Origin of the sequence: Celeribacter arenosi, from assembly GCF_039539485.1 — a bacterium.
Classification (GTDB): domain Bacteria; phylum Pseudomonadota; class Alphaproteobacteria; order Rhodobacterales; family Rhodobacteraceae; genus Celeribacter; species Celeribacter arenosi.
This window is the reverse complement of record NZ_BAABDF010000006.1, coordinates 239,750-295,416: the sequence shown is the minus strand read 5'-3', so window position 1 is coordinate 295,416 and position 55,667 is coordinate 239,750. Positions and strand designations below refer to the sequence as shown.

At 59.4% G+C, this 55,667-nt stretch carries 57 protein-coding genes and 2 tRNA genes (2 of these 59 running past the window's edge); 25 read left to right on the top strand and 34 right to left on the bottom strand.

The window, feature by feature from the left end; all coding sequences use genetic code 11:
* From hisD to murA, 5 genes are all read right to left on the bottom strand, one after another.
* A protein-coding gene (gene hisD, locus ABD815_RS07350; RefSeq protein WP_344845729.1) for a histidinol dehydrogenase crosses the window boundary here: on the bottom strand, window positions 1–171 show its start. Its footprint begins 1,143 nt before the window's first position; only the first 171 of its 1,314 coding nucleotides appear in the window; the start codon lies at window positions 169–171; its stop codon lies off the left edge, out of view.
* A 44-nt stretch (window positions 172–215) separates the two neighbouring features.
* Entirely contained in the window at window positions 216–722 is a 507-nt protein-coding gene (locus ABD815_RS07345) for a GNAT family N-acetyltransferase (RefSeq protein ID WP_344845726.1), read from the bottom strand.
* Between the two features lie 13 nt (window positions 723–735).
* Entirely contained in the window at window positions 736–1,191 is a 456-nt protein-coding gene (locus tag ABD815_RS07340) for a hypothetical protein (protein WP_344845723.1), read from the bottom strand.
* A gap of 98 nt (window positions 1,192–1,289) precedes the next feature.
* A complete protein-coding gene (locus tag ABD815_RS07335) occupies window positions 1,290–1,769 on the bottom strand; it encodes a DUF2948 family protein (RefSeq protein ID WP_344845722.1) in 480 nt (159 codons plus the stop codon).
* Window positions 1,769–3,034 (bottom strand): UDP-N-acetylglucosamine 1-carboxyvinyltransferase, encoded by a 1,266-nt coding sequence (gene murA / locus ABD815_RS07330; RefSeq protein ID WP_344845720.1) that lies wholly within the window; start codon window positions 3,032–3,034, stop codon window positions 1,769–1,771. The genes ABD815_RS07335 and murA overlap by 1 nt, the downstream gene beginning before the upstream one ends.
* A gap of 330 nt (window positions 3,035–3,364) precedes the next feature.
* Between murA and ABD815_RS07325 the strand changes: the two genes are divergently transcribed.
* Together ABD815_RS07325 and ABD815_RS07320 are read left to right on the top strand one after the other, a co-directional pair.
* Window positions 3,365–3,439 (top strand) — tRNA-Thr (locus ABD815_RS07325).
* A gap of 79 nt (window positions 3,440–3,518) precedes the next feature.
* Window positions 3,519–5,045, top strand: a complete 1,527-nt coding sequence (locus ABD815_RS07320; protein ID WP_344845718.1) for a DUF6538 domain-containing protein — start codon at window positions 3,519–3,521, stop codon at window positions 5,043–5,045.
* A gap of 234 nt (window positions 5,046–5,279) precedes the next feature.
* Here the strand turns inward: ABD815_RS07320 and ABD815_RS07315 are convergent, their stop codons facing one another.
* Complete coding sequence (locus ABD815_RS07315) at window positions 5,280–5,843, bottom strand: recombinase family protein (protein ID WP_344845831.1); 564 nt, start codon at window positions 5,841–5,843, stop codon at window positions 5,280–5,282.
* Window positions 5,844–6,505: 662 nt separating this feature from the next.
* Here ABD815_RS07315 and ABD815_RS07310 point away from each other — a divergent pair.
* Window positions 6,506–7,813 carry an AAA family ATPase gene (locus ABD815_RS07310; protein WP_344845714.1) on the top strand — a complete coding sequence of 436 codons (1,308 nt, stop codon included), beginning with the start codon at window positions 6,506–6,508 and terminating at the stop codon, window positions 7,811–7,813.
* Window positions 7,810–8,667, top strand: a complete 858-nt coding sequence (locus ABD815_RS07305) for a DUF4435 domain-containing protein (RefSeq protein WP_344845711.1) — start codon at window positions 7,810–7,812, stop codon at window positions 8,665–8,667. Before ABD815_RS07310 ends, ABD815_RS07305 begins: the two co-directional genes overlap by 4 nt.
* Window positions 8,668–8,906: 239 nt before the next feature.
* On the opposite strand, the gene ABD815_RS07300 is transcribed toward ABD815_RS07305, so the two are convergent.
* From ABD815_RS07300 to ABD815_RS07235, 14 genes are all read right to left on the bottom strand, one after another.
* Window positions 8,907–9,776 carry a hypothetical protein gene (locus ABD815_RS07300; protein ID WP_344845707.1) on the bottom strand — a complete coding sequence of 290 codons (870 nt, stop codon included), beginning with the start codon at window positions 9,774–9,776 and terminating at the stop codon, window positions 8,907–8,909.
* Between the two features lie 658 nt (window positions 9,777–10,434).
* Complete coding sequence (locus tag ABD815_RS07295; RefSeq protein ID WP_344845703.1) at window positions 10,435–11,262, bottom strand: ParB N-terminal domain-containing protein; 828 nt, start codon at window positions 11,260–11,262, stop codon at window positions 10,435–10,437.
* A gap of 726 nt (window positions 11,263–11,988) precedes the next feature.
* Window positions 11,989–12,639 (bottom strand): pyridoxamine 5'-phosphate oxidase family protein, encoded by a 651-nt coding sequence (locus ABD815_RS07290; RefSeq protein ID WP_344845700.1) that lies wholly within the window; start codon window positions 12,637–12,639, stop codon window positions 11,989–11,991.
* A gap of 108 nt (window positions 12,640–12,747) precedes the next feature.
* A complete protein-coding gene (locus ABD815_RS07285) occupies window positions 12,748–14,295 on the bottom strand; it encodes an acyl-CoA dehydrogenase family protein (protein ID WP_344845698.1) in 1,548 nt (515 codons plus the stop codon).
* Window positions 14,292–15,164, bottom strand: coding sequence for an amidohydrolase family protein (locus ABD815_RS07280; RefSeq protein WP_344845695.1), 873 nt, complete (start codon window positions 15,162–15,164; stop codon window positions 14,292–14,294). Before ABD815_RS07280 ends, ABD815_RS07285 begins: the two co-directional genes overlap by 4 nt.
* A 9-nt stretch (window positions 15,165–15,173) precedes the next feature.
* Window positions 15,174–16,988, bottom strand: a complete 1,815-nt coding sequence (locus ABD815_RS07275; protein WP_425549850.1) for a feruloyl-CoA synthase — start codon at window positions 16,986–16,988, stop codon at window positions 15,174–15,176.
* 2 nt (window positions 16,989–16,990) lie between these two features.
* Window positions 16,991–17,470: a MarR family winged helix-turn-helix transcriptional regulator gene (locus ABD815_RS07270; protein ID WP_344845690.1), complete on the bottom strand. Its 480-nt coding sequence runs from the start codon at window positions 17,468–17,470 to the stop codon at window positions 16,991–16,993.
* Window positions 17,467–18,789 carry a TRAP transporter large permease gene (locus ABD815_RS07265; RefSeq protein WP_344845689.1) on the bottom strand — a complete coding sequence of 441 codons (1,323 nt, stop codon included), beginning with the start codon at window positions 18,787–18,789 and terminating at the stop codon, window positions 17,467–17,469. The genes ABD815_RS07270 and ABD815_RS07265 overlap by 4 nt, the downstream gene beginning before the upstream one ends.
* A complete protein-coding gene (locus ABD815_RS07260) occupies window positions 18,786–19,328 on the bottom strand; it encodes a TRAP transporter small permease (protein WP_344845686.1) in 543 nt (180 codons plus the stop codon). The genes ABD815_RS07265 and ABD815_RS07260 overlap by 4 nt, the downstream gene beginning before the upstream one ends.
* A 3-nt stretch (window positions 19,329–19,331) precedes the next feature.
* Window positions 19,332–20,372 carry a TRAP transporter substrate-binding protein gene (locus ABD815_RS07255; RefSeq protein ID WP_344845683.1) on the bottom strand — a complete coding sequence of 347 codons (1,041 nt, stop codon included), beginning with the start codon at window positions 20,370–20,372 and terminating at the stop codon, window positions 19,332–19,334.
* A 67-nt stretch (window positions 20,373–20,439) separates the two neighbouring features.
* Window positions 20,440–21,204, bottom strand: a complete 765-nt coding sequence (locus ABD815_RS07250) for a crotonase/enoyl-CoA hydratase family protein (protein WP_344845680.1) — start codon at window positions 21,202–21,204, stop codon at window positions 20,440–20,442.
* Between the two features lie 14 nt (window positions 21,205–21,218).
* Window positions 21,219–21,983 carry an SDR family NAD(P)-dependent oxidoreductase gene (locus tag ABD815_RS07245; RefSeq protein WP_344845677.1) on the bottom strand — a complete coding sequence of 255 codons (765 nt, stop codon included), beginning with the start codon at window positions 21,981–21,983 and terminating at the stop codon, window positions 21,219–21,221.
* A 110-nt stretch (window positions 21,984–22,093) separates the two neighbouring features.
* Window positions 22,094–22,411 (bottom strand): 2Fe-2S iron-sulfur cluster-binding protein, encoded by a 318-nt coding sequence (locus ABD815_RS07240; RefSeq protein ID WP_344845674.1) that lies wholly within the window; start codon window positions 22,409–22,411, stop codon window positions 22,094–22,096.
* Window positions 22,412–22,422: 11 nt separating this feature from the next.
* Window positions 22,423–23,601 carry a cytochrome P450 gene (locus ABD815_RS07235; RefSeq protein ID WP_344845670.1) on the bottom strand — a complete coding sequence of 393 codons (1,179 nt, stop codon included), beginning with the start codon at window positions 23,599–23,601 and terminating at the stop codon, window positions 22,423–22,425.
* A 99-nt stretch (window positions 23,602–23,700) separates the two neighbouring features.
* On the opposite strand from ABD815_RS07235, the gene ABD815_RS07230 reads away from it, so the two are divergent.
* Window positions 23,701–24,606 carry a LysR family transcriptional regulator gene (locus tag ABD815_RS07230; RefSeq protein WP_344845666.1) on the top strand — a complete coding sequence of 302 codons (906 nt, stop codon included), beginning with the start codon at window positions 23,701–23,703 and terminating at the stop codon, window positions 24,604–24,606.
* 7 nt (window positions 24,607–24,613) lie between these two features.
* Here ABD815_RS07230 and ABD815_RS07225 read toward each other — a convergent pair whose 3' ends face one another.
* The gene (locus tag ABD815_RS07225) at window positions 24,614–25,798 is read right to left on the bottom strand and encodes an ROK family transcriptional regulator (RefSeq protein WP_344845662.1); all 1,185 of its coding nucleotides are present in this window, start codon (window positions 25,796–25,798) and stop codon (window positions 24,614–24,616) included.
* Between the two features lie 161 nt (window positions 25,799–25,959).
* Between ABD815_RS07225 and ABD815_RS07220 the strand changes: the two genes are divergently transcribed.
* From ABD815_RS07220 to ABD815_RS07205, 4 genes are all read left to right on the top strand, one after another.
* Window positions 25,960–26,973 (top strand): sugar ABC transporter substrate-binding protein, encoded by a 1,014-nt coding sequence (locus tag ABD815_RS07220; protein WP_344845658.1) that lies wholly within the window; start codon window positions 25,960–25,962, stop codon window positions 26,971–26,973.
* A 104-nt stretch (window positions 26,974–27,077) separates the two neighbouring features.
* A complete protein-coding gene (locus ABD815_RS07215) occupies window positions 27,078–28,142 on the top strand; it encodes an ABC transporter permease (RefSeq protein ID WP_344845655.1) in 1,065 nt (354 codons plus the stop codon).
* Window positions 28,142–28,921 carry an ATP-binding cassette domain-containing protein gene (locus ABD815_RS07210; RefSeq protein ID WP_344845652.1) on the top strand — a complete coding sequence of 260 codons (780 nt, stop codon included), beginning with the start codon at window positions 28,142–28,144 and terminating at the stop codon, window positions 28,919–28,921. Before ABD815_RS07215 ends, ABD815_RS07210 begins: the two co-directional genes overlap by 1 nt.
* A complete protein-coding gene (locus tag ABD815_RS07205; RefSeq protein ID WP_344845649.1) occupies window positions 28,918–29,520 on the top strand; it encodes a nucleoside triphosphate hydrolase in 603 nt (200 codons plus the stop codon). The genes ABD815_RS07210 and ABD815_RS07205 overlap by 4 nt, the downstream gene beginning before the upstream one ends.
* On the opposite strand, the gene fghA is transcribed toward ABD815_RS07205, so the two are convergent.
* Both fghA and ABD815_RS07195 read right to left on the bottom strand, forming a co-directional pair.
* A complete protein-coding gene (fghA, locus tag ABD815_RS07200; protein WP_344845646.1) occupies window positions 29,517–30,356 on the bottom strand; it encodes an S-formylglutathione hydrolase in 840 nt (279 codons plus the stop codon). The two genes, ABD815_RS07205 and fghA, sit on opposite strands and share 4 nt — an antisense overlap.
* Window positions 30,356–31,465 (bottom strand): S-(hydroxymethyl)glutathione dehydrogenase/class III alcohol dehydrogenase, encoded by a 1,110-nt coding sequence (locus tag ABD815_RS07195; RefSeq protein WP_344845643.1) that lies wholly within the window; start codon window positions 31,463–31,465, stop codon window positions 30,356–30,358. The genes fghA and ABD815_RS07195 overlap by 1 nt, the downstream gene beginning before the upstream one ends.
* A gap of 141 nt (window positions 31,466–31,606) precedes the next feature.
* Between ABD815_RS07195 and ABD815_RS07190 the strand changes: the two genes are divergently transcribed.
* The 5 genes from ABD815_RS07190 to ABD815_RS07170 are packed head-to-tail and all read left to right on the top strand — an operon-like array spanning window position 31,607 to window position 37,383.
* Window positions 31,607–32,077, top strand: coding sequence for a formate dehydrogenase subunit gamma (locus ABD815_RS07190; protein ID WP_344845640.1), 471 nt, complete (start codon window positions 31,607–31,609; stop codon window positions 32,075–32,077).
* On the top strand, window positions 32,077–33,594 hold the full coding sequence (locus ABD815_RS07185; RefSeq protein ID WP_344845638.1) for an NADH-ubiquinone oxidoreductase-F iron-sulfur binding region domain-containing protein: 1,518 nt from the start codon (window positions 32,077–32,079) through the stop codon (window positions 33,592–33,594). The genes ABD815_RS07190 and ABD815_RS07185 overlap by 1 nt, the downstream gene beginning before the upstream one ends.
* The gene (gene fdhF, locus ABD815_RS07180; RefSeq protein WP_344845635.1) at window positions 33,591–36,452 is read left to right on the top strand and encodes a formate dehydrogenase subunit alpha; all 2,862 of its coding nucleotides are present in this window, start codon (window positions 33,591–33,593) and stop codon (window positions 36,450–36,452) included. The genes ABD815_RS07185 and fdhF overlap by 4 nt, the downstream gene beginning before the upstream one ends.
* Entirely contained in the window at window positions 36,449–37,183 is a 735-nt protein-coding gene (gene fdhD / locus ABD815_RS07175; protein WP_344845632.1) for a formate dehydrogenase accessory sulfurtransferase FdhD, read from the top strand. Before fdhF ends, fdhD begins: the two co-directional genes overlap by 4 nt.
* Window positions 37,180–37,383: a formate dehydrogenase subunit delta gene (locus tag ABD815_RS07170; protein WP_344845630.1), complete on the top strand. Its 204-nt coding sequence runs from the start codon at window positions 37,180–37,182 to the stop codon at window positions 37,381–37,383. Before fdhD ends, ABD815_RS07170 begins: the two co-directional genes overlap by 4 nt.
* Window positions 37,384–37,438: 55 nt before the next feature.
* Here ABD815_RS07170 and ABD815_RS07165 read toward each other — a convergent pair.
* From ABD815_RS07165 to choX, 4 genes are all read right to left on the bottom strand, one after another.
* A tRNA-Gly gene (locus ABD815_RS07165) sits at window positions 37,439–37,512 on the bottom strand.
* A 126-nt stretch (window positions 37,513–37,638) separates the two neighbouring features.
* Window positions 37,639–38,658 carry a choline ABC transporter ATP-binding protein gene (gene choV, locus ABD815_RS07160; protein ID WP_344845626.1) on the bottom strand — a complete coding sequence of 340 codons (1,020 nt, stop codon included), beginning with the start codon at window positions 38,656–38,658 and terminating at the stop codon, window positions 37,639–37,641.
* A complete protein-coding gene (choW, locus tag ABD815_RS07155) occupies window positions 38,655–39,491 on the bottom strand; it encodes a choline ABC transporter permease subunit (RefSeq protein ID WP_344845623.1) in 837 nt (278 codons plus the stop codon). The genes choV and choW overlap by 4 nt, the downstream gene beginning before the upstream one ends.
* Before the next feature lie 86 nt (window positions 39,492–39,577).
* Window positions 39,578–40,498, bottom strand: a complete 921-nt coding sequence (gene choX / locus ABD815_RS07150; RefSeq protein ID WP_344845620.1) for a choline ABC transporter substrate-binding protein — start codon at window positions 40,496–40,498, stop codon at window positions 39,578–39,580.
* 109 nt (window positions 40,499–40,607) lie between these two features.
* Here choX and betI point away from each other — a divergent pair, with 109 nt between their 5' ends.
* The 3 genes from betI to betA are packed head-to-tail and all read left to right on the top strand — an operon-like array spanning window position 40,608 to window position 44,416.
* The gene (gene betI, locus ABD815_RS07145; RefSeq protein ID WP_344845619.1) at window positions 40,608–41,285 is read left to right on the top strand and encodes a transcriptional regulator BetI; all 678 of its coding nucleotides are present in this window, start codon (window positions 40,608–40,610) and stop codon (window positions 41,283–41,285) included.
* 2 nt (window positions 41,286–41,287) lie between these two features.
* Window positions 41,288–42,748: a betaine-aldehyde dehydrogenase gene (gene betB / locus ABD815_RS07140; protein ID WP_344845617.1), complete on the top strand. Its 1,461-nt coding sequence runs from the start codon at window positions 41,288–41,290 to the stop codon at window positions 42,746–42,748.
* 9 nt (window positions 42,749–42,757) lie between these two features.
* Window positions 42,758–44,416 (top strand): choline dehydrogenase, encoded by a 1,659-nt coding sequence (gene betA, locus ABD815_RS07135; protein WP_344845614.1) that lies wholly within the window; start codon window positions 42,758–42,760, stop codon window positions 44,414–44,416.
* A 28-nt stretch (window positions 44,417–44,444) separates the two neighbouring features.
* On the opposite strand, the gene ABD815_RS07130 is transcribed toward betA, so the two are convergent.
* The 4 genes from ABD815_RS07130 to ABD815_RS07115 all read right to left on the bottom strand — a co-directional run bounded on the left by ABD815_RS07130 (window position 44,445) and on the right by ABD815_RS07115 (window position 47,495).
* Entirely contained in the window at window positions 44,445–44,852 is a 408-nt protein-coding gene (locus ABD815_RS07130) for a PaaI family thioesterase (RefSeq protein WP_344845612.1), read from the bottom strand.
* Complete coding sequence (locus ABD815_RS07125; RefSeq protein WP_344845610.1) at window positions 44,845–45,510, bottom strand: SOS response-associated peptidase; 666 nt, start codon at window positions 45,508–45,510, stop codon at window positions 44,845–44,847. The genes ABD815_RS07130 and ABD815_RS07125 overlap by 8 nt, the downstream gene beginning before the upstream one ends.
* Window positions 45,511–45,819, bottom strand: coding sequence for a DnaJ family domain-containing protein (locus tag ABD815_RS07120; protein WP_344845607.1), 309 nt, complete (start codon window positions 45,817–45,819; stop codon window positions 45,511–45,513).
* Between the two features lie 116 nt (window positions 45,820–45,935).
* On the bottom strand, window positions 45,936–47,495 hold the full coding sequence (locus ABD815_RS07115; RefSeq protein WP_344845604.1) for a bifunctional metallophosphatase/5'-nucleotidase: 1,560 nt from the start codon (window positions 47,493–47,495) through the stop codon (window positions 45,936–45,938).
* A 185-nt stretch (window positions 47,496–47,680) separates the two neighbouring features.
* Between ABD815_RS07115 and ABD815_RS07110 the strand changes: the two genes are divergently transcribed.
* Both ABD815_RS07110 and ABD815_RS07105 read left to right on the top strand, forming a co-directional pair.
* Window positions 47,681–48,019, top strand: a complete 339-nt coding sequence (locus ABD815_RS07110; protein ID WP_344845601.1) for a DUF952 domain-containing protein — start codon at window positions 47,681–47,683, stop codon at window positions 48,017–48,019.
* A complete protein-coding gene (locus ABD815_RS07105) occupies window positions 48,016–49,089 on the top strand; it encodes a quinone-dependent dihydroorotate dehydrogenase (RefSeq protein WP_344845596.1) in 1,074 nt (357 codons plus the stop codon). Before ABD815_RS07110 ends, ABD815_RS07105 begins: the two co-directional genes overlap by 4 nt.
* Here ABD815_RS07105 and ABD815_RS07100 read toward each other — a convergent pair whose 3' ends face one another.
* The 3 genes from ABD815_RS07100 to ABD815_RS07090 are packed head-to-tail and all read right to left on the bottom strand — an operon-like array spanning window position 49,090 to window position 51,324.
* On the bottom strand, window positions 49,090–50,409 hold the full coding sequence (locus ABD815_RS07100) for an MATE family efflux transporter (protein ID WP_344845594.1): 1,320 nt from the start codon (window positions 50,407–50,409) through the stop codon (window positions 49,090–49,092).
* The gene (locus ABD815_RS07095) at window positions 50,402–50,896 is read right to left on the bottom strand and encodes a PaaI family thioesterase (RefSeq protein ID WP_344845590.1); all 495 of its coding nucleotides are present in this window, start codon (window positions 50,894–50,896) and stop codon (window positions 50,402–50,404) included. Before ABD815_RS07095 ends, ABD815_RS07100 begins: the two co-directional genes overlap by 8 nt.
* Window positions 50,893–51,324, bottom strand: coding sequence for a PaaI family thioesterase (locus ABD815_RS07090; RefSeq protein ID WP_344845587.1), 432 nt, complete (start codon window positions 51,322–51,324; stop codon window positions 50,893–50,895). Before ABD815_RS07090 ends, ABD815_RS07095 begins: the two co-directional genes overlap by 4 nt.
* 291 nt (window positions 51,325–51,615) lie before the next feature.
* Here ABD815_RS07090 and ABD815_RS07085 point away from each other — a divergent pair, with 291 nt between their 5' ends.
* The 6 genes from ABD815_RS07085 to ABD815_RS07060 form a co-directional block, all read left to right on the top strand.
* Window positions 51,616–51,987 carry a MerR family transcriptional regulator gene (locus ABD815_RS07085; protein WP_344845584.1) on the top strand — a complete coding sequence of 124 codons (372 nt, stop codon included), beginning with the start codon at window positions 51,616–51,618 and terminating at the stop codon, window positions 51,985–51,987.
* 404 nt (window positions 51,988–52,391) lie between these two features.
* Window positions 52,392–52,787, top strand: a complete 396-nt coding sequence (locus tag ABD815_RS07080) for a MerR family transcriptional regulator (protein WP_344845582.1) — start codon at window positions 52,392–52,394, stop codon at window positions 52,785–52,787.
* Window positions 52,788–52,823: 36 nt separating this feature from the next.
* A complete protein-coding gene (locus ABD815_RS07075; RefSeq protein WP_344845579.1) occupies window positions 52,824–54,596 on the top strand; it encodes an acyl-CoA dehydrogenase C-terminal domain-containing protein in 1,773 nt (590 codons plus the stop codon).
* A 78-nt stretch (window positions 54,597–54,674) separates the two neighbouring features.
* A complete protein-coding gene (locus ABD815_RS07070) occupies window positions 54,675–54,887 on the top strand; it encodes a hypothetical protein (RefSeq protein ID WP_344845575.1) in 213 nt (70 codons plus the stop codon).
* 67 nt (window positions 54,888–54,954) lie between these two features.
* On the top strand, window positions 54,955–55,593 hold the full coding sequence (locus ABD815_RS07065; protein ID WP_344845572.1) for a glutathione S-transferase family protein: 639 nt from the start codon (window positions 54,955–54,957) through the stop codon (window positions 55,591–55,593).
* Between the two features lie 10 nt (window positions 55,594–55,603).
* Window positions 55,604–55,667, top strand: partial view of an acetyl-CoA C-acetyltransferase gene (locus tag ABD815_RS07060; protein WP_344845570.1) — the beginning only. The gene runs 1,148 nt beyond the window's last position; only the first 64 of its 1,212 coding nucleotides appear in the window; it begins with the start codon at window positions 55,604–55,606; the stop codon falls past the right edge of the window.

The window sequence follows — 55,667 nt, the reverse complement described above, 5'->3', positions numbered from 1 at the left end:
GTCGAATTTTGCCGTGAGGTCGAGCACCGCCGCATCGCCGCGCGCGCGCACATCGGCGATGATCCCTGCGACGATATCGTCGACATCGGGGCTGTCTTCGCGTTTCGCGCTGAGAAGGGCGCTGAGTTTCGTCTCGAAATCAGCGTCTTGGGTGTCGATATACTGCGGCATCGCGATCTCCTGTTAGCCCGACATATCGCGCGCGCGCCGCAGCCTCAAGCGTCGGCGCGCCACCCGTCCAGAAAGCGCACCATGAAATAATCGCTTTCGCAGCGTCCATCGCGCACAACCTGTCGCGGGAAGGTGCCGAAGCGTTGGAAACCGGCCGCCTCGTAAAAGCGGATTGCCGATGTGTTTTCCACCGCCACCTGCAGTTCGAGTTGCACGACGCCCTGCCCCTCCATCCCTGTGCTGACGAACTCGAGCAGGCGACGCCCCTGCCCGCCGCCGCGGTGATCGGGGGCGACGTAAAAGGAGGTGATTTGCGCGCGATGCTCGGTTCCCGGTGTGCGCAGGCGGTCACAGGCGATCATACCCGTCAGGGTGTCACCGTCGAAAGCCCCCCAGATCGCCCCGCTTTGCAGGCGGGCGACATGTGCGCTTCGCGGGCGCGCGGATACCTCGGCGTGGCTGGTGAGGAAGTTTTCGGGGTGACGGAGCAACGCATCCAGTCGCAGCGACAGCCACGCGTCCAAATCGTCTTCGCCCAGAACACGGATCATTGCGGCGCCTGCATTATTTGGACACTGAATAGGCGCCGTCGCGGAATTTCAGCTGAAAGGCCACTTTTCCGGCGGGGTAGTCGGTTTTCGTGATCCGGCAATTCGCGGGCTCGCCGAACAGTTTATTGGCCAGGGCTTTGTTCGGGCGGCTTTTGAAAAAGGAGATGCCGCGCAGGACGGATTTCCCGTCGGCCATCAGGCGGGCCTCGGCCATGGCCGCTTTGGTGAATCTAAACCCCACCGAGGTGCCTTTGGTGGCAAAGGCGCCGCAGAGTTCGATTTTGCCGTTGTTGTTGAAAACTGCCCAGCGGAAGAAACCGTAATCGCCTCTTTCCCAGTTTAAGTAGGCATCGGCGAAGCCGTCGCTCACCGGGCGCGGGTCCGACTTCTGCTGGGCCTGCGCGGGCGCGATGGCGGTGAGAGAGAGGGTGATTGCAGCCAGAAGCGGGAGGGAAAGTCGCAATTTCATAAAATGGGCCTTGGGTAAAATGACATGGCAGTTTGTGGCCCCTAGCCTACCCGCAGAGCCTATCATTTCAACCCCGCCGCCCCGAAACGGGGCCCACATCACGCGTCGTGGTCGGGGGTGAGGCGCGAGGGGGCGAGATAGGGACGTGTGACGTCTTTGAGTGTCACGTCGAGCGCTTCGAGGTCGAGCGCGATGGCCCCGTCACCGGCCAGCGTGATCTCCACGCGGCCCATGCCGTCGGTTTTGGGAGTAAAGGTGATCGCGAGGATCGAGATGACGGTGTCTTTATCGCCCGCCTCCAGCCCTGCGGATTGCGCCGCGATCACATCATCAAACACCAGAACCGCCTGCACGCGTTCGACAGGGCGGGCGCGTTTTTCGGCCGCCACGAGGTCTTCCCAGCGGAAGCGGTTGAGCAGCATGGCAAAGCGGCGCGCGGTGGCATCAAAGGAGATTTCGCCCATCGGCACAATCGCATCCTGCACCAGCGCCGAGATCACCGTCAGATCATCGCTGTCGAGCGCCTTGAGGCGCAGGGGCTTTTCACCGCCGTCTTCGAAACGTGCATCCTCGACCATCAGGATTTGATCCTTTCGATATGCGCGCCGATGCCCGACAGTTTCTTTTCGACGAATTCATAGCCGCGATCGAGGTGGTAGACGCGCGAGACGACCGTTTCACCCTCTGCGGCGAGGCCTGCGAGGATGAGCGAGACGGAGGCGCGCAGGTCGGTGGCCATGACGCGCGCGCCTTTGAGGCGTTCGACACCGTGGACGGTTGCGTGGCCACCGTGGACCTCGATGTCCGCGCCCATGCGGGTGAGTTCGGGGGCGTGCATAAAGCGGTTTTCAAAGATGGTTTCTTCGAGAACCGAGGTGCCTTCGGCGGTGCACAGGAGCGCCATCATCTGCGCCTGCAGGTCGGTGGGGAAGCCCGGGAAGGGTTCGGTGACCACATCGACGGCCTGCACGCGGTTTTCGCCACGGCTCACGGTCAGGCCGCGGGCATTTTCAGTGACGCTGACGCCGGCACGTTCGAGTTTTTCCACGAAGGCCTCGACGAGGGAAAGTTTACCGCCAAGGCAGGTGACTTCGCCGCCACAGATCGCGGGCGCGAGCATGAAGGTGCCCAGTTCGATCCGGTCGGTGACAACCGGATGGGTCGCGCCGTGCAGGCGGTCGACGCCCTGAATTTCGATGCGCTCTGTACCTTCGCCTTCGATCTGGGCGCCCATCTTTTTGAGGCAGGAGACGAGATCGACGATTTCGGGTTCGCGCGCGGCATTTTCCAGAACCGAGGTGCCTTTCGCGAGGCTGGCGGCCATCAGGAAGTTTTCGGTCGCGCCCACCGAGGGGAAGCGCATTTTATGCACCGCACCTTTGAGGCCACCGGGGGCCTTGGCGTGCAGGTAACCGTCGCGCAATTCGATCTGCGCGCCGAGCGCCTCGAGAGCCGTGGTGTGAAGGTCCATCGGGCGCGCGCCGATCGCGCAGCCGCCGGGCAGAGAGACAACCGCATGGCCCAGACGCGCCAGAAGCGGGCCGAGCACGAGGTTGGAGGCGCGCATTTTGCGCACGATTTCATAATCGGCGACGGGATTGATGTCGCCGTGGCACGACATGGCCTGCACTTTGCCCTCTTGGAGGGCTGTGACCTCTGCGCCGAGCGAGGCGAGAAGTTCGGTCATGGTTTTGATGTCGCTGAGGCGCGGCGCGTTGGTCAATGTGAGCGGCTCGTCGGAGAGCAGCGTGGCGGGCATGAGCGTCAGACAGGCATTTTTCGCGCCCGCGATCTCAATGTCGCCTGAAACGGGGCCGTTCCCGCGTACCAAAATAGAATCCATTGTCCTGCCTCACTCGCTATCTTTTGGGCCGCGCGTCTCGGGTTTGCGCGCGCGTGCCTGTGCCTTACGTCGTGACAAATTCGCTTTGAGCGCCGCTTTGAGGCGTTCTTCGCGTGCGTTTGGCGCTTTGTTTGCGTCTTTGCCAGTCTTGCCGGTTTTTTCCATGCAGATGGATGTATCTAAAGCCGTCCTGCGCGTCCAGACTGCGTCTCACCCCGAGGTGTGGTAAAGGTGGCAAGCGGTCGGTCGTTTTTTGCCCGATAGCCCCTTGCGCCGCGTCCCGATTGCGTCTAATCAGCCGCCCACGACGCGGCGTTTGCGTCAACCGGCGCTGCTGTAGCTCAGAGGTAGAGCACTCCCTTGGTAAGGGAGAGGTCGAGAGTTCAATTCTCTCCAGCAGCACCATGAAAACTCTATTTTTAACAAATAGTTACATAAAATCAGTGTCTTGCATGCAGCGACTCCTACACAGGAGTCCTACACAGTGACCCTCAAAATGCCTAATCCCATAAAGAACAAAAAGAGCGGTATCTTCTCCATTCGCGTACGTGTCCCCGCGGATCTCGTAACTGCATTTGGGCGCTCTGAGTATGTAAAATCTCTGCGAACACGTGACCCCGCTGAAGCGAAGGTACGATTTGCAGCTGAATATGCGTCGTTTCAGAAACGATGCTCAGCCTTGCGCGCAAAGCCGCAAGTTTTGCCATTTAAGAAGATCATGATTTTGGCTGGTCGTGCGTATCATGAACTAATGGAGATTCTGGAAAACGAACCAGGTGAGCCCGAAATCTGGGAAGGCGTGAAGCGCTTGAATGCAAAGGCGAGGCTGAGCGATGCTCACCGCGACAAGTGGTATGGCCCATATGTAGATAAATTGCTGGAAGAGGAAGGTATTGCGGTAGATGCACGAAGCTGGGAACGTTTGATAGTTGAGGTGCAAAAGGCTCACGAGCAAGCCGCCGAACAGCAGCATAAGCGTTCTCTAGGGGATTTCTCACCCGACCCTAATGCGGACCGGTTTCCCAAAGACTTAGGTGAGACGGTGCCTGATGCCTCTGCTTCAGGTGTAACCTTAACAGCCGTTTTTGATCACTGGGCGAAAGACCATCTAGCAAACGGAAAGTCGCACAATACCGTCACTGACTTTGGACGCAAAATTGACGCGCTCAAAGCTTATGTGGGCCATGAAGATTTGGATAGGCTAACACCAAAAATCATTACTCAATGGTGTGATCATCTTCGTCTAGAAAAAGAGCTAACCTCGAAGACTGTTGCCGGGAAGTATCTTGCTGCTGTGCGCACTGTTTGCCGACATGCCAAGTCAAAGTTCTTGATAACCGAGGACCCAACTGAAGGGGTCAAGTACAAGATAAGCACTCGTGTTCAGACTCGCCCGAAAGGGTACACGGATGACGAAGCGGCGCGTATACTTCGCTGTGCAAGTCAGGTCACGCTGGGTGCCTCAAAGGCTTCATATCATAACACAATGGCTCGTCGATGGGTGCCTTGGATATGCGCATACACTGGTGCGCGTGTCGGGGAGATTACCCAGCTGAGGGCACAAGACCTCACCTTTGAAAATGACATTCCAAGACTGATGATCACGCCTGAAGCAGGCACTGTTAAGTCGGGGCGGTATCGTTTTGTGCCGGTGCACCCGCACTTGCAGGAGGTCGGCCTCCTCGAATTCATCCAATCCGCTGAGGACGATTATCTCTTTCATCCTGGCGCAAGGACAAAAGAAGAGGCCGTTAAACGCGCCGCGAATGCTCGGGACAAAGTCGGGGTATGGGTTCGAAATTCCGTGGGCATTGATGACAAACGAATTCAGCCGAACCATGCATGGCGTCACAGGTTCAAGACTGAGGGGAGGAACGCGGGCATATCCACGGAATATCTAGGCGCAATCCAAGGTCATGTTACCGCCAATGCTGCAGAATCCTATGGCGAGTATTCGACAGAAGCTCTGTATCGCGAAATATGTAAACTGCCTCGAATAGCTGTGGGCTAGTGTCGGAGGCAGCTGGTCACGGCGCTATATTTGGTCTCAGTGCTGTATCAACTAAGCCTCAGATAGTCGCTTGAATGGCCTGCGTAAGCCGACTTGCGCCAGCTGGTGCATGTGGCCCCGCGACGCAAGCAAGAATGTTGTTGTCGAAGTGCTGAAGCCCTGAGCGATGAAAAAACTGATACACACATCCCTACGCATCCGTGCAGATGAATTAATTGGGGTAGCGCTGCATTCTTACGCCGCTTTGCTTTCGTCAAGGATGCGATACACACTTGCCCGCCCGATACCCAAACGCTTGGCGATCTCTGTGGCCCCGACGCCCTCCTCATGAAGCTCTAGCACCTCGTTTGCTTTCGCCTTCGCGGTGGGCTTGCGGCCCTTATACTTTCCCGCCGCCTTGGCCTTGGCGATACCCTCGCGCTGGCGCTCAAGCATGATCTCGCGTTCGAACTGAGCGACACTCCCGAGAATGTTCAGCATCAGGCGGCCATTCGGGGTTCCCGTGTCGATGGACATATCGAGGATGCGAAGGGATGCGCCCTTGGCCTCTATCTCTTCCAATAACTCCACGAGGTGGGCCACAGAGCGCGCCAGACGGTCCAACTTGGTCACCACTAGGGTATCACCCTCGCGGATGTATTCGAGGGCCTCAGCGAGCCTCTCACGGGCCTTTACATCCACCGATGAGACTTGCTCCACAAAAACCTTCTCACACCCTGCTTTGGCAAGGTCACGCTCCTGCGCTTCCAGCCCTGCGGTTTGGTCCAATGTGGAAGTCCGAGCATATCCCACAATCATCGTCATTACTCCTCAAGTGTCTCAATGAAGTCTAAGAGGATGTAAGTCGAGTGTCTCAAATTGTCAATAGGCACTCTGTGAGACAGCTTGATAGGGTGATGTGAGACGTCTCATTAGAGCAAGGGCTAATGGGAAGTCGGCGTGTTGTGATGAGGTGTAGTGCGGGGCGCTTCGCTGGAAGGTATGGGCTCAGTTTAAGCTGCACCTTACGTGGACAAAAAGTCTAAGCGTGAGGGAGTTGCCCCCGGCATGGGGGGAATAGCGCAGCGCCGTTTATGATCTTTAGCTCTCAGATTTTTTTGATGGAATCTTTTGGGGGTACTCGCTCGTATTTCTTTGGAAACGCTATTGCCACATTGATCAATGCTCTGCGTAGTATTGGGCGGGAAGCGGAAGTTCGCTGCAGTTTCAAAGGACACTGCGCAAATCTCTCGAGCGGACATTCGTTTACACCGGGCGTTGGCAGCTGACAACGCACAGCGGCAAGGCTGCTGCGTTGGGAGCGAGCGTTGTCCTCCAATGGGTACCTAGCAGCAGTTTGGGGCGTAGTACTGGCGCTGGCATTCGTGCGTTTTGTCGGCTTGGGATTGAACACTGAAAGATCAAAGCGCTAACATGGCATAAGGCCCTGCAGGACAGCGCAAGACACTTTGAGAGAAGAAATGCACAAGATTAAATCTATTACAATTACTGGATTTCGCAGGCAGGAAACGCCGATCAAGTTGGACCTTGACGAAGAGGCAAATTTCCTAATCGGACGCAATGGCACCGGGAAAACCTCACTAATAAACTTGATAAATGCATGCCTAACTATTGATCAAGAAGTCCTGACCGACACTATCTTCCAGTCTGTGATTGTACGCTTCAAGATGGCAGGGAAGACTACGGTTCCAATTCTCGAAGTGGAAAAACTGGATTACAAGATAGCGGGAGCTTACGTTCGCTACTCTTACAAAGATAGTGCTTCGGCTAAACCTGAGGTGTTCGAGCTGAGCTTTGGCCGTCGTCGTATGCCAGTTAGAACTCCAGATGGGCAGAGACGGATTGTTACTCGTTCAGATGACATCAGAGCACTTAAGGCAAAACTTGAAGACACCTTCAGCCATACTTGGTTGTCACTTCATCGAGGGCACGAACTCTTTGAAGGCCCGCCGTTTGCCGAATATGAGTATGAGTATGAGTACGAAAGACCTGAAATTCTACCAGGCGTGGATAGAAAACTTGCCGATGTCTTACAGAATTTGAGGCAGTATTTTTTTGAATTGGACCGAAAAGTGTCTGATTTAACGAGTCAATTTCAGAAGGATTGGTTTCTGTCTTTTTTGGCAACGGAAGCTTCCGACGCAGATATCATTAGTACAGAAATTGACTTCGAAGAAGAAAAGAACGCGATCATCGCGATCTTTGAGCGTTTTGAGGTTCCTGCGGAGGCTTATGAAGAACAGCTTGAGAACCACGTGGAGTTGGGCGTGACTGCTCTTGAGACGTTCCGAAAGCGAGGAGGGTTTCCGATTTCAAAGTTCTTCAACCTTTATGACGTCGTAAGATTGCATCGCCTCGTGGAGCAATGGCAGCAGCTGCAGGAAAGACAAAAGGAAATATTGGAGCCAAAGATTGATTTCATCAATATTGCATCGGGAATGCTTTACAAGAAATCAATTGCGTTCAATCAAGCGAACGAGATAGCAATCAATGCCGATGATAGGCTAAAAATTCCCGTAGAAAAGCTTTCTTCCGGGGAAAAGCAGCTCATCATATTCTTGGCTGAAACGCTTCTCCAAGAGAAGCAACCTTTTATCTTCTTGGCGGACGAGCCAGAGTTGTCACTGCATGTTGAGTGGCAAGAACAGCTTGTATCGAACCTGCTCAAAGTAAATCCAAACGCTCAAGTCCTGTTTGCCACACATTCGCCTGATATCGTTGGCGAATATGGCGATCATATTTTCAGTATGGAAAGACTTGTTGAATGATTTTTGAAAGAACAAAAAGCGGCCAGCAAAATAGAGCTGCTTTTCTTGGTGTGGATTACGTCTGCTACGTCGAGGGCGGCGGTGGATCTAGTGACTTCTCTGATGATGTGGTATTTTGGCGGACGGTTCTTGAGGTCTTGCGTCCTGATCTAAAAATACATTTTCTTGCGCGAGGGGGTAAGCCCGAACTTGAGACTAGGGCAAGAGACATCATCGTAGGGGATATTGGTCACGCCCTAGTGGCGATGGACAGCGACTTTGACGAGCTTCTCGGCGAAAAGATTAATGATCGCAGAGTTCTTTATACGCACGGATACAGCTGGGAAAATGATATCTTTCCCAAGCCGATGCTGGCGATCTTGTACGCTCACAAAATTCGTGCGGCGTCACCTCCAGCTGCGGAGGCTTCCGAGCTGTCAAGCAAATACGATGAACTATCTGCTCGAATGCTGTGGCCTGTACGGGCGGACTATTATGCTTTGGTTGCAAAGAGCTCTGTGCTACCCCGAAATGCGCCCGGTAGGGTGATTTCGAGATGCCGAACAACTGGTTACCCAATGGTTCAGCGCGCGGAAGTTCGGAAACTATGTCGGCAAGCTAACTCTGATACAAAAGCCAGAACACTACCAAACTTAACAAAATTGGCTGAACCTATGCGATACTGCGCCGGCAAGGTTTACACACATATAATGCATTTGTTGGTGACCGGTGTCTTGAGGGCGTTTTCCAGAAATACATCCCTAACACCGGTGCACCTTATCGATATGGGTCTGCTAAAAATGCCAGAATACTTTAGAAGAAATGGCACCGATAGTGTCGCCGCATTCCACGCAAACCAAGCTGCGCGCATTTAGAGTCCTTAATATGGAGGTGCCGCGGTTTGGAGCTGTCGCGATTCAGCACCGCCCCGCATTGCCAATTATGCAGCCGGAGCTTCGAAGACAACGGGGCCACCCGAGTCGATGAACCTGCATTTTTCGCCACAGCGAAAGTCGGCTTTTGGGACTGCAGCCGCAGCATGCAGACAACCAACGCATGTCAGCTTTGGGCCGAAGCATCCAACTTCACTTCATTTTCGGATGACCTAGTCCCATCATTCCTCATAAGGAGAGATGTGCCGCTCTTGCTCAATAAGGGGGCCAGCACCTCGGATATGCGGATTTCTCCAACTAATGCCACCGGCCCGATTGCGCATAAAATGGCCCTGCACCCAGTGAGCTCTGCGTTTGGGCATGGCTTCTTCGTTCGCCTTGCTCTCTCTGCTAGTTGCTTCAAGCTGACGCATACCTAGCTCACCTAGTTTGACTTTGATTATGGATTTATTGGGCAGTGTCCGCCCAGATTTCTGAGCTCTTCGCCTTTCGGCTCGGGGGTAGCTAGACACTTCATCTCTTTCGAGCATGGCTTTATGTTCGAATAAAATCGACATCCCAACCGCTATTGCCAAGAATTCAAAACAAAGAGTTTTTTCCTGCTTGACGGCGGCATCTTCGGTAACACCATCTCCGAGTGCCTGAGTTAAACCGAACGTCGGTGAATGCAAAACATCTACCGATGCGCCTTGGGATTTGAAGATCAGTAGATTCGGGAATAAGCCACGCTTGTTCGCAAGATAGATCTGGGTATAGAGTGTATCGTCATCCTGGGTGATCAGCGCGGCAGGCCATTCGCCAACCTTTGGTTCTGGGATTGTCAGCAACATTGCCGGGAACGGCAAGCGAACGCTACTGAACATGCTATCTAATCCGTCCCTTTGCATTTGAGCAGAGAGCTTGCGAAGCATAATCTCCGCGCGCTCATCAATCTGATATACCTGTGCAACATCGAAAATTTCACGTTGTCTTTGCCCGTGAGAATCAAGAGACGTAATAAGATCCGGAGACAGTGAAGCTCGATCAATACCCTTCAAATGGAGCAAAATGTCTGGGTATTGCTTATAGAAGTCGAGCAGGTTGGCGAGCATTGACCGTCCCTCAGAATTTTAATCTAGCAACACTATGCCTCGATTGCTCACACCATCAAGTGCCTTCGGAAAACACGCCGGCCACGCTGAAGTTCGGGAGCCAAAAATTTGCTTTGATCCAATCTTTAGCAGAGGCAGCCTTACTTTCGCGGCAACTCCCCAAAGTCCAACTATTTCGCCATCGGCGAATGGCTGTAAAGCGGGCTGAGACTGCGGCATCAAGACGATGGGTTGGGTGTCGGCAATGGGCCGTCTTCATCCGACAGGATGAGCGCTCCAGGACCGTTCGGCCCTCTCCATCAATCACGCAAACAGCTGCAGAGCGCAGCGACACGTCCAAACCAACAAAGTAATCCATCTCGTTCTCCTCAGATTGCAGTAACCACTGCATTCTATCGAGAACCTGACTTCACCAACCGGCCAGCCCGATTACCCATGCTTTGTCTGCGGATTGTGAATTCGCCTGCTAACGAATTTTGCGCACGCAGCGAACGGCCGGTCTGGTGAAGCTGCGTTGCGGCGACGATCGACTTGATGAAAGGCCGGTTCGGGCCGAAAGGTACTCGGTCCTGAAGAACTTGCACTACAGGCTGCCAAGGCCCCCGCAAATCAATCTTCGCGATGACCTGGCAACCTGCAATCCACTCATTGGGGCCGATTAGAAGTCATCTTCGCCTGCCAAGCAGAACGCGCTTTCATTGCTGGCGATGGGACCAGTCTCCTCATCCCACTCGTCGTATTCGCTCTCGCTTAGGCCATGCAGGTGATCGACCACAAACGTGGTTTTAGGCTCCCCAAGAGCTTGTCGGAGCGCTTCTGCGAGGATTTCAACATCCCGACTACGGGTCGTTCTGATTGCGTCCTGGAACCCCTTTGCTAGCTCCTCGATTTCAGATTGTCGTTGTGCATCTGTGGGCCGCTCCCAATCATTGCTTTGGGGCCAGTTACGCGCCTCCTGCCATGCAGTGGGAAGCCGTTCACCGGCCTTGATGATTTCGTTTCGTTTGTTTCGCATGTTCAAAACTGTCCTTTCCGAGATTCCAGCTGCGCGGGCAATCGTAGGCTTCGTCGCCTCATCCCTTAGGTCGCGTGCGACAATGCTCCATGCGGCATCAAGTTTTTCTGTGGATGTAAGGGCGAGTTTGTCTTTGCTGTTCACGGCAAGCGCCTTCAGAGCTGCGGCGACTTCAGAGCCTTCAAAGATGTACACTGGGATGTTGAGGTAATGCTCTTCGCGGCGTTGGTTAAAGCACACCTCATAGGCTGCGAGGCGGTGCCGCCCGTCCATCAGCTCATAGGTGCCTTTAGCATTGCCGTTGTCATCAATTTCCCGCCAAACCCAGATCGGGTCCAGGCGCTTGTTGGCGCGCAATGTTCGGGCGAGCGTCTGAACATGGCTAGAGGATATTTGGCCCGCTCGATGCTCAAACAGGCCTTCGTCACTAATGTGGTTGGGGCGTAGAAAGACGCGTTTAGGTCTTGGCATGACAATTTCCTTTCATGCGTGAGTTTGGTGTTTCGGGTGAAGGAGAAAGGCCTCTTTCCTCCCAATTTGCTCATCGCATTGCATCGCACTAACCGCGCAAATGCGTGCTTTAAGGCATGCGTGGTGAGGAAGGATTGGTGCAGCGAACATCCCCTCTCAGGTGGCTGAAGGGGCAGCCCTAAGGACGCGTTCGATGCGTTGTGGAAGGATGCTTAAGGTGCACTGAAAGGGCCTGTCTGGGTGCGCGTTCAAGAGCGCGACAGGGACTAGGGCAAGCGCCTAGAATGGTAGTGATCTTCATCCACCTTACGCAGAAAGTGGATGTGACCAATAACCGAAACGATGAGCCTACAGGGCGCACCAAAGGTTTGAAAAAAGTGAACTGCCTTTGGCTTGTCCTTCCTAGGGGTGCCACTAATCAAGATCAGCGCTCATAGGTGACGCGAAACGCTCCAGAGTGTGGGATGTGGGAGCTAAGGTATGCATAAATACTTATACACACGGCTCATACACAAAGCTTGCGTAGTGGCATTTTTTATTGTTTAAGTACAGTATCTTAACAAACATGATCTAGAGTTCAATTCTCTCCAGCAGCACCATTTTTCCACTAAATTCACGTATTTTCTGGGCGCGCGGTGTTTGTGGCGGGCAAATCCGTCATTTGCACGTCTGAATTGGTGCGCAATCGGGTTGTCAGGGGATTCTGATGCGATCCGTCGCGGCGCGTCAGTAGAGCGTGGTTTTATACGCATCCTCTAGATCATCATCGAGTTTGCGCTGCTCGGCGGGGTCTTCGGGGGCACCGGTGGATTGGTCGAGGATGATTTTGACCAGTGACGGCATTTGCGAGCGGTCCTGAAAATAATCGCTGTCCCACAGGTGGGCGCGGCGAAATGCTTTGGCGCAATGCATGAAGACGCCAGTGACCTTAACCACGATGGCGAGTTTGGGCAGGCGGTCGTTGACGCGCATGGTTTCGAGCAGGTCGGGGTCGGTGGTCACGCAGGCGGTCCCGCTGACGCGCAGGGTGTCGTCAAATCCGGGCACGATGAACAGAAGGCCGACGTTCGGATTGGCGATGATATTGGCCAGACTGTCGAGACGGTTGTTGCCGGGGCGATCGGGGATCGCCAGCGTGTGTTCGTCGAGGATTTGCACGAATCCGACGGGATCGCCGCGCGGGCTGACGTCGGCTTTGCCGTCGGTATTCTGCGTGCCGATACACAGGAAGGGCGCGCGCGAGATGAACGCCATCGCGTGCTTGTCGAGCTTGTCCTGAAACTTCTGGATCGCCAGATCATGGGTCGCCCCGAAGAGGCTGCGCAGCGATTGCTCGTCCGTGATTGTGAACGCAGGATTAATTTTATAGTCCGTCACGTCGGTGGCCCTTCCCTGCGCGCGACTGCGCGATGTGCCGGTCCACCTGCGGGACCTGCGGCGAGTGTAAGGGTATTTTGGCGCGCTGGTCCACCGCGGTTATGGCGATCAGGTGAAGGCGGCGTCGCCGATCGGCAGGGGCGCATTCAGAACATGGTCGCGCAGCGGCGCGCGCGCGGGATCGGCGGCGGCGATTTTGCACCAGACCGCGCGGTAGAAGAGCGTGGATGTGAGCGCCATGAAGTCATGCGCATGGGCGGTGGGTGTGGCGGATTTGGTGAGCGTGGTGCGCGCGTCGTTCCAGCGCGCGAGCAGGGCCAGAACGCGTGGGTTATCGGTCAGTTCGCCGATCAGGGCGGCGAAGTGGTCGCCCCCCTCCCCTTTGAGGCCGCGCGTGGCGATGGCGGCGGCGTGGATGCCATTGGCGCCCTCGTAGATCGCGGTGATGCGCGCGTCGCGCCATGTTTGAGCGATGCGATATTCGGTGAGATAGCCGTAGCCGCCGAGGATCTGGATGCCCAGATCGGCGGCGCGGATGCCGGCCTCGGTGCAGAACACCTTGCACACCGGCGTGAGGAAATCGACCAACGCAGGACGCGCCCCGAGCGCCATTTCCACCAGCGCGATATGGGCCATTGCGCGCGCGCCAAGGCTCAGGCTTTCCTGATCGGCGAGCATGCGCGCGACATCGGCGTGATCGGCGAGCATGGCGTCGCGGCCGTCGGGTTTGCGGCCCTGTTGGCGCGTGGTCGCGTAGCTCTGAGCAATATGGTGGGCGCGGCTGGCGTGGGCGACACCTTGCAGAGCGACGTCGATGCGGGCGTGGTTCATCATCGTGAACATCGCCGCCAACCCCGCGCCTTCGTGACCCAAAAGTTCGGCGGGGGCGTCATCAAAGGCGATCTGGCAGGTCGGTGAGGCGTGAAGGCCGAGTTTTTCCTCGATCCGCGTGATGGAAATGGCCTCGCCTGCCCCCGATTTGGAGGTCAGGAAGAGCGACAGGCCTTTGATCCCGTCCCCGGGCGTGCCGGTGCGCGCCAGAACGAGGTGGAGGATGTCGTCGGACAGGTTCTGGTCGCCGCCGGAGATAAAGATTTTGTCGCCGGTGAGGGCCCAGTTTTCGCCATCACGCGTCGCGCGGGTTCGGATGCGCGACAGGTCGGATCCCGCGCCCGCCTCGGTGAGGCACATGGTCGACAGGACGGCACCGGAGGCGAGTTTGGGGAGCCATTCGCCCTGTTGATCGGGCGAGCCAAAGCGGCGCAGCGTGGCGGCGGCGCCGGGCACCAGATTGCAGATCATTTGCAGGGAGTGGCAGGCGCCCGAAAAGACCTCCGACACGGCAGCAGCGGTAAGCGGGTCGAGCGCCATGCCGCCGTGATCCTCGGGCAGGGTCAGCCCCTGCCAGCCGCCTTCGGCGAGTTGGCCGTAGGCCTCTTTGAAGCCGTCGGGCATGACCACCCGCCCCGCATCGAGACGGCAACCCTGCGCATCTCCACTCTCGTCGAGCGGGGCGATAATGTCCTCGGCGAAGCGGGCAAATTGCGCGATGATTTCACCCGTTAGGTCAGCATCCCAATCCGGCACCCGCGCCGCGCCCGCGACATCGCGCAGGCTGAAAAGAATGTCCTCGACGGGGGCCGAAAACGGCGTCACGCCACCCCCAGGAGCCGCATGGCGTTCTCTTTGAGGATCAGCGGGCGCACGTCGTCACGGAACTCGGCCGCATCAAACGCGTCGAGCCATTTTTCAGGCGCGATCATCGGCCAGTCGGAGCCGAAGAGCATCTTTTTCTTCAACAGCGTATTGGCGTAGCGCACGAGAATCGGCGGGAAGTATTTTGGCGACCAGCCCGACAGGTCGATGTAGACATTGGGTTTGTGGGTGGCGACGGCGAGCGCTTCTTCCTGCCACGGGAAGGAGGGGTGCGCGAGGATGATCGGCATGTCGGGGAAATCCACCGCCACGTCGTCGATATACATCGGGTTGGAGTATTTCAGGCGCATCCCGTTGCCCCCCGGCATGCCCGATCCGACGCCGGTCTGGCCGGTGTGGAAGAGTGCGGGTTTGCCGGTCTCTGCGATGGCTTCGTAGAGCGTGTAGGCGGCGCGGTCGTTGGGGTAGAACCCCTGCATCGTGGGGTGGAATTTGAAGCCCTGAATGCCGTGGTTTTCGACCAGATCGCGGGCCTCGCGCGCGCCCAGTTTGCCCTTTGCGGGGTCGATGGAGGCGAAGGGGATGAGGATGTCGCTCTCGGCGGCGCAGGCCTCGGCAACCTCGTAGTTGTTGTAGCGCCGGTAGCCGGTTTCGCGTTCTGCATCGACGGGGAAAATCACCGCCGCGATATTCATGGCGCGGTAATGGGCGGCGGTGTCGGCGATGGTGGGCGGGTGTTCCCACGGGGCGCCGAAATATTTGGCCATCGTGGTTTGCAGATCGTCGTAACCGTCATCGCTATGGCACCCGCAGGGTTCTTCTGCGTGGGTGTGGAAATCGATGGCGCGGACTTTTGAAAAATCAACCATATGAGCCTCTTAGACGCGGATGAGCGCGGGGTCTTCGTTATCGTAGAGCCGTTCGAGAAGGTCGGCGCGGCGGGTGATGATGCGGCGCACGTTGAGCGAGCCTTTGTCGGTGATCTCGTGGTCTTTCAGCGATGCGGGTTCGGCCAGAATGAGGGCGCGCGAGATGCGTTTGGCAGAGCCGGTTTTGGCGCGTGCGAGGTCGGTGAGGACGTGATGGATGTCGGCCATCAGATGTTCGTCGACACAGGCCCCGTTCGAGGTATTGGTATCATGCACGACGCCCGCCTTGGGGAAAATCAGCAGGCCGATTTCGCCGCGGTCATGGCCGCAGATGACGATATCCTGCACCAGACCGCGCAGCGCCTCCAGCGCATCGAGGCGCAGCCTGCCCGCCTGCACCCACGTGCCGGTCAGCAGTTTGAAGTCCTCCGACACGCGCCCGTCGAACACGAGGCCACGATCGGGGTCGTCGTCATTGACAAAGCGCACCGCGTCGCCGGTGATGAGAAAGCCGTCCCCATCGAAAGCTTCGGCGGTTTTTGCGGGATCGCCAAAGTAGCCCGGTGTGATGTTGGGGCCTTTGACGCGCAATTCGCAGCGCATTTCATCGTCGGGCATGAGTTTGATTTCCGTCCCCGGCAGCGGCACGCCAACGACGCCCGAGCGCCCGATCGGTTCGTGCAGCATGATGGTGGCGGGCGCGGTTTCGGTCATACCCCAAGAGGCGATCATCAACGGCAGGCGGCCACGGACCTCCATCGCCATTTCTTCGAGCCGCGTCCAGACCGGTTGGGGCAGCGAGGCACCCGCGTAGAAGATCATGTCGAGGTCTTCGAAGTAGGCCTGTCGCAGGGCGAGGTTTTCCTCCATCTCCTGCACCAGCAGCGCAAAGCCCACGGGCACGTTGAAGGACAGCGTGCCGGGGCGGTCGATGAGGGTGCGCACGGTTTCGCCGAAAAGAGCCTTGGTCGGTTTGCCGGCATCGATGGTGAGCGTGCCACCCGTCGAGAGCATCATGTTGACGTTATGGGAGCCGCCAAAGACGTGGTTCCACGGCAGCCAGTCGGTGATGCGATGGGCGCGTTCTTTGAGGAACGGCAGAACGGAGGCCATCTGTGCCTGATTGGCGCACATCATCCGCTGCGTGGTCAGCACCCCTTTGGGGTCCGAGGACGATCCCGAGGTGAAGAGGATTTTGGCCACCGTATCGGGGCCGACGGTGGCGTGCGCGGCGGCCAGATCGACGGACGTATCGCCTGCGAGCAGGGTGTCAAAACCGGTGACGGGGCGCGGGGCACCCTCTGTGCGGGAGGCAAAGACCTCCATCCCGTCGATATTGGGCAGGGCAAGCGCGGCGGCGTATTTGGCGGCATCGTCAACGAAAACGGCGGCGGGGCGCACCTTTTCGAGGACATAGTTCAGGCGGCCGTGGGCCTCTGTGATCAGGGAATACTGTTCGGCCAGAGGCACCGTGGGCACGCCGACATATTGCGCGCCGAGCGAGAGCAGCAGGTGGTCGATGCTATTGCCCGACAGGATCGCGATCGGGGACTGCGTGCCATAACCGCGCCCTGAGAGGGACGCGCCGATGGCCTGCACCATGGGGAGCAATTCGCCATATGTGATTTCGCGCCAACCCTCGCCTGCCCGCTCGGCGACGGCCACGGCATCGGGGGTTTGGCGCGCGTAACGGTCCAGCCAGACCGAGGTGTCGCTGACCACGGGGTCGAGCGGCACGCGGGTGGTGAGGTAGAGGTCGGATCCATCGCGGCGCGTGTTCACCGCATGGGGGGCAAGGGACAGGCCGGTGGTGGCATCTTTCACAATCACGTCTCCAAACTCCCGGTCCGTTCGATGGTGGTTAGAAGGGTGCTCAAGGTGGTGCGGTCCTGCGGGGTCAGCTTTGAGAACACACGATCCTCATGGGCGCTCACCGCCTCACTGGCCTCTTTTTGTTTGGCCTCGCCTTTGGGCGTGGCGCGTAGCGCATAGGCGCGCCGGTCGCCATCCACGCGCCCGCGTGTCACGAGGCCGCTCAGTTCCAGATCGTCTATGATGACCACCACGCCGGAGCGTTCGACGCGCAGCGCGTGGGCGAGTTGGGTCTGGGTGATGTCGGGATTTTCGACGATCACCGAAAGGGCGGAGAACGTGGTCACGCGTAGCCCCATCCGGTCGAGCGTTTTCATCAGGTCGTCGAGCACCACCATATAGGCTCGCTTCATCCGGTAGCCGATGAACCGGTTGAGCGTATCGGTGTTCGCCTTGGTGTCGGCAGTGCTCGCAGGGGAGGAAGTCTGGGTCATTGGGTCACCACCATGACGAGCCAGTAGCTCAGCATCGGGAAGGCCACGAGGATGCCGATACGCACCACTTCGGCCATGATGAAGGGCACCGTGCCGCGGAAGATTTGCGACGTCGGGATGTCTTTGGCCATCGAGGAGATGACGAAGAGGTTCATGCCGACGGGCGGCGTGATCAGCCCCATTTCCACCACCACAAGGGAGATGATGCCAAACCACATCGCCTGTGCTTCGGGCACCATGCCGAAATCGAGTGCCATGATGGTTGGAAAGAACACCGGCACGGTCAGCAGGATCATCGAGAGGCTGTCCATCAGGCAGCCCATGATCAGGTAGAACACGATGATGGCCAGCAGGACGGCGAGCGGGGGAATGCCGGAGCCGGAGATCGTGTCGGCCACCGCGGCGGGCATTTGCGACAGCGCGAGCGCGACGTTGAAGATATCGGCGCCAAAGACGATGGCAAAGATCATCGCGGTCGATCCGGCGGTGTCGATAAAGCAATCGAGGATGGCGCGCGCGTTGAGGCCACCGGTCAGCAGGCCTGCGAGCAGCATCATGACCACACCGACAGAGGCCCCTTCGGCGGGGGTAAAGAAGCCGCCGTAGATACCGCCGAGCACGACGACGAAGATCAGGACCACGTGCCAGATATCGGCCAGCGAGCGCAGGCGGGTTTTGAGGTCGGCGCGCGGTTGGGTCGGGCCCTCTTCGGGGAAGATGCGCACGTAAATGGCGATGGCGGTACAAAATCCGATGACCGCGAGGATGCCCGGGATGGTGGCCGCGAGGAAGAGTTTGACGATGTTCTGTTCGGTCAGCAGCGCGTAGATGATCAGCACGACCGAGGGCGGAATGAGGATGCCGAGCGTGCCACCCGCCGCCAGTGACCCCGACGCCAATGCGCCCGAGTAGCCGTGACGGCGCATTTCGGGAAGCGCCACACGGGCCATGGTCGATGCGGTCGCCAGAGACGAGCCGGAGATTGACCCGAAGAGGGCGCAGCCTGCGACCGAGGCCATGGCGAGCCCGCCGCGTAAGTGCCCGATCCACGACGCAGAGGCCGCGAAGATCGCACGCGATATGCCCGCACGGGTGGCCAGATGCCCCATCAGGATAAACAGCGGCACGATGGCCAGTTCGTAGGAAGAAAATTTCTCGACAAAGGCGGTGTTGAGATAGGCCAGCAGGCCCTGTGGCGAGGACAGGATCGAATACCCCGCCGCACCCACCGCGCCCATGCCCAGGGCGATGGGCATACGCACGAAGATAAGGGCCAGAAGGATGACCACCATTGCAGTCGCAACCAATGTCGGGGTCATCTTGCCATGCCTCGGAATGTTGTGGGGAACATGAGCGGGAAGCTCATCAGGAAGGCGACGATCGCGGAGAGGCCGGTTCCGATAATGGCGGGCACATAGATCAGCCAGATCGGAAAGCGCAGCAGCATCGATTTATCGCCGTAGGAATAGAAATCGCTCAGCCCGTGGGTCAGTCGCCACGCCAGAATGGCCCAGACGACGGCAAAGAGCAGCATCCAGAAGCCGTCGATGCGCCCTTGGGCACGCGGGGACATCCAGAGGGTAAAGATATCGACCAGCACATGCCCGCGGGTGAATTGGCACAGCGGCAAAAACAGCGATGCACAGGCCACGCAGACCAGTTCGACCAGTTCGAAATCACCGCGCACACCGCCGAGGCCGAGGTTTCGCGTGGTGATGGAATAGGTCACGACCAGTGCCGTGGCGAAAATGGCAAAGCCGCCCGCACTCGCACAGGCGATGCAGATGGCATGCAGAGCGCGGAACAGGAGGGATTGCCCCCCCTGTTCGTTGGTCTCGACTGAGAGACGTTCGGCCATGGATCAGCCTGCGTCGAGCAGTTCGTTGGCGCGCGCGAGGATCGCGTCGCCATCGTGACCGGATTTGTTGAGCTTTTCGACCCATGCCGCATGGATGGGTTCGGAACGCTCGCGCCACTCGGCGATAACCTCGGCAGAGATTTCGTGGATCTCGTTGCCCTGCTTTTCAACAACCGCTTTGCCGCCAGCTTCGAACACGTCGAACTGTTTGCCGATCCGCAGCGAAAGCTCGGGGCCGGAGTGGTCGTCGATCACTTTGCGCAGATCGTCGGACATGGCTTCGTAGGCTTTCTGGCCCATGACCAGCGAGAAGGTATTGGCATAGAGGCCACGCGCGCCTGCGACCGGTGCCGAGGAATGTTTGGTGAGTTCCTGAAGTTTGAACGCAGGCACCACCTCATAGGGCAGGCAGCAACCGTCGATCACGCCGTTGGACAGGCCGACGACCATATCCGTGACGGGGAAGAACACCACTTCGGCCCCCATCGAGGCGAGCATATCGCCCGTCGCCTGATTTGGCGCGCGCAGTTTCAGACCGTCGAGATCGGCGGATGTGAGAACCGGATTTTCGCGGGTGTGGAATTTGCCGCCATCATGGGTGTGGAAGGCGAGGTTTTTGATGCCCGGGTATTCGTCTTTGCCGAACTCATCCATCAGGGTGTGCATCACGACGGAGGTTTTTTCCGCGTTGGTGACCATGAAGGGCAGTGCCAGTGTTTCGGCAACCGGGAAGCGGTCGGGCGTGTAGACCGGCAGCGTCCACGAGATGTCGGCGATGCCTTGGCGCACCTGATCGACGAGCTGGGGTGGTTTGCCGCCGAGCTGCATCGCGGGGAAGAGTTGAACGTCGATTGCGCCGTTCGAGGCCTCGACGAGTTCCTTGATCCACGGCTCGAAGAACGCGGTGTTCATCGGTGCGGGGCCAGGCAGCATGGAGTGCAGACGCAGGGTTTGTTCTGCGGCATTGAGTTTTTTGATAAAGGCCGGCGTGGCAAGAGCCGCGCCCACTGACGCCAGCATTGTGCGGCGAGTGATAGAAGTCATATGTCGTCCTCCCTTGAATTGCGACATGGTTACGGATGCCCGCCTTTGTGGCAGGTCATTTTTGGACCTACCGGAAAATCGGCGGTCGTTTTTCAAGAAACGCGCGCAGGCCCTCCTCGGCATCTGCGCTGGTTTGTGAAACGGCTGCGGCGAGGCTTTCGGTGAAAAGCCCATCTGTGCGCGACATATCGGAGATGCGCGCAATCGCCTGAATCATCATGTAGTTGGACAGGGTCGCGTTCTTGGCAATTTTTGCGGCCAGTTCGCGCGCCAATGGCATGGCCTCGCCTTCGCCCACCGCGTAATGGGTGAGACCGAGACGCAGCCCCTCCTCGGCGCCGTATTTGCGCCCTGTGAGCATCATTTCGCACATCCGGTCGGGGCCGAGAATGCGGGCCACATGGGCAGTTGCGCCGCCGCCGACAAAGATGCCGCGCATCCCTTCGGGAAGCTGGAAGATGGTCGAGGGTTCGGCAATGCGCACATGGGTGACGGCGGCCATTTCGAGGCCCCCGCCGATCACCGCGCCGTAAAGGGCAGAGATCACTGGCACGCCGGAGAATTTGATCAGCTCCATCACGCGATGCCAGTTGCGCGAGTGGCGCATGGTGCCTTCGGCGTCACGGGCGACATGTTCGGACAGATCGAGACCGGAACAGAAATGCCCCGCAGCCCCGGTCAGGATCACAACGCGCACGCCCTCTGGGATTTTGGAAAAGAAGGCGTCGATCTCGTCGAGCAGACCATCGCACATCGCATTCCGCTTGCCCGGCCGATCCATGGTCAGGGCGGCGATTGGGCCGTCGATGTCGATCTTCAGGTGGTCACTCAAAACGATTTGTCCTGTTATTTTATCGGCATGCGAGCGGCGGCATCCAACCGGATCACCGTGCCGTTCAGCATGGAATTTTCTACAATTTGTTCAACAAGTTGCGCGTATTCCTCGGGCAGGCCCATCCGGCTCGGGAAGGGCACGTTTTTGAGGATATCGGCGCGCACGTCGTCAGGCAGGCCCGCGCTCATCGCGGTTTCAAACAGGCCCGGCGCGATGGTCATCACGCGGATGCCGACGCGGGCGAGTTCGCGCGCAGCCGGAAGTGTCATCGAGGCGACGCCACCCTTGGAGGCTGCGTAGGCCGCTTGCCCGATCTGGCCGTCCTCGTAGGCGACGGATGCGGTATTGATGATCACGCCGCGCGCGCCGTCGGGATCGACCGGCTCGGCCGCGGCCATGGCGCGGGCGGCAATGTTCATGACGGTGTAGGTGCCCAGAAGGTTGACCCGCAGCGTGTGTTCAAAGGCGTCGATTGTAAGGGCCCCGTCACGGGGCAGAATGCGCGACGCCGTTCCCACGCCTGCGCAGGAGACAACGATCCGCGGGACACCGTACTCGGCCTCGGCGCGTGAAAAGGCGGCTTCTACCGCCACGGGATCACTGACGTCGGCGGCGATGGCGATGCCGTTGATGTGGCGGGCGACCTCTTCGGCGGCTTCCACAGAGCGATCGAGACAGGCAACCTGTGCGCCCTGTGACGACAGATGGCGCGCGGTTGCGGCGCCAAGGCCACTGCCCGCGCCGGTCACTACCGCTGTCATCCCCGCTATACGCATCGATATATCTCCCCGGAACAATTAGTAGGACGACAAAACTGTTCTGTCTATAAACAATTAGTCATCGCTACATTTTTTTGGGATCACCGCGACGCCATGCGAGGACGCCTTCACACCTGCGGAACGCTCAGAACAAGACCTTCGAGGTCGGGCGTGACCTTGATCTGGCAGGTCAGACGCGAGGTGTCGCGCATCTCGGCCTCGGCGCAGTCGAGCATGTCTTCCTCGGATTCGGTGCGCTCGCCGGTTTTGTCGCTCCACGCCTCATCGACATAGCAGTGGCAGGTGGCGCACATCATCGCGCCGCCGCATTCGGCAAAGATGCCGGGCACTGAATTGTTCAGCGCGGTTTGCATCACGCTGTCGCCTTCGCGTGCATCAACGGTTTGCTGCGTGCCATCGGGGTGGATGAAGGTAATTGCGACCAAAACGGGTCTCCTCAGTTCAGTGTAACGGGCATGTTGAGCGGTCCGCGGAACCCGAAGCCCGACCAGATCACCGCATCGGGGTCGGGAAGGGTCATGTCGGGGAAGCGGTCAAATAGAAGCGGCAGCATGATCTCCCCTACCGTGCGGCGGGCGACATGGGCGCCTGCGCAATGATGCGGGCCGGAGCCGAAGGACTGATGCGGGTGCTTTTCGCGAAAGACATTAAAGTCCTCGCTGTCGTCGCCATAGACGGCTTCGTCGCGGTTGGCGGAGGCCTGAATGGTCATGACAGTGGTGTCTTTTGGCACATGGCAGCCGCCGATTTCGACGTCTTCTGTGGTGCGACGGCCGCTGACCTGAATCGGCGCGACCCAGCGCACGCCCTCCTCGAAGGCATCCCCCCATGCCGCCTGACGTTTCACTTCTTCGAGTTGGTCGGGATTGGTCAGCAGGCCATAGATGATCGTGGCGAGCGCATCGCGCGGCTCGTTGATCCCGCCGCCGATGGCGATTTTGATATTGGCGTACATCTGGCTCATCGGGATCGGTTTTTTCGCGTTCAGCATCACCGAAAAGGCGGAGTTATTCGGCGCGGCCACATGACGGTCGATCAGCCGATCAAAGAGCGCATTCATTTCGCCATTCGCGGTGTCGGAGATCGCGAAGAGGTCGGGAGCGCGCGCGAAGTTCCCTGCCCCGTCGATCAGCGCCTGCGACCAGCGGATCATCTCCTCATCGCTGGCTTCCTCCAGCCCGAGAATATGGGCCAGAATGCGGGCCGCGACGGGGGCGCAGAGGTCGGTGAAGAGGTCCACGGTTTCACCGCGCGGCAGGCGGGAGACGTAATCCTCGGCGATCTTCACATAGAGGTCGGCCCAGTCGGTGCGGATGGCTTTGGGGGAATAGGCGGGTTGCATCGCCATGCGTTCGGCGCGGTGTTCATCGCCGTCCTTGCGCATCAGGGTATGGGCCTGAAAGGCGGTGTGCATGGGGGTGATCGGATCGTTAGAGGAGAAGATTTCCGGCGTTTCCTTGATCCATTTCGTCAGCTCGAAACGGGTCACAAAGACACGGCCCGTCTGGGCCACGCGCACCACCGGCGTCCGGGCGCGCATCTGTTTGTAAATCGGGTATGGATCGCGTTGGAGATCGGCGAGCGTCACCGTCTCGTTCACGGGCAAATCGAGCATAGCCTTTCCTCCCTCAGGCGTGGACAGAGAAGAACAGGCGCGGACAAATCAATCAATGCGATTGATCTGATAGGTGCAATCTGATTTTTAGATGGGGATATGTCAAAGAACCCCGATCCCCTCTCGACCGATTTCCGCACGCTCGACGTTTTGGTGCAGGTGTACAAACTGCGCTCTTTCACCCGTGCGGCGGAGGCGATGTCGATGAACCAGTCGGCGGTGTCCTACGCCATCGCCAAGCTGCGCCGGATTCTCGGCGACCCCTTGTTTGTGCGCGAGGCCCGTCATCTGGTTGCCACGCAACGCTGTATCGATGCGGTGCGCGAGGCGGAGGATTTGATCGCGCGGTTTAAAAGCCTCTCCGACCCACAGGAATTCGACCCCGAAAGCAGCACCGAGACCTTCACGCTGGCCTGCAACTATTATGAACGCGTTCTGCTGGTGCCCAACATCGTGCATGCGATCAAACGCGAGGCGCCGCGGCTAAAGATCGAGATCGTGGATAGCGCCGATATCGGGCACGAAAGATTGCTGGGGATGGAGGCCGACCTGTTGATCGGGCCGTTCGAGCGCTCCGGCGAAGGGTTCTACACGCGCATGCTCTACGAGGAGAAATACGTCTGCCTGATGGACCCCGCGCATCCCTTTGCCAAGCCCGCGCTGAGCCTTGAGGAATACCTCGGGTTGGAGCACATCATGGTGACCTACGGGGGCCGGTGGAAGTCGCGTTATATCCTCGAACTGGAGCGGCAGGGGCATGATTTGCCCATCGCGCTGCGCACGCCCAGTCCGGCGGGGATGCAGGCGCTGATCACCGGCACGGACCTCGTGGCGACGGTGCCGGAGCGGCTGTCCAAACGCATTGGCGGGGCGCTGCACGAGGCGGAGTGTCCGGTTCCCTCACCGTTGGAAATCCGATTGGTGTGGACGGCGCGCAATCATGCAGCACCCATGCACCGATGGGTGCGCGACCTGATCATCCGCACGGTGACGCAGATCGCGTGAGGCGCGCCTAGTTCAGGAAGAACTGTGAAAACACCGGGATCGAGGCAGCACCGATGACGCGCGCATTATGCCCGACGGCGGCCTGTTCGATGCGGGGCGGCACGAGGCCGCGCATGTCGAGGCGTTCGAGTTCGGCGCGCACCCCGAACACCAGATCGCGACGCACGGAGGGGGGGAAAGCGCCATCGATCAGCACGGCTTCGAAATCGAAAACCGCGCAAATCTGGCGGCAGGCCTTGGCAATTTCGCGCGCAGATTTGGTGATCCACGGGTCGAGTTCTTGCGCGAAAGCGTTCCAGTCCTGTGGATGGTGCCACATCGCGCCGGGATCCTTGCCCGCACGTGCGATCTGCGCCTCCAGAAGGTAGAGAGACGCGGTATCCAGAAGCGGGCGTTCGACCCCATCGCGACCGGAGGTGCGCAGCGGGCCAATCGCGCCCGCATTGCCCAAGGGGCCGCGGCGCACGGCCCCGTCGATGACAACCCCGCCCCCGATGAACGAGCCCAGAAAGAGGTAGGCGTAGTCGTGGAATTCACGACCCCGCCCAAATGCATGTTCGGCGCGCACCGCGGCGGTCCCGTCGTTTTCGGTGAACAGGGGCAGGTCGCTGAACTTGCGCACTTCCTTGTCGAAATCGGTCACGGCCCAGATCGAAAAATCTTCCTCCGGCGCACCGATGGTATCGGACCATGACCACAACTCGGATGGCGCGGCGATGCCGATACCGCACAACCGCCCGCGCTGACGGTCCGACAGGTTTTCGATGAACCCCTCCATGCCGGTTTCCAGATAGCCGAAAATCTCGTCCGGCATCGGATAGGCATAGGTGATCTGACGTTGGTTGAGCACCTCTCCGTGCAGGTTCATCAGGGCCAGATCGGCGGAGCGGCGGCCGATTTTGAGCCCGATAGAGAGGGCGCCATCGGGATCGAGCGCCATCGGGACAGAGGGTTTTCCCACCCGCCCGCGCTGTGGTTGGCCGCGCAGCAAAAAGCCGTCTGTTTCCAGTCGGCGCAGAATATTTGACACGGTTTGCGCAGAGAGGCCGGAGTGACGCGCGAGATCGGTTGCGGGCATTTCGCCATGCCTTTGGATCAACGAAAGCACCAGTCTCTCGTTATGATCACGTACGCCCGTGTGATTTACACCGGGGCGTAAGCCTCTGATCTCAATGTTGTTTGCGTCATTCATATCCAACCTTGATACTAGAACCTGCCAAGGAGTCATAGAAGAAGTTAGATTAATAAATCAAGTGGATTTATTTATTGACCTGCGCAAGGGAATCGCATTTATAAAACCCACAAGCCCGCCAGGGAGGAAACCGGCGGGGCTGACATTTGGGAGGACTATCTATGAAATCACTACTCGCAGGCAGCGCCATTGCGTTGACAGCATTCACCGGTGCAGCGATGGCTCAGGACGTATCCGCATGCCTCATCACCAAGACCGACACAAACCCCTTCTTCGTGAAAATGAAGGAAGGCGCAGAGGCCAAAGCCGCAGAGTTGGGCATCGCGCTCAAATCCTTCGCAGGCAAGGTTGACGGGGACCACGAAACGCAGGTTGCCGCGATCGAAACCTGCATTGCAGACGGTGCAAAAGGGATCCTTTTGACCGCATCCGACACCTCGTCCATCACCACCGCCGTTCAGCAGGCCCGTGACGCAGGCATCCTCGTGATCGCCCTCGACACCCCGCTCGATCCGATCGACGCCGCCGATGCGACCTTTGCCACTGACAACTTCCTCGCAGGTGAGCTGATCGGCAAATGGGCTGCGGCCAAACTCGGCGATGACGCCGCGAACGCGAAAATCGCCATGCTCGATTTGGCTGTATCCCAGCCGACCGTCGGCGTTCTGCGCGATCAGGGCTTCCTTCAGGGCTTTGGCATCGACCTCGGCGACCCGAACAAATGGGGTGATGAAACCGATCCGCGCATCGTTGGCAACGACGTGACCGCCGGTAACGAAGAGGGTGGCCGCAAGGCGATGGAGAACCTTCTGGCAACCGATCCGATGATCAACGTGGTCTACACGATCAACGAACCCGCCGCTGCGGGTGCCTATGAGGCGTTGAAATCCATCGGTCGTGAAAACGACGTGCTGATCGTCTCTGTTGATGGTGGCTGCCCGGGTGTTCAGAACATCGCAGACGGTGTGATCGGCGCGACGTCGCAGCAATATCCGCTCCTGATGGCCTCCAAAGGCATCGAAGCGATTGCGGCGTGGGCTGCGGATGGCACAAAGCCTGAAAACACCCCCGGCAAGAACTTCTTTGACACCGGCGTGGCGCTCGTCACCGGTGAGCCCGCAGATGGCGTCGAGTCGATTTCGATCGAAGAAGGCATGAACCTCTGCTGGGGTTAAGTTGCCAAAACGTAACGACCTGACCTAAGGTCAAGAGTTACCGGAGGGCGGGCCTAGGTCCGCCCTCTGCACACCAGCCCATTGCTGGGGAAATGGGAGATATCATGCCTGCGCAAGACAACTACGAAGCCGCGGCAAGTGCCCGTGGCACCGAAAAATTCGCGGAATTTAGCGATGACCGTAAAGGCATCGTGTCACGGTTCCAAAACCAGTTACACGCGACGCCGGCCCTCGTGCCGTTGATCGTTCTGGTCGCCGCATTGGTCGTCTTCGGCCTCCTGTTGGGGTCCAAGTTTTTCTCACCTTTCGCGCTGACGCTGATCCTGCAGCAGGTTCAGATCGTCGGCATTGTCGCGGCGGCACAGTCGCTCGTGATCCTGACCGCAGGCATCGACCTGTCGGTGGGCGCGATCATGGTGCTCAGCTCGGTCGTGATGGGGACGTTTACGTTCCGCTACGGATTGCCCGCACCGGTGTCGATCGTCTGCGGGATCGGCGTTGGGGCCGCGATTGGCGCGCTCAACGGGTGGCTCGTCGCGCGCATGAAATTGCCGCCGTTCATTGTGACGCTCGGCATGTGGCAAATCGTTTTGGCCACCAACTTTCTCTACTCTGCCAACGAAACTATTCGCGCGCAGGATATCGAGGCCGAGGCCCCTCTCCTGCAATTCTTTGCCACCAAGATCAGCGTCGGCGGAGCGATTTTCACCTATGGCGTGATCTTTATGGTGCTGCTCGTGGTCGTGTTGGCCTATGTGCTGCGCCAGACCGCATGGGGTCGCCATGTCTATGCCGTGGGTGATGACCCTGAGGCAGCGGAACTGTCCGGCGTCAACGTGAAGGGCACATTGATCTCGGTCTATATGCTCGCCGGTATCATCTGTGCCTTTGCCGGTTGGGCCCTGATCGGGCGGATCGGATCGGTGTCACCGACCTCTGGCCAGTTGGCCAATATCGAAAGCATCACCGCCGTTGTGATCGGAGGCATCTCGCTGTTTGGCGGGCGTGGTTCGATCATGGGCACGCTCTTCGGGGCGCTTATCGTCGGGGTCTTTACCCTCGGACTGCGTCTGCTCGGCGCGGATGCACAATGGACCTATTTGCTCATCGGTGTGCTCATCATTGCCGCCGTTGCCGTAGACCAATGGATCAGAAAGGTAGCAGCCTGATGGAACCCATTCTCAAAGCCCGCAATCTCACGAAACGCTATGGTAAGGTGGTTGCGCTCGACCAATGCGACTTCGAACTTTACCCCGGTGAAATCTTGGCCGTGATTGGCGATAACGGGGCCGGCAAATCGACGTTGATCAAGGCGCTGTCAGGCGCGGTCAACGCCGATGCAGGCGAGGTCACATTGGAGGGGCAAAAAGTCAATTTTTCCTCGCCCAACGATGCGCGCAATGCCGGTATCGAAACCGTCTACCAGACCCTCGCCATGTCCCCTGCCCTGTCGATTGCCGACAATATGTTCATGGGCCGTGAAATCCGTAAGTCGGGGTTCATGGGTAAGTTCATGCGTCAGCTCGACCGCAAGAAGATGGAAGACTTCGCCCGCGACAAGCTCGCCGAATTGGGGTTGATGACCATTCAGAACATCAACCAGGCGGTCGAGACCCTGTCGGGCGGCCAACGCCAAGGTGTGGCGGTGGCGCGTGCGGCGGCCTTCGGGTCCAAGGTCATCATTCTCGATGAACCGACAGCGGCACTCGGGGTCAAGGAAAGCCGGCGTGTTCTGGAACTTATTCAGGACGTGCGATCGCGCGGGATTCCGATCATTCTGATCAGCCACAACATGCCGCATGTCTTTGAAGTTGCGGATCGAATCCATGTGCACCGGTTGGGCAAACGGCTCTGCGTGATCGATCCCAAAGCCTATAGCATGTCTGACGCGGTTGCCTTTATGACCGGTGCGAAAGAACCGTCGCAGAAGGAAATCGAAGCCGCATGATATCGGACGATCTCGTTTCACGGATCGCGGCCCTGCCTCATGGCGGGGCCGGTCGCGTATTGGTCGCGCTCGCCGGTGCGCCGGGGTCAGGCAAGTCCACGCTGGCCGATGAACTGGCGGCCAGAACCGGTGGCCGTGTGGTCCCGATGGACGGATTTCACCTCGATAACCGCATTCTGGACGCGCGGGGTTTGCGGGCCCGCAAAGGCGCGCCCGAGACCTTTGATGCCGCTGGTTTTACCGCCATGATCACTCGCCTGAAAGCCGGAGGTGAGGTTGCCATCCCGACCTTTGACCGCACGCGCGACATTGCCATTGCGGGGGCCGAGATGATCACGCCACAGGACCGGTTATTGATCGTGGAAGGCAACTATTTGCTCTTTGACCACCCCGACTGGCGTGGTCTGGCGGATCTATGGGATTTCTCCATCCGGTTGGACGTGCCGCGTGCGGTGCTGCGCGAACGCCTCGTCACGCGCTGGCGCACCTTCGGACTAGGCGAAGAGGCAGCAATCCAGCGCGCCGAGGGCAATGATTTGGCCAACGCCGACGCGATATCGGCCGCTACCCTGCCCGCCGATCTGGTCCTACGCGGCTAACCCAGCCGGACCGCGTGCCATTCCAGATGATCGGCCATGAAGGTCGAGATGAAGTAATAGGAATGGTCATAGCCGTCCTGCATGCGGAAGGTCAGAGGCTGCCCCTTTGCATCGCAAATATTGACCAGCAGTTCGGGGTCGAGCTGGCTTTCCAGAAATGTGTCTGCCGACCCCTGATCCACGAGGATATCGGGCACCCGTGCCCCGTCCGCGATCAGGGCGCAGGCGTCATAGGCGCGCCAGTCGGCCCGATCGGTTCCGATATATCCGCTCAGCGCCTTTTCCCCCCATGGACAATTCATCGGTGAGACGATCGGCGCGAAGGCGGAGACCGCTTTGAACCGGTCGGGGTTTCGAAGCGCGATTGTGAGTGCGCCATGCCCGCCCATGGAGTGGCCCATGATGGATTGACGCGACAGGTCGGCGGGAAAGAACTCTGCGATGAGGGCGGGGAATTCGTCCTCGATATAGCTGCGCATTTTGTAGTGCGTGTCGAAAGGTGGCTCGGTCGCATCGACATAGAAACCCGCGCCCAGACCAAAATCATAGGCGCCCTCCGCGTCGTCGGGCACATCGTCGCCGCGCGGCGAGGTATCGGGCGCAACGAAAATCAGCCCGAGTTCGGAACAGGCGCGCCGGAATTCGCCCTTTTCGGTCACATTCGCCTGCGTGCAGGTCAGACCGGAGAGGTAGAAAACGACGGGCAGTTTTTCGCCCTCCGCGTGGTCCGGCACAAAAATGGAAAATTCCATCGGCGTGCCGGTTGCGGTGGAACTATGACGATAGACACCCTGTGTGCCGCCAAAGGATCGGTTCTGCGTGATCAGTTCGAGCATCAAAATACCACAACAGAACGGATTGATTTACCCGCGTGCATCAAATCAAAACCTTTATTGATTTCATCCAGAGTAAGCACGTGGGTGATCATCGGATCGATTTCGATTTTGCCGTTCATGTACCAGTCCACGATTTTTGGCACGTCAGTGCGACCTTTCGCGCCGCCGAACGCTGTGCCTTTCCATACCCGTCCGGTGACGAGCTGGAAGGGGCGGGTGGAAATCTCCTTGCCCGATTCAGCCACGCCGATCACGGTCGAGACACCCCAGCCACGGTGACAGCATTCGAGCGCCTGACGCATGACCTCGGTATTGCCCGTACAGTCGAAGGAATAATCCGCGCCGCCATCCGTCAGCTCGACCAGATGGGCCACGATGTCACCGTCGACCTTTTTGGGATTGACGAAATGGGTCATGCCAAAGCGTTCGCCCCATTCCTTTTTGTCGTCATTGATGTCCACGCCGATGATTTTGTCCGCCCCGACCAAACGCGCGCCCTGAATGACGTTCAGACCAATGCCGCCGAGGCCAAAGACCACGACGTTCGAGCCCACGGTCACCTGAGCCGTGTTGGTCACCGCGCCCACGCCGGTGGTCACGCCACAGCCGATGTAGCAGGCCTTGTCGAACGGCGCGTCGGTGCGGATTTTCGCGAGAGCGATTTCGGGAACGACGATGAAATTGGAGAAGGTCGAGCAGCCCATGTAGTGGTAGACCGTTTCGCCCTTGTAGCTCATCCGCGAGGTGCCATCGGGCATCAGGCCCTGCCCCTGCGTCGAGCGGATCGAGGTACACAGGTTGGTTTTGCCCGAGAGGCAGGATTTACATTCGCGACATTCAGGCGTGTAGAGCGGAATGACGTGATCGTCGGGTTTGAGGGATTTCACGCCGGGGCCGACCTCGCGCACGATGCCCGCGCCTTCGTGGCCGAGAACGGAGGGGAAGATGCCTTCGCTGTCCAGACCGTCGAGTGTGTATGCGTCGGTATGGCAAATGCCCGTCGCCATGATTTCGACCAACACTTCGCCCTCTTTGGGGCCTTCGAGGTCAAGTTCGACGATTTCCAGTGGTTTTTTGGCCTCAAAGGCCACGGCGGCGCGCGTTTTCATAAATCTCTCTCCCTAATCGTCCGATCCGGTTCTCTCGACCCTATGGGGCCGTGACACGGTCTCACTTTATCAATTAGGCTAGTGGTAAAGCGGCCCACCGATCAATCCAACATTTTCCGGTGCAGCCGTGGGGGAGGAAAAATGCACAACGCTGACCATTCGGATGCTGCAGACCACGACGCGGCGGTTGACGCCGTCATCGAGGCGCATCGCGACATGGAAGGCCCGTTGTTGCCGATCCTGCACGGGGTGATGGCCCGGATCGGCTATATCCCTCAGGACGCATTGCCCCGCATTGCGAAAGCGCTCGGGATGACGGCAGCGGAAGTGCATGGGGTGGTTTCCTTTTACCATGATTTTCGCACCGCGCCGGTGGGTCAGAAGGTGATCAAGATCTGCCGTGCCGAGGCCTGTCAGGCGATGGGTGCGGCGGCGTTGGAGCAGCGTGTATTGGCGCAACTCGGCCTGCCGGATTTCGGCACCACCGCGGACGGTAAAGTCACGGTCGAGCCGGTCTATTGTCTGGGATTATGTGCCTGCGGGCCTGCGGCACTGGTTGACGGCGCGCCGCGCGGGCGGGTCACGGCAGAACTCCTGACCGGAGGCACATGATGCGGATATTCATTTCACTGGATAGCGCGGCTGTGGCATTGGGTGCGGACGATGTGGCCGAAGCGGTTGAACGCGAAGCGGCGGCGCGCGGGGTCGAGGCGACGATTGTGCGCACCGGATCGCGCGGCTTGGTCTGGCTGGAACCTTTGGTCGAGATCGAGGACGCTGAAGGGCGGCGCGCCTACGGGCCGCTCAGTTCGGGCGATGTTGCGGGGCTTTTTGACGGCACGCTTCCCTCGCTCGGCGCGGTTGAGGACATCGCGCAATTCGCAGCCCAAACACGTTTCACCTTCGCGCGCTGCGGGCGCATCGATCCGCTGTCGTTTTCGGACTATGTGGCGCACGGAGGCGTGACGGGGTTGCGTCGCGCGCTCGCGATGTCGGCATCTGAACGCGTCGAGGAGGTCAAGGCATCGGGCCTGCGCGGACGCGGGGGCGCGGGGTTTCCCACGGGGATCAAATGGGAGACCGTGCGCACCGCCGAGGCGGACCGGAAATACATCGTGTGTAACGCCGACGAGGGCGATAGTGGCACATTCGCGGACCGGATGTTGATGGAGGGCGACCCCTTCTCCCTCATCGAGGGCATGGTGATCGCGGGGCTGGCCGTGGGCGCCACGAAGGGGTTCGTTTACCTGCGCTCGGAATACCCCGTCGCCTTGCGGATCATGGCGCAGGCCATGGAAATCGCGCGCGCCGAAGGGTTGATCGGGGCGGATGTTTTGGGGTCCGGCATTGGTTTCGAGTTGGAAATCCGCGAGGGCGCGGGGGCCTATGTATGCGGCGAGGAAACGTCTCTCCTGAACTCTCTGGAGGGCAAGCGCGGCGTGGTGCGCGCCAAACCCCCGCTGCCCGCGATCGCGGGGCTATTTGGCAAGCCTACGGTGGTCAATAACGTCATCACCCTTGCGGCAGTGCCTGAAATTTTTGCCCGTGGCGCAGCGGCTTATGCGGATATCGGGATCGGACGGTCGCGGGGAACCGTGACGCTGCAACTGGCGGGAAACATCAAAAATGGCGGCATGTTCGAGATCGCTTTTGGTACTACGTTGCGCGAGGTGATCGACAATTTTGGCGGCGGAACAGCGTCCGGTCGGCCGGTCAAAGCGGCGCAGGTCGGCGGACCGCTCGGCGCTTTTTTGCGCCCTGATCAATTCGATGTGCCGCTCGGGTATGAAGAGTTCCACGAGATCGGCGGATTGATCGGGCACGCGGGCGTCGTGGTGTTTGACGACACGACGGACATGGGAGCCCTGGCGCGCTTTGCGATGGAATTCTGCGCCGTGGAAAGTTGCGGGAAATGCACGCCCTGCCGGATTGGCGCGGTGCGCGGCGTGGAAACGGTGGACCGGATCCGACAGGGCGACGAGACGGCCGTTCCGCTTTTGCGCGACCTATGCGAGACGATGCGCGACGGGTCGCTTTGCGCGCTCGGCGGGTTCACCCCCTACCCTGTGCTCTCCGCGCTCGACGGATGGCCGCAGGACTTTGGTTTGGCGCGGGAGGCAGCGGAATGAAAGATTTTATCATCCCTTGGGACGACACCGATTACGGCACCCCGCGACAGAGCGGTGAGCCTGTCACGCTGACCATCGACGGGACTGAAATCACGGTTCCCGCTGGCACTTCGGTGATGCGGGCGGCGATGGAGGCGGGCCTGAAAATCCCCAAACTCTGCGCCACCGATAGCGTCGAGGCCTTTGGCTCCTGTCGCCTCTGCGTGGTCGAAATCGAAGGGCGAAATGGCACCCCCGCCTCCTGCACGACGCCGGTTGGCGAAGGCATGGTGGTGCGCACGCAATCGCAAAAGGTGCAGAAAATCCGCCGCGGGGTGATGGAACTCTACATCTCCGATCACCCGCTCGATTGCCTGACCTGTAGCGCCAATGGCGACTGCGAATTGCAGGATATGGCGGGCATGGTTGGCCTGCGCGATGTGAGATACGAAACCGGACGCAACCATTTCGAAGCGGGCGACGATTGGCGCGCGGTCGACGAGAGCAACCCGTATTTTTCCTACGACCCGTCCAAATGTATCGTGTGCAGCCGCTGTGTGCGGGCCTGCGAAGAGGTGCAGGGGACATTCGCGCTGACTATCGAAGGCCGCGGGTTCGACAGCCGCGTTTCTGCGGGCACCACGCTCGACGATTTTCTGTCCTCTGATTGCGTATCCTGTGGCGCCTGCGTGCAGGCCTGCCCCACCGCGACGCTGCAGGAGAAATCGGTGCGCGATCTGGGCACGCCGACGCGCTCTGTCATCACGACCTGCGCCTATTGCGGCGTCGGATGCAGTTTCAAAGCCGAATTGAACGGCGATCAGTTGGTGCGCATGGTTCCCCATAAGGACGGTCGCGCCAATCGCGGCCATTCCTGTGTTAAAGGCAGATTTGCCTACGGATACGCCGAGCATCAGGATCGTATTTTGATGCCGATGGTCCGCGAGAATATCACCGACCCATGGCGCGAAGTCTCATGGGAAGAGGCGCTCGGCTTTGCGGCAAAGCGCCTGCGCGCGGCTCAGGAAACGCATGGCAGGGATTCAATCGGGGTCATCACGTCGAGCCGCTGCACGAATGAAGAAACCTATCTGGTTCAGAAACTGGCGCGTGCGGTTTTCGGCAATAACAACACAGACACCTGTGCGCGGGTGTGCCATTCGCCGACGGGCTACGGGCTCGGCCAGACCTTTGGCACCTCGGCGGGCACGCAGGATTTTGACTCGGTAGAACACTCGGACGTTGTCGTTGTGATCGGAGCTAATCCGACCGATGCGCATCCTGTTTTTGCATCTCGGCTGAAAAAACGCCTGCGTGAAGGTGCTAAGTTGATCGTGCTGGATCCGCGCCGGATCGACATTCTGGAGTCGGTGCACATCGGCGAGCGCCATCACCTAGAGCTTCGCCCCGGAACAAACGTGGCGGTTCTGACGGCCATGGCCCACGTCATCGTGACCGAAGGGTTGGCGGATGACGCATTCATTGCCGCGCGCTGTGCGCCCGATGATGCGGAGGGCTACGGCACCTTTGTGAGCGATCCGCGCCACAGCCCCGAGGCCACGGAGATCTACACCGGCGTGCCCGCACAGACCCTTCGCCAAGCCGCGCGCGCCTTTGCGACCGGCGGCAACGGCGCGATCTATTACGGGTTGGGCGTCACCGAGCATAGTCAGGGGTCGACGACCGTCATGGCCATCGCAAACCTCGCGATGTTGACCGGCAATATCGGCAGACCCGGTGTGGGTGTGAACCCGCTGCGGGGACAAAATAACGTGCAGGGCGCCTGCGATATGGGGTCCTTCCCGCACGAATTGCCGGGGTATCGCCATGTGAAAAACCCCGAGGTGCGTAAGGTTTACGAAGACCTCTGGGGCGTCACAATCTCAGCCGAGCCGGGTTTGCGGATACCCAATATGCTCGACGCGGCGGTCGCAGGCGACTTCAAAGGGCTCTACGTGCAGGGTGAAGACATTCTGCAATCGGACCCAGACACACATCATGTCGCGGCAGGATTGGCAGCGATGGAATGCGTGATCGTGCATGACCTGTTTTTGAACGAAACATCAAATTACGCGCATGTTTTTCTGCCTGGTTCGTCGTTTCTGGAAAAAGACGGCACATTCACCAATGCGGAGCGGCGGATCAACCGCGTGCGCACAGTGATGGCCCCAAAGGCGGGAATGGCCGATTGGGAGGTCACGCAGGCACTCGCGAATGCGATGGGCGCAGGCTGGTCCTATTCCCACCCGTCCGAGATTATGGATGAGATCGCCGCGACCACGCCGAGCTTTGCGGGCGTTAGCTACGAGGTGTTGGACCAGAAGAATTCGGTGCAATGGCCCTGCAACGATATGGCGCCGGAGGGCACCCCGTTGATGCATATCGCCGGCTTTGTACGCGGCCAGGGCCGGTTCATGATCACCGAATATATCGCGACCGATGAAAAGACGGGGCCACGGTTTCCGCTGCTGCTAACCACGGGGCGTATCCTGTCGCAATACAATGTCGGGGCGCAGACACGGCGCACGGCAAACACGGTTTGGCATGATGAGGATGTGCTCGAAATCCACCCCCATGACGCCGAACAGCGCGGTATTGCGGATGGGACTCTGGTCAAATTGGCCAGCCGGTCGGGCGAGATCAGTTTGCGCGCATCCGTGACCGATCGCGTGGCGCCGGGCGTGGTGTACACCACCTTCCACCACCCCGACACGCAGGCGAATGTGGTCACCACCGACTACTCGGATTGGGCCACAAACTGCCCGGAATACAAAGTGACGGCGGTTCAGGTGTCGCTGTCGAACGGGCCGACCGATTGGCAGGACAGCTACCGCGCGCATTCAACCCGTGCGCGGCGCATTGTGAGGGCGGCAGAGTGAGCAGCGCGCGTCGAAACCTCCCCGAAGAGGTGGCTATCGCTTTGGTTTACAACGGTTCTACCGCAGCCGTCATGATGGGAACGCCACAGGATTTGCCTGATTTCCTGATCGGTTTTGCGCGCAGTGAAGGCATTGTCATGTCGCCTGCGGATGTCACCGATATCGAGGTTTTGCGCCACCCCAATGGCATCGAAGTGCGGGGGCGTATTCCTGATGATCGCGCCAGTGCACTCGACGCGCGCCGACGGGGCATGACGGGACCGGTCGGATGCGGGCTCTGTGGAATCGATAGTCTGGAGGCTGCGCTGCGCGAACCGCCGCGAGTGCATAAAATGCACGCTCATCTGGTCGGTTTGGCCGCAAACGCGCTCACCGCGCTTGATACCCGTCAGGTGCTGCGCCGCCAATCACGCGGCATGCACGCGGCGGGCTATTTTGACGTCACGGGGCTGCGCATGATGCGCGAGGATGTGGGACGTCACAATGCGCTCGACAAACTCATCGGCGCGCTCGGGTCGCGCGATTTGTCGGGCGGGGCGGTGTTGTTGACCTCGCGCATTTCGATCGATCTCGTGCAAAAGGCCGCTCAGGTCGGCCTGCCTGCGGTGTTTTCGGTGTCCTCGCCCACGCGCGGGGCGGCAGACCTCGCAGAGCGGATCGGCATGACGTTGGTGACCCACAGGGATGGTGGCGAGTTTATTCTCGACCCAACCGAGGATGTGCCGCAATGACAGACGATAAAATGGTTCGCATGGCCAACCAGATCGCGGCGTTTTTCGAAACCCAACCCGAGGCCGAAAAGGCCGCGAAGGTTGCGGGGCATCTGAATGATTTCTGGCCGCCCTCCATGCGCATGCAGCTCAAAGCCTATGTGGAGCGCGGTGGTGAGGGGCTAAACGCGCTGGTTCACAAGTCGGCTGCGTTTTTGTGAGGGGACAGACGCGCAATCGCTGCGGAGTCTCATTCACGGATTAGGTGGGGAATTTTGGAGCGGGCGGCGGGAATCGAACCCGCGTCTTCTGCGTGGAAGGCAGAGGTCTTACCATTACACAACGCCCGCTTGAGCAAAGAGTGCATATTTCACTGCTCAATGATGGTCAAGTACCGCCAAGGAAAGAAAAGCGCGGCCCCCTCTTTTCACTGAATGTCAGGCACAGGCCAGTGCGACGATGCCTGCCCTGCTGCCTTACTCGGTGATCAGTTTTTTGAGGAGCGATGTCGGGGTCACCAGACCGGTCTGGACACCGTTTTTGGTTACCGCGACGGGCGTGTTTTTTTCGGTGAGGTGCATAGCGAAATCGAGTACCGGCGCGTCCTCATCCACAATGACATCCGCGGGCACCATCGAGGGTTCCATCACATCACGCGCGCGCAGGAAGGTGAGCGGGTTTGAATGCGCCACGAATTCTTCGACGTAATCATCGGCCGGATTGCGCGCGATCGCGTTTGGCGTGCCACATTGCACGATCCGCCCGCCTTCCATGATGGCGATGCGGTTGCCGAGCTTGAACGCTTCGTCAAGGTCATGACTGACGAAGACGATTGTGCGTTTGAGGCGGTCCTGTAGCTCCAGCAATTCGTCCTGCAGCTTCGTGCGGATGAGGGGGTCGAGCGCGGAGAACGGTTCATCCATCAGCAGGATCGGCGCCTCGGTCGCAAAGGCACGCGCAAGGCCCACGCGTTGCTGCATGCCGCCCGAAAGCTCGCTCACCTTGCTATCCGCCCAATCGGACAGGCCCACAAGTTCCAGTTGGTTCAGCACAACTTCGCGCCGCTCGGCTTTGCCCATGCCGCCCAGTTCGAGGCCAAGACCGACGTTTTCGGCCACGGAGCGCCATGGCAGCAGCCCGAATTGTTGGAAAACCATTGCGATGCGTTCGCGGCGAATACGCCGCAGGTCGGGCGCCGACGCGGTGGTGACGTTGATAAGGTCATTGCCTTCGCGCACGAGGACAGATCCCCGCACCACGGGGTTGAGCCCGTTGATGCCGCGCAGCAAGGTCGATTTGCCGGAGCCAGACAGGCCCATGAGGACGAGTATCTCGCCTTCTTCGACCTCCAGACTGCAATCATGCACGCCCAGAATTTGGTCGGTCTGTTCCTGAACGGACTGACGGTCCAATCCCTCGTCCATCAAAGGCAGCGCGGATTCGGGAGCATCGCCAAAGACGATAGAGACATTGTCGATTTTGACGGCGACGCTCATTTATCGTCCCTCCAGTGCAGCATACGGTCGAGGAGAATGGCGACGACGACGATTACGAGACCGCTTTCAAAGCCGAGCGCGGTGTTGACCTGATTGAGTGCGCGCACGACCGGCACCCCGAGGCCATCGGCCCCCACGAGCGCGGCAATCACCACCATCGACAAGGCGAGCATGATGGTCTGGTTCAAACCGGCCATGATCTGGGGCAGCGCATGGGGAAGTTCGGCTTTGAACAGGATGTCACGGTTGGTGCCGCCAAAGGCGCGCACGGCCTCGGTCAGGCGTTCGGGCGTCGATGCCACACCGAGTTGGGTCAGCCGGATCGGGGCGGGCACGACAAAGATCACCGTCGCGATCAGCCCGGGCACCATGCCGATCCCAAAGAACACGATGGCGGGGATCAGATAGACAAAGGTCGGCAGCGTTTGCATGAGGTCGAGCACGGGACGCATCACGGCATAAAGGCGCGGTCGATGCGCGGCGGCGATACCTATAGGCACGCCGATGGCCATGCAAACCGCACAGGCCGACAGCACGAGCGTCAGGCTCTCCGTGGTTTCTTCCCAGTAGCCTTGGTTGATGATGAAGAGAAACCCGAGCGCCACAAACAAACAGATTTTCCAGCTGCGCTGCATCATCCATGCAAAGGCGACAAAGGCCGCGATGATGAAAAACGGATGCGGGGTCTGGAGCACCCAGAGAATGCCATCGATCATCGCCTCCAGCGCAACAGAGAGCATATCGAGCGCGCCCTCGCCGTGGTCGCGTATCCACTCAAAGAGATTGCTCGCAAAATCACCGACCGGAATTTTGAATGAAGTCAGCCAATCCAAGGCTTTGCTCCCTTTTGTGAAAAATCACCTACCACGAAGAAAGGCCCCGCCAGTATCGCGGGGCCTTGGGGTCATGTCGACTTGGATCAGAGGCCGAGAGCGGATTTGACGGCGGGCAGAGCGTCCGCGCCATCAATCGTGGTCACGCCATCGAGCCAGCCATCGATGATCGCGGGGTTCGCGGCCAGCCATGTTTTTGCGGCATCACCTGCTTCTTCGCCGTCATTGAGGATCGCGCCCATGATTTCGTTTTCCATGGCGAGCGTAAATTCAAGGTTCTGGAGCAGTTTGCCGACGTTCGGGCATTCTTCAACATAGCCTGCACGGGTGTTGGTGTGCACCGTCGCGCCTCCGTAATCGGGGCCAAACCAGTCATCGCCACCGGCGAGGTAGGTGAGGTCAAAGTTGGCGTTCATCGGGTGCGGTTCCCATGCGAGGAACACGATCGGCTCGTCTTTTTTGTTCAGGCGTTCGACCTGGGACAGCATACCTTGCTCGGAGCTTTCCTTGACGTCGAATTCTGTGAGGCCAAAGGCCTCTTGGTCGATCATATCCATGATCAAACGGTTGCCGTCATTGCCCGGCTCGATGCCAAAGATCGTTTCGTCGAGAGCATCGGCATGTGCCGCGATGTCAGCAAAGCTGTTGATGCCAAGCGCCGCACCAGCCGCGTTGGTCGCCAAGGTGTATTTCGCACCCTCAAGGTTCGCACGCACGGAGTCGACGGTGCCCTTTTCGCGATAGGGCGCGATATCCGCCTCCATCGTTGGCATCCAGTTGCCGAGGAACACATCCACATCGCCTTCTTCGAGCGAGATGTAGGTGACCGGCACGGAGAGGATCCGGATTTCGGTGTCATAGCCGAGCGCATCCAGAACCGTAGTTGTTGCGGCCGTGGTCGCGGTGATGTCCGTCCAACCCACGTCCGAGAAGGTGACTTTGGTGCAATCGGCGAAAGCAGCGGTTGCGCACAGGGCGATGGCGGAGGTCGTGATGGCAAGTTTCATAGGGTCCCCTTTTGAGGTTAGCATGATGAAGACAGAGTTATTAATTGACTAGTCAATCAATAGTGAAATATCCAGAAAATGCAACCAGGCAATTCGAGAGGCCACGCGCATGACACGCTCGGCACGCAAATCAGAGGAAGAACGACGCGCGGACCTCATCGAGGCCACTATCCGCGTGATTGGCGAGTCCGGCACACTGAACGTGACCGCGGGCCAAATTGCTGAATCTGCTGGCGTTTCTCCGGGATTGGTTTTTCACTACTTCCACGACAAAGAGGGACTGTTTCTGGCCGCAATGCGGTCGATCCTCACCCAATACGGGTCGGATGTGCGCCGCGCCCTCGCCGAATCGAAAACGCCGGACGCGCGTTTGGAAGCGATCGCACATGCCAGTTTCGGCATGACGAGTTTCCGGCGCGAAGCGATTTCGGCATGGGTCAATTTCTACGCCCTCGCGCTGCGATCCCAGCCCGCGCGTCAGCTTCTCGACCTCTATCAGCGCCGGCTTCATTCGAACCTCGTCTATGCTTTGCGCCCGAAAGTTTGCGAACGTGCGCCTGACGTTGCCCGACGTATCGCTGGCCTGATTGACGGCCTCTATTTGCGCTACGCGCTCGACACAAAAACCCTTCGCAGCGGCGAAGCGACCCTCGACGGGTCGGAAGGCGCGCGCCATGTGATGCGCGCCATTGCCGCCGAATGCACCGAAATCCACGAAAACGACGACATTTCCATCCGCGACACTGATCCGGACCCAAGAGCCCCCCTCGCGGGGCCGCAGGAGTAAATATGACTTCCACTTACCAACCCGAAGCCAGCCATTTCATCAACGGGCGCTACGTCGAAGACACCCGTGGCGAGAAGATCGAGGTGATCTATCCCCATAGCGGCGAAGTGATCGCGACGCTGCATGCCGCGACGCCTGAAATCGTGGACGCGGCGCTGGATGCGGCCAAGGTTGCTCAGGTCGAATGGGCCAAACTGTCGGGAACCGAGCGCGGCCGCGTTTTGCGCAAGGCCGCCGATCTGATGCGCGCGCGCAACCGCGAACTCTCCGATCTCGAAACCCACAACACCGGCAAGCCGATGTCGGAAACCTTGGTCGCCGATGCGGCCTCCGGCGCGGATGCGTTGGAGTATTTTGGCGGCCTCGCGGCGACGCTGACCGGCGAACACATCCCCGTGGCCGGTGGCGATTTTGCCTATACGCGCCGCGAAGCGCTCGGGGTTTGTGTTGGCATCGGTGCGTGGAACTACCCGATCCAGATCGCCAGTTGGAAAGCCGCGCCTTCTCTGGCCTGCGGCAATGCAATGGTGTTCAAACCATCCGAAATGACGCCGCTCACGGCATTGAAACTGGCCGAAATCCTGATCGAAGCCGGTGCGCCTGCCGGTATTTTCAATGTTGTTCAGGGATATGGTGCTGTCGGGGGGGCTTTGGTGACGGACCCGCGTGTGGCCAAGGTTTCGCTCACCGGCTCAGTGCCGACAGGGCGCAAAGTTTTTGCCGCAGCCGCAGATGGCATTCGACATGTGACCATGGAACTCGGCGGCAAATCCCCGATCGTGGTCTTTGAGGATGCTGACATCGAAAACGCGGTGTCTGCCGCGATCAACGGCAACTTCTACTCAACGGGCCAAATCTGTTCCAACGGGACCCGCGTTTTTGTTCAGGAGGCGATCTACGACGCCTTTGTCGCCCGTGTGGCGCAGCGAATGGAGGGTGCGAAGATCGGCGACCCGATGGATGAGGCCACAACGATCGGGCCAATGATATCGGCCCGCCAGCGCGACACTGTTGCAGGCTACATCGAAAAGGGCCGCGCAGAGGGTGCGCGTCTGGTCAAAGGCGGCAAGATCATCGAAGGCGACGGGTTCTACATCGAACCGACGCTTTTTGCCGACGTAGAAGACAACATGACCATCGCGCGCGAAGAGATTTTCGGGCCGGTCATGTCGGTGCTGAAGTTCTCGACAGAGGACGAAGCCGTCGCGCGTGCGAATGCGACCGACTTCGGGCTGGCCGCGGGGGTCTTTACCCGTGATCTCACCCGCGCCCACCGTGTCGCCGCCGCATTCGAGGCCGGCACCTGCTACATCAATGCCTACAACCTGACACCCGTCGAGGTTCCGTTCGGGGGCGTCAAAATGTCGGGCGTTGGGCGCGAAAACTCCAAGGCGGCGATCGAGCACTACAGCCAGATCAAAACCGTTTACGTCGGCATGAACGACACCGAAGCGCCGTTCTGAGGAATGAATATGCAAGCTGACTATGTAATCGTGGGCGCAGGCTCCGCAGGCTGTGCTGTTGCCTACCGCCTGTCAGAGGCCGGTAAAAGCGTCATTGTCATCGAATATGGCGGGACGGATGCCGGGCCCTTTATCCAGATGCCCGGCGCCCTGTCCTACCCGATGAACATGAAGCGCTACGACTGGGGCTTTGAAAGCGATCCCGAACCCCATTTGGGCGGGCGCAAACTGGTCACGCCGCGCGGCAAGGTTCTGGGCGGTTCGTCGTCGATCAACGGTATGGTCTACGTGCGTGGACACGCCCGTGACTTCGACACATGGGAAGAAATGGGCGCGCAAGGATGGGCCTATGCCGATGTCCTGCCCTACTACAAGCGGATGGAGAACTGGGACGACGGCGGCCATGGCGGCGATCCGTCGTGGCGTGGCAGCGACGGCCCTCTCCATGTGAGCCGCGGCAAGCGGGAAAACCCGTTGGTCAAAGCCTTTGTCGAGGCCGGTGTGCAGGCGGGGTACGAGCATACCGACGACTATAATGGCGAAAAACAGGAGGGGTTTGGCCCCTATGACGCGACGATCCACAAAGGGGAGCGTTGGTCGGCGTATAAAGCCTATCTCAAACCCGCCATCGATGCGGGAAAGGTCACGCTGGTGCGCGGGTTCGCGCGAAAAGTGGTGATCGAAAACGGGCGCGCCACAGGTGTCGAGATCGAACGCAAAGGCAAAACCGACGTTATCTCGGCGGGCGTCGAAGTTATTGTGTCGGCCTCGTCAATCAACTCTCCGAAACTGCTGATGCTCTCGGGGATCGGTCCCGCCGGGCACCTGAAAGAGCACGGGATCGAGGTGCTTGTGGACCGTCCCGGTGTTGGCAAAAACCTGCAGGACCATCTCGAACTCTACATCCAGCAGGCGGCGTCCAAACCCGTGTCACTGTTCAAATACTGGAACCTGTTTGGCAAAGCCTTGGTCGGCGCGCAGTGGCTCTTTACCCGCAAAGGGCTCGGTGCCTCGAACCAGTTCGAAAGCGCGGCTTTCATCCGCTCCGACGCGGGCGTGGATTATCCCGATATCCAGTTCCATTTCCTCCCGATCGCCGTGCGATACGATGGACAGGCAGCGGCGGAAGGGCACGGGTTTCAGGCCCATGTCGGCCCGATGCGATCCAAATCACGCGGCGCGGTCACGTTGAAATCCGCAGACCCCAAAGAGGCCCCGCGCATTGTCTTCAACTACATGTCGCACGAAGATGACTGGCGCGATTTCCGCACCTGCATTCGCCTCACCCGCGAGATTTTCAATCAGGAGGCCTTTGCCCCCTACCGCGCCCATGAAATCCAGCCCGGCGAAGATGTGGTGAGCGACGAGACGCTGGATGATTTCATCCGTGAGCATGCAGAGAGCGCCTATCATCCGACCGGCACCTGCCGCATGGGGGCCAAAGACGACCCCATGGCCGTGGTTGATCCGGAGTGTCGGGTGATCGGGGTCGAAGCGCTGCGCGTCGTCGACAGTTCGATTTTCCCCCAGATCACGAATGGGAACCTCAATGCCCCGTCGATCATGACCGGCGAAAAGGCTGCCGATCACATTCTGGGCAAAGCACCGCTGGCGCGCGAAAACGCGACCCCCTGGATCGCGCCGAACTGGAAAACGGCGCAGAGATAACGCGCACAGCGAACAGGTTCGCGCGCTTTTACGCCCCAGATCGCAACCGGAACGTCCCCAGCCCAGTGGCAATGAGTTCGCCGGTCTCGTCGACCAGATGCGCCTCGGCGAAATAGGTTTTGGCCCCACCGCCGGTGCGCCTGCCCGTGGCGATCAAACGGGTGCCTTTGGGACGCGACAGGAAGTTGACCGACATCGATAGCGTCAGCGTCATCTGCCGCGCGTCGCGATCCCCCGTGTAGGCGCCACAATAGCCCATCGCGCAGTCGATCATGAAGGAATAGAGGCCGCCGTGCGGGATGCCGTGGCGGTTCATGTGGTGCGCTTCGAGATCGCAGATAAAGACCGCCTCGCCCTCGCGCCATTCGCTCAGAAGAACGCCCATTCGGGCGGCGGCGGGGGACGGGGTTTCCCAAGTTGCGGGATCGTCAATCATCTATGGCCTCAATGAGTTGGGGACCGGAGGCGCGATTGGAATTCACCGCGCGCGATACCTTGTAGAATTCCAGCGTTTCGTCGGGGACGGAAGTCATCAGCGTAGCCGCGCCGTGTCCCTCTTCGCCCAGCCATTTGGCCCAGGCGTCGGGGTGCACAATGACCGGGATGCGGTGGTGGATTTCGGCCATGCGTCCCGTGGCCTCGGTTGTGACCATGGCGCAACTCGTCACACGTTCGCCGCCGCTCTCCCAATCCTGCCAAATTCCTGCAAAGACCATCGGTCCACTCGTGGCGGGGCGGATGAACCACGGCTGTTTCTCTCCGCCCTCGGGGCGGTGCCATTCGTAAAACCCGTCGCAGGGGATGAGGCAGCGCCGTTCCCGACAGGCCGCGCGAAAGGCCGGCTTTTCGGCGATGGTTTCGGCGCGCGCGTTGATCAGAAGCGGACCATCCGTGGGGCTTTTGTACCAATGGGGCACGAAACCCCATCGCATCGCGCGTAAATGCCGTGTGCCTGCGTCGGAATTCACGGTGTGAATTTGCGTGGTCGGGCAGACATTATAATTCGGCAGTGGCGGCAGATCGTTGGCCACGGTGGCGCCAAACAACTGCGACATGGCCTCATCGGGTAGCGTGATGGCGAAGCGTCCGCACATTCAGCGTGACCAAGCCTTGCGCGCCAAGTCGATTTTGACCTCCGTCATCGACATCTCTTTCATGATCTCGGTGCGCCGCGTGCGATCGCCGGTCTCGCGCAACTCCTGCCTGAGCGCTTCAAGTTCACGCGCCATCGCCACAAACGGCAATACCGCCCCGTTTTCACGGCTCACGCGGGCCAGCAAAGCGTTTTCGGGATCCCCCTCCTGCACGAGCGGTTTGCCCGCGCCCGCGAGGTTTTCAAATTCGCCGTTCGCCTCGGCTTCGGCGATTTTCTGTTCGATGAGGTCGATGAGCGGATGATCCATGCCCCCAATTTAGGGCAAAGGTCAGATTTGGGAAAGCACCCTGCAACACGAAAACGCCCCGCCGGAATTCCGGCGGGGCGCGAGGTAAAATCGACCTGAATAGGTGACTTCAGAGCTTATTTGATGGTGATACGACCATCTTTGTACGGTGCGTAAGGCGCGTTCTCGGCAAGGAATTCGGCCGTAACATCGGCAAGATCGGGGCCGAAGTCATAGGCGTTCATTGCGCCGGTGAACATTTTGTAGCCGTCACCACCGTTGCGGACGTAGTTGTTGGAGACAACGCCGTAGACCTTTTCGGGGTCAATCGGTGCGCCGCCGACCATCACGTCGGAGATACGGGAGCCCGCTTCGGCAGCCGGATCAACGGAGAAGGTCACACCCGCAACCTGTGGGAAGCGGCCCGCGCCTTCTTCGATCTGGGACACGCCATTTTCGAGCGCCTCAACGAAGGTTGCACCGGTGACTTCAAAGGTGGAGAGCGTGTTCTGGAACGGAAGCACGGTCAGCACTTCGCCCATGGTCACTTCGCCCGCGTCGATGGAAGCACGAATGCCGCCGCCGTTCTGGATCGCGATTTCAACACCTTGGTCTTTGACACGGTCAAGCATCGCATCGGCGATCAGGTTGCCCATTGCGCATTCAACCGCACGGCATTCTTCACGCACACCGACGATTTCCTCGGCAGTCTCGGCGACCACTTTCTGGCGGATTTCTTCGAGAGGCGCTGCAGCTTCGGCGATGCGGCCTTTGATGGCTGCATCTTCGGAGATGAAGCGGTCCATGATCAGTGGCTCACCAACTGCGGAGGTGATGACACCTTCGTCGTCGAAGACAACGTCGAGTTGGCCGAGGAATTTACCGTAGGCATAGGCCGACACGATGGCGGTTTCGCCGACCATGGTCGGATATGGACCTTCGGCGCGGTCATTGACGTTGGAGAGCAATGTGTTGGTGTGGCCACCCACAATCACATCAACGCCAGTGGTATTGGCTGCGACTTCTTTGTCGACGTTGTAGCCCGAGTGGGACAGAACGATGATTTTGTTCACACCCTGCGCTGTCATCATATCGACTTCTGCCTGCACTGCCGCGACAGGATCGGAGAAGGTGATGTTGGGACCGGGAGAGGCCAGTTCATCGGTGTCGTCCGGTGTCAGACCGATCAGGCCGATCTTTTCGCCGCCCTTTTCGATGATGGTCGATTTTGCCAGCTCGTTGGACAGGAGAGGTTCCTGGCTCACGTCGGCGTTGGACATCAGGATCGGGAAGGTCAGCGCATTCATGAATCCGGCGAGCACTTCGGGGCCGTCGTCGAATTCGTGGTTGCCCACGGTCATCGCGTCGTAGCCCAGCGCGTTCATCATCTCGGCCGCGAGTTGACCTTTATAGTAGGTGTAGAACAGCGTGCCCTGGAACTGGTCGCCGCCATCCACGAGGATCGAGTTGGTAGAGCGCGCACGTGCGGCGTCGATTGCGGACTTCAAACGCGCGGACCCGCCAAAGCAGGAGCCGGCCATGTTGTCGTCTTCCGAACAGCCCGAATCGTATTTCGAAATCGGTTCAAACCGTGCGTGGAAGTCGTTGGTGTGCAGAACGGTGAGCGCGTAATCGGCAGATGCCGCACCGGCGATCAGCGTCATTGCTGCTGAAGTTGTAAGAATTTTTTTGAGCATTTTTGCCCCCTGTCTAGATTTGTATAGTCGATGCTGACGTTCTTTAACCGAAGAGTCAAAGACGAGAGTTAGGTGACCCTTAGTCAAATCGCGCAACGCCTATATGACAGGCAGGTAGCCGCGAGGTGACGTAGGGGGACGCGGCAGTGCTTGACGCCGCACCAGCAGAGAGGCAAACCGCGACCATGATGATTTACAAGATTTTTCGCGCTCCCGAATGGGAAGCTTTCGATGCTGCGGGCGAAACGGCGGGGGCTCCGGTCGATATCGCCGACGGCTACATCCACTTTTCGACTGCCCAAACGGCCCGCGAAACCGCGGCGAAATGGTTTGCGGGAGAGGCGGACCTGATCCTTTTGGCCTGTGATCCCGCGGGGATGGCGGACGATTTGAAATGGGAGCCATCGCGTGGCGGGGCGTTGTTCCCCCATCTTTACCGGCCCCTGAAGCGCTCGGACGTTGTTCAAATGATGCCCCTGCCCTGCGGCCCCGATGGCCATGTGTTTCCCGCGGAGATCCTATGAGCCTCTTTGAACAAGCCGGCATGATCGCCCTGCGCAGGTTGGATCCAGAGGCCGCGCACAAAGCCGCCCTTTGGGGCCTCAAGGCCGGGCTTGCCGCCCTACCGGGGGCGGTGACATCGCCACGTTTGGCCACCACGATTGCGGGGCTGGCGATGCCAAATCCGGTCGGGCTCGCCGCCGGTTTCGACAAAAACGCCGAAGCCGTGCCCCAACTGGTGCGTGCCGGATTCGGGTTTATCGAGGTTGGTGCGGCCACCCCGCGCCCCCAGCCCGGCAACCCGAAGCCGCGTTTGTTCCGCCTCACCGAGGACCGCGCCGTGATCAACCGGTTCGGGTTCAACAATGAAGGAATGGATGAAATCGGCGCACGCCTGGCGCAGGCGCGTCTGGGTGCCGGGACCTTGGCTGTGCCGGTCGGCCTCAATCTCGGCGCCAATAAAGACAGCACAGATCGCGCCGCAGATTTCGCAACCGTACTCAGCGCCTGTGGCAATTCGATCGACTTCGCGACGGTCAACGTCTCCTCGCCCAATACCGAAAAGCTGCGTGACCTGCAGGGACCGGAGGCGCTCGAGGCGCTCTTGGCCGGTGTACTCGACGCGCGGCGCGGGTTGGGCCGTCAGGTGCCTATCGTCCTGAAAATTGCGCCGGACCTCACAGATACAGAGATTGGCGAAATCGCCGAAGTCGCCCGTAAAGCCGGCGTTGATGGCGTCATCGCGACCAATACGACTCTGGACCGTGAAGGCCTGAAATCGGCGCACCGCGATGAAAAAGGCGGGCTATCGGGGCGGCCATTGTTCGAGAAATCTACCCGCGTGCTGGCAAAGCTTTCGCGTCATTTGGGAAATGACATTCCGCTGATCGGCGTGGGGGGCATTGCCTCTGCTCTGGATGCCTATACAAAAATCCGTGCGGGGGCCTCGGCTGTCCAACTCTATTCCGCGATGGTCTATCAGGGGTTGTCGCTCGCCCCGCGCATTGCCACCGGTTTGGACGAACTGCTGGCGTGCGACGGATATGACTCGGTTGCTGATGCGGTGGGAACCGGTCGCAACGAGTGGCTGTGATCACTGCGCGCTGCGCTCAAGCGCGGGGTATTTCCACAACAACAACCCGCCCCGTGCCGCGTAGCTGACCAAGAGCGCGGCCCAGAGGCCATGGTTGCCAAAAGCCGGAATCAAAATCGCGACCGCCGCGAGGTAGATCAGCAGCGACAGCATCATCATGTTGCGCATGTCCCGCGTGCGGGTTGCGCCGATGAAGATGCCGTCGAGCATCCATGCAGCCAGCCCGACCAAGGGCGCGGCAACCATCCACCATAGGTAAAGGCGCGCCTCCGCCCGCACGTCCGTCGCGGTCGTCATGATGTCGATGACCGTCCCGCCCGAAAAGGCGAACAAAGCCGACAAAAGCCCGACCGCGACCAACCCCCAGAGCGAGGTCAAAATAGCCCCGCGGCGTAGAACGGAGCGTTGGCGCGCGCCCAGCGCACTGCCCACGATCGCTTCGGCGGCAAAGGCAAAGCCGTCGAGAGCAAAGGCCGTGATTTCGACGAATTGCATCAGGATCTGGTTGGCGGCCAGTGTCACGTCCCCGAACCCCGCGCCAAAGAAGGCGAAAGACACCACGATGGCGAGCAACAGAAGCGAGCGGATCAGGATGTCTGTGTTCACCTTGAGCATATGGACCAGCCGCGCAAGGTCGAAGACCCGCGCCCGATCCCGCCATGCGGCATTGGAAAACGCGTCGCGGCACAGATAGAGCCCCCAAAACGCCCCCGTGACCTCGGCGATTACAGTGGCAAGCGCGACACCCTCAACGCCCCACCCGAGGCCGAGCACGAACCACAGGTCGAACAGGATGTTGAGGCCGTTCATCCAAAGCTGCAGGAACAGCACCGCGCGCGTGCGCTCCTGACCGATCAACCACCCCGTGATGCCGAAGGTTGCGATGCTGAAAGGCGCGGACCAGATGCGGATCGACATGTAACTGCGCGCGAGGCTTTCGACCTCGTCAGATGCGGGTGCTACGTGAAAGGCGAGCGCGAATGCAGGCGCCTGCAAAGCGATGAGAGCCAGCCCCCCGATCAGACCGGCCAAGATGACCCGTGTGAGAAAGGCCGAAACTTCACCGACCTGCCCCGCGCCGCGCGCCTGACTGACGAGGCCGGTGGTGCCCATCCGCAGAAATCCGAAAATCCAGTAGATCGACCCGAGGATCACCGCCCCGATCCCGACCGCACCGATGGGCGCCGCCGCCCCCATTTGCCCCACGACGCCGGTATCGACCGCGCCGAGAATGGGCACTGTTGCATTGGAGAGCACGATGGGCAGCGCGATTTTCAGAACACGCGAATGGGTCAGATGCGCGGGCGCACCTTCAGTCATCTTGGCGCGGCATCAGGAAATGACCCGTTGCCTGCGCAATCGGGCGGTCGCGGTTATCCTGCCATGCCTCGACCTGAACCGAGGCATAGCGCCGCCCCGATCGTGTGACGCGCGCACGCGCATAGGCATCGCGTGGCAAACCCGAGCGCAGGAAATCCACGGTCAGATCGATTGTCTTGGGCAGGGCAATCCCTTCGGGTAGTGCATCGCCCGTCTCGATGCGCGGCCAGACCAGCGACCAGCCCAAAACAATGAGCGCCGTCGCCTCGAGAAAGGCGGAAATCGCCCCGCCATGCAGGGCCGGCAGCGCAGGGTTGCCGACCAGATCATCGCGGTAGGGCATAATGGCGGTCAGCTCATCACCGCGCCGGTCGAATTTGAACCCCATGTAGGTGATATAGGGAACGGTCCCGACGAGAGTCGCCAGAGCGCGGTCGCGGCGTTCTTTGACGACCTGAACGGCCTCGGGTGCGCGGCGCGCGCTCATGCCCCCCGCTCCACAGCAAAGGCACCGGTTGCGGTGGCCACGGGCGTGTCAGAAGTTCCGTCTGTTGCTGTCGCACGCACGAAGGCGACCGACCGTGTCATGTGATAGCAGATCGCATGCGCTGTGATGGCGGCCCCGGGAGTGGCTGTGCGCATGTAATCGATGCGCAAATCGAGCGTCGCTGTCGCAAACCCTGCGTCCTCATGGCTCATGACCGCCGCACCCGCACAGGTATCCATCAGAGCCGAGACCGCGCCACCCGCAATCACGCGCGTTTTCGGATCCCCGATCAACCGTTCATCATATGGCATCGCAATGATCGCCTCACCCTGTCCGATTTCGTTCAGCGACATTCCCAACGCGCGGCTATGGGGAATGGCATTGATGAACTGACGGGCAATCTCCGTGCGGTCACGGTTCGTAGGCATTGAAATACGTCCTGAAAATGGTTCCCCTTGTTTGTGCGGTCTGGTGATGCGTGTCGCAAGGCAAAAGTTGCCCCCTGACGCGACGCCCCCGCAAAGCCGGACGGGTGCCATCCAATGGAGACCACGAAGGCCCTGTCGGAAAAAAGTCGCCGGTTTCGCATGGCCCTGCGCGCAAAATCCGATGATCGCGGCTTGATACTCGACCAACTGTTTTACTATTGTCTGTGAAACGCTCGATTTGACCGCGCCCCATACCGGGCCGGTTTGAAAACAGAGCCAGGGAGAAGCCAAATGGCCGAAGAACGTATGACGTTCAAGGAAATGTGCGCCGCGTTCGATGTGACGCCCCGCACCCTGCGGTATTACGAGTACATTGAGCTTCTTGATCCTGAAAAAGAGGGCCGTTCCAGGTTCTACACGTCACGCGAGGTGGCGCGCATGAAGTTGATTCTGCGGGGGCGTCGCTATGGATTTTCGCTCGAGGAGATCCGCCAATGGCTGATGATTTACGAAAAGGAAGGCACGAGCGCACAGAGTGCCGCGTTCCTCGAACTCGCAGATCGTCAATTGGCCGCTCTCGAAGAGCAGAAACGCGACCTAGAGGACGCGATCAAGGAATTGCGGGAGCTGCGTGCGCAGACCGGCGCGACGGGTGGGTCCTGAACAACGCAACTTTCGACCAGATAACGACGTAACGTTCCGATCCCAATGGCAGGGAAGAACGATCACAGCCGAACCGAAAAAATGCCATGTTTTACCAGTTGGTAGCAGTTTTTCCCTAGTGTCACAGCGGTAGCCCCACGCCACAAAACACCTCGTTTTGACGGGTTTTTCGCTTTTTTCCCCTCGCTTGGGGACAGGGAATGAGGTTTTTGTCCGTAAAGATTATTTCGCCTTTACCGAGGGTAACTTTCCACAAGTTCCACGACATGGGAAATGACGCCACGTTATATGTGCTTGCCACCAGCCCTCGCTTGTAGAGTGGGTAGCGAGGTTGCACATCCGGCGTCTGTTTAATTCTGTAATCCCCTTGTCGTGGGGCAATACCAAAAACCGGACCTAGTGATATGACAACCGAAACGATGACGATCCGTGAGATGTGTGAGGCATTCGATGTAACTCCTCGCACCTTGCGGTTTTACGAAGCAAAGGAGTTGCTTTTTCCGAAACGGGAGGGACAGAAACGTCTGTTTACTCGCCGCGACCGTGCCCGCCTGACATTGATCCAGCGCGGCAAACGGTTTGGCTTCCCGCTTGAGGAAATCCGCCAGATCCTCGATCTCTACGAGTTGGAGAGCGAAAGAGCACAACTCATCGAAACGCGCAGCGCCTTTAAGCGTCGTCGTATCGAACTGGACGAACAAATACGCGCGCTCGAGGCCGTGAGGTCCGAGCTCGATGAACAAATCGAATGGGTGAACACCCAGATTGACGGAAGAGAAGAGAGCGTGAATGTCGCCTAAGGACTGAGCGCTCTCGGGAACCAAGGGAGGCCCGACATGCCCAGTTACACCGCGCCCACAAAAGACATCCAATTCGTACTCCACGACGTTCTGAACATCTCGTCCAGCGACGTTCCCGGATACAGCGATCTCGAACCTGAGTTTACCGAAGCCATTCTTGATGCGGCAGGCCAGTTGGCCAGCGAAGTGTTGGCGCCGCTGAACTTTGTGGGCGACCGCGAAGGATGCCGTCTCGAAAACGGGGTCGTCTACACCCCGACCGGCTTTAAAGGCGCCTTCGAGCAGATGAAGGAAGGCGGCTGGCCCGGCCTCGACATGCCCGAAGAATTCGGCGGTCAGGGCATGCCCTATGTCATCGGCACGGCGGTTGGAGAATTGTTCTCCTCTGCCAACCAGTCCTTCACCATGTATCAGGGTCTGACCCACGGTGCGGCCTCTGCCATTCTCGTGCACGGCACCGAGGAGCAGAAGGCGAAATATCTGCCCAAAATGGTCTCCTGCGAATGGACCGGCACCATGAACCTGACCGAACCGCATTGCGGCACGGATCTCGGGCTGATGCGCACCAAGGCCGAACCACAGGAAGACGGCTCCTACAAAATCTCCGGCCAAAAGATTTTCATCTCCGCCGGCGATCACGACATGTCCGAGAACGTCATCCACCTTGTGCTGGCGAAAATTCCCGGCGGTCCTGACGGGATCAAAGGTGTGTCGCTCTTTATCGTGCCCAAGCTGATCGTCGACGAAAACGGCAACCCCGGTGCGCGCAACGGTGTGTCTGTCGGCTCGCTCGAAGAGAAAATGGGCATCCACGGCAACTCGACCTGCGTGATGAACTATGACGAGGCGACGGGTTGGCTGCTCGGCACCGAGCACAAAGGTATGCGCGCCATGTTCACCATGATGAACGAAGCCCGCCTCGGCGTCGCGATGCAGGGCATGGCGCAGGCCTCCGCCGCCTACCAGAACGCGGTAATCTACGCCAAGGACCGTCTGCAGGGTCGCGCCGTAACCGGTGCAGCAGCGCCTGAAAAACCCGCCGATCCGCTGATCGTGCACCCCGACATCCGTCGCAACCTGATGGAGCAGAAAAGCTTCGTCGAGGGCGCGCGCGCCTTCATGCTCTGGGGCGCACAGCTCATCGATCAGTCGCACCGCGCCGATGATGCCGCAGCCGAGGGGATCATTTCCCTGATGACGCCGGTTCTCAAAGGGTTCCTGACCGACAAAGGGTTCGAGATGGCTGTGAACGCGCAGCAGGTCTTCGGCGGCCATGGCTACATCGAAGAATGGGGCATGTCGCAATTCGCCCGCGACGCGCGCATCACCCAGATCTACGAAGGCGCCAATGGCGTGCAGGCTCTCGATCTGGTGGGACGCAAACTCTCCTCGGACGGCGGCAAACACGTGATGGCGTTCTTCGAGATGGTAAAATCCTTCTGCAAAGAGAACGGCGACGGCGACATGGCCGAATTTACCGAGCCGCTCAAAGTTGCGTCCAAGGACCTTCAGTCCGCCGGTCTGTATTTCATGCAGAACGGGATGAAGAACCCCAACGCCGCGCTTTCCGGGTCCTACGATTTCATGCATCTGTTCGGCTACGTCTGCCTCGGCCTGATGTGGGGTCGCATGGCAAAGGCGTCCTTCGCCGCGCTCGCAAATGGCACGGACGATGTCGAATTCCACGAATCGAAACTGACCACTGCGCGCTTCTACATGGCACGCCAACTTCCGATGACGCGCACATTGCTCGCGCGCATCGAAAGCGGCGCCGATCCTGTGATGGCATTGGACGCCGAAAACTTCTAAACTCGCCGCGAAACCGGCAATGGCCCCCGCCCTCACCGGCGGGGGTTTTCTTTTGGCAGTGAGTGACGGAGCGTAACGATGCCGAAGCGATTCAGAATGACGCGGCGTTTTCCTGTTGCGATGACCGAAGATGGGTATCGTCGCCTCAGAAGTTTCGCGAGGGAGGCGGGACTCGACGAGGGGGAGGCGCTGTCTTTCCTGTTCGAGAATTTCACCTCCGTCATTGACCATGACAACCTTGAACACCGCCTGCGGCTGTTTAATTCGGAGATGGAGAAAAGGAAGAGATGAGAGCCGATGCGCGCATTTCTGAGACCCCCTTTTTCTATGACCGCAACGTGGCAGGAGTGAACGCGTTATGACCGTTGATCTTTATTGCTTTGGTGAATCGGGACACTCCTACAAGGCCGCTTTGACATTGACGCTCGCGGGGATCGACTGGCGCGTGCGCTATGTGGATTTCTTCGCAGGCGAGGCGCGCACCCCCGAGTTTCGCACCATCAATCCGATGGGCGAATGCCCGGTCTATGTCGACGGCGATCTGACCCTGACGCAATCAGGTGTCATTCTCGACCACATCGCGCGCCAGACCGGCTCTTTTGGTGGCGAGACCGATGAGGAACGGCGCGAAGTCCTGCGGTGGCTTTTGTGGGACAACCACAAAATGTCCAGTCAGGTCGGCGTTCTGCGGTTCCTGATGAATTTCCTGCCCGAAGACAAACGCCCGCAAGAGGTCATCGCCTTTCTGCAGGGCCGCGCAAAAGCCGCGCTTGCCGTGCTGGATGGCGAACTGGCCAACCGCACATGGATCGCTGGCGGCGCAGGCCCCACGATCGCCGACTTTTCTTGCTGCTCTTACCTGTTTTACCCCGAACCCTTCGGCTTTGACCGTGGGGATTGGACGCACATTGACCGCTGGCTCTCGGATATTGAGGCCTTGGACGGTTGGAAACACCCCTATGACTTGATGCCGCGCGCCTATCGCGCGACGGCCTGAGGAGGATACGATGACGGAAGCCTATATTTATGACGCGCTGCGCAGTCCACGCGGCAAGGGCCGCAAAGACGGCT

Excerpts from the sequence above, each read along its gene's own strand:
- ABD815_RS07345 (WP_344845726.1), bottom strand. The coding sequence starts at position 722 with ATGATCCGTGTTCTGGGCGAAGACGATTTGGACGCGTGGCTGTCGCTG.
- ABD815_RS07340 (WP_344845723.1), bottom strand. The coding sequence starts at position 1,191 with ATGAAATTGCGACTTTCCCTCCCGCTTCTGGCTGCAATCACCCTCTCT.
- ABD815_RS07335 (WP_344845722.1), bottom strand. The coding sequence starts at position 1,769 with ATGGTCGAGGATGCACGTTTCGAAGACGGCGGTGAAAAGCCCCTGCGC.
- murA (WP_344845720.1), bottom strand. The coding sequence starts at position 3,034 with ATGGATTCTATTTTGGTACGCGGGAACGGCCCCGTTTCAGGCGACATT.
- ABD815_RS07315 (WP_344845831.1), bottom strand. The coding sequence starts at position 5,843 with ATGATTGTGGGATATGCTCGGACTTCCACATTGGACCAAACCGCAGGG.
- ABD815_RS07310 (WP_344845714.1), top strand. The coding sequence starts at position 6,506 with ATGCACAAGATTAAATCTATTACAATTACTGGATTTCGCAGGCAGGAA.
- ABD815_RS07305 (WP_344845711.1), top strand. The coding sequence starts at position 7,810 with ATGATTTTTGAAAGAACAAAAAGCGGCCAGCAAAATAGAGCTGCTTTT.
- ABD815_RS07300 (WP_344845707.1), bottom strand. The coding sequence starts at position 9,776 with ATGCTCGCCAACCTGCTCGACTTCTATAAGCAATACCCAGACATTTTG.
- ABD815_RS07295 (WP_344845703.1), bottom strand. The coding sequence starts at position 11,262 with ATGCCAAGACCTAAACGCGTCTTTCTACGCCCCAACCACATTAGTGAC.
- ABD815_RS07280 (WP_344845695.1), bottom strand. The coding sequence starts at position 15,164 with ATGGTTGATTTTTCAAAAGTCCGCGCCATCGATTTCCACACCCACGCA.
- ABD815_RS07270 (WP_344845690.1), bottom strand. The coding sequence starts at position 17,470 with ATGACCCAGACTTCCTCCCCTGCGAGCACTGCCGACACCAAGGCGAAC.
- ABD815_RS07265 (WP_344845689.1), bottom strand. The coding sequence starts at position 18,789 with ATGACCCCGACATTGGTTGCGACTGCAATGGTGGTCATCCTTCTGGCC.
- ABD815_RS07260 (WP_344845686.1), bottom strand. The coding sequence starts at position 19,328 with ATGGCCGAACGTCTCTCAGTCGAGACCAACGAACAGGGGGGGCAATCC.
- ABD815_RS07255 (WP_344845683.1), bottom strand. The coding sequence starts at position 20,372 with ATGACTTCTATCACTCGCCGCACAATGCTGGCGTCAGTGGGCGCGGCT.
- ABD815_RS07245 (WP_344845677.1), bottom strand. The coding sequence starts at position 21,983 with ATGCGTATAGCGGGGATGACAGCGGTAGTGACCGGCGCGGGCAGTGGC.
- ABD815_RS07235 (WP_344845670.1), bottom strand. The coding sequence starts at position 23,601 with ATGCTCGATTTGCCCGTGAACGAGACGGTGACGCTCGCCGATCTCCAA.
- ABD815_RS07230 (WP_344845666.1), top strand. The coding sequence starts at position 23,701 with ATGTCAAAGAACCCCGATCCCCTCTCGACCGATTTCCGCACGCTCGAC.
- ABD815_RS07225 (WP_344845662.1), bottom strand. The coding sequence starts at position 25,798 with ATGAATGACGCAAACAACATTGAGATCAGAGGCTTACGCCCCGGTGTA.
- ABD815_RS07220 (WP_344845658.1), top strand. The coding sequence starts at position 25,960 with ATGAAATCACTACTCGCAGGCAGCGCCATTGCGTTGACAGCATTCACC.
- ABD815_RS07215 (WP_344845655.1), top strand. The coding sequence starts at position 27,078 with ATGCCTGCGCAAGACAACTACGAAGCCGCGGCAAGTGCCCGTGGCACC.
- ABD815_RS07210 (WP_344845652.1), top strand. The coding sequence starts at position 28,142 with ATGGAACCCATTCTCAAAGCCCGCAATCTCACGAAACGCTATGGTAAG.
- ABD815_RS07205 (WP_344845649.1), top strand. The coding sequence starts at position 28,918 with ATGATATCGGACGATCTCGTTTCACGGATCGCGGCCCTGCCTCATGGC.
- fghA (WP_344845646.1), bottom strand. The coding sequence starts at position 30,356 with ATGCTCGAACTGATCACGCAGAACCGATCCTTTGGCGGCACACAGGGT.
- ABD815_RS07195 (WP_344845643.1), bottom strand. The coding sequence starts at position 31,465 with ATGAAAACGCGCGCCGCCGTGGCCTTTGAGGCCAAAAAACCACTGGAA.
- ABD815_RS07190 (WP_344845640.1), top strand. The coding sequence starts at position 31,607 with ATGCACAACGCTGACCATTCGGATGCTGCAGACCACGACGCGGCGGTT.
- ABD815_RS07185 (WP_344845638.1), top strand. The coding sequence starts at position 32,077 with ATGCGGATATTCATTTCACTGGATAGCGCGGCTGTGGCATTGGGTGCG.
- fdhF (WP_344845635.1), top strand. The coding sequence starts at position 33,591 with ATGAAAGATTTTATCATCCCTTGGGACGACACCGATTACGGCACCCCG.
- ABD815_RS07170 (WP_344845630.1), top strand. The coding sequence starts at position 37,180 with ATGACAGACGATAAAATGGTTCGCATGGCCAACCAGATCGCGGCGTTT.
- choV (WP_344845626.1), bottom strand. The coding sequence starts at position 38,658 with ATGAGCGTCGCCGTCAAAATCGACAATGTCTCTATCGTCTTTGGCGAT.
- choX (WP_344845620.1), bottom strand. The coding sequence starts at position 40,498 with ATGAAACTTGCCATCACGACCTCCGCCATCGCCCTGTGCGCAACCGCT.
- betI (WP_344845619.1), top strand. The coding sequence starts at position 40,608 with ATGACACGCTCGGCACGCAAATCAGAGGAAGAACGACGCGCGGACCTC.
- betB (WP_344845617.1), top strand. The coding sequence starts at position 41,288 with ATGACTTCCACTTACCAACCCGAAGCCAGCCATTTCATCAACGGGCGC.
- betA (WP_344845614.1), top strand. The coding sequence starts at position 42,758 with ATGCAAGCTGACTATGTAATCGTGGGCGCAGGCTCCGCAGGCTGTGCT.
- ABD815_RS07130 (WP_344845612.1), bottom strand. The coding sequence starts at position 44,852 with ATGATTGACGATCCCGCAACTTGGGAAACCCCGTCCCCCGCCGCCGCC.
- ABD815_RS07125 (WP_344845610.1), bottom strand. The coding sequence starts at position 45,510 with ATGTGCGGACGCTTCGCCATCACGCTACCCGATGAGGCCATGTCGCAG.
- ABD815_RS07120 (WP_344845607.1), bottom strand. The coding sequence starts at position 45,819 with ATGGATCATCCGCTCATCGACCTCATCGAACAGAAAATCGCCGAAGCC.
- ABD815_RS07115 (WP_344845604.1), bottom strand. The coding sequence starts at position 47,495 with ATGCTCAAAAAAATTCTTACAACTTCAGCAGCAATGACGCTGATCGCC.
- ABD815_RS07110 (WP_344845601.1), top strand. The coding sequence starts at position 47,681 with ATGATGATTTACAAGATTTTTCGCGCTCCCGAATGGGAAGCTTTCGAT.
- ABD815_RS07105 (WP_344845596.1), top strand. The coding sequence starts at position 48,016 with ATGAGCCTCTTTGAACAAGCCGGCATGATCGCCCTGCGCAGGTTGGAT.
- ABD815_RS07100 (WP_344845594.1), bottom strand. The coding sequence starts at position 50,409 with ATGACTGAAGGTGCGCCCGCGCATCTGACCCATTCGCGTGTTCTGAAA.
- ABD815_RS07095 (WP_344845590.1), bottom strand. The coding sequence starts at position 50,896 with ATGAGCGCGCGCCGCGCACCCGAGGCCGTTCAGGTCGTCAAAGAACGC.
- ABD815_RS07090 (WP_344845587.1), bottom strand. The coding sequence starts at position 51,324 with ATGCCTACGAACCGTGACCGCACGGAGATTGCCCGTCAGTTCATCAAT.
- ABD815_RS07085 (WP_344845584.1), top strand. The coding sequence starts at position 51,616 with ATGGCCGAAGAACGTATGACGTTCAAGGAAATGTGCGCCGCGTTCGAT.
- ABD815_RS07080 (WP_344845582.1), top strand. The coding sequence starts at position 52,392 with ATGACAACCGAAACGATGACGATCCGTGAGATGTGTGAGGCATTCGAT.
- ABD815_RS07075 (WP_344845579.1), top strand. The coding sequence starts at position 52,824 with ATGCCCAGTTACACCGCGCCCACAAAAGACATCCAATTCGTACTCCAC.
- ABD815_RS07070 (WP_344845575.1), top strand. The coding sequence starts at position 54,675 with ATGCCGAAGCGATTCAGAATGACGCGGCGTTTTCCTGTTGCGATGACC.
- ABD815_RS07065 (WP_344845572.1), top strand. The coding sequence starts at position 54,955 with ATGACCGTTGATCTTTATTGCTTTGGTGAATCGGGACACTCCTACAAG.